The sequence below is a fragment of the Marinomonas aquimarina genome (assembly GCF_900089755.1).
Classification (GTDB): Bacteria; Pseudomonadota; Gammaproteobacteria; order Pseudomonadales; family Marinomonadaceae; genus Marinomonas; species Marinomonas aquimarina.
In genome coordinates this window covers 1-57,671 of sequence record NZ_FLOC01000021.1, presented here as the reverse complement: position 1 = coordinate 57,671, position 57,671 = coordinate 1, and the positions used below count along the sequence as shown (strand labels likewise).

Sequence of the window (57,671 nt, the reverse complement as noted above, 5' to 3'; positions counted from 1 at the left end):
TTTCAGAGCAGAGCAAAGCGTTGCCGACCGACATCAGTGCTGAATTAGTATTGCACCTTGAGCAAATCAAAGCCCACCCAGTCTCCCCTGCGCTATTAAGCATTAATAATGAAGGACAGATGTCGATCAAGACGGTTAATCAAAACGTTGTCGAGCAGCACCCAGTAACCATCGTTCGCTCTGATCAAGATAAAGCATGGATATCTGGGCTAGCAGACCAAGTCACTGTGATTACTGCTGGGCAAGGTTTTGTCAAAGTTGGTGAGCAAGTTAACGTCGACATTGATACAGGAGTACAGCCATGAGAACGGTGATCGACGCAGCACTGACACGCTCCCGTACAGTATTGCTACTGTTTGCCTTAATTATCATCTCTGGCACTGTGTCCTACATCGAAATCCCCAAAGAAAGCACGCCCGATATCACCATTCCGATGGCTTATGTCTCAGTGAGCTTAGAGGGAATTTCCCCAGAGGATGCGGACAGTTTATTAGTCCATCCGCTTGAACAAGAGTTACGAGGCGTGGAAGGTCTAAAAGAAATCCGCTCTACTGCTTCGGAAGGCCACGCCTCTATCATTTTAGAGTTTCAATCTGGCACCAATATAGACCAAGCCATTATTGATGCCAAAGACAAGGTCGATCGCGCCAAAAGCGAACTGCCAAATGACGCAGATGAACCCACTGTGTCTGAAATCAATCTGTCTACGTTTCCGGTGATCCGCATCAACTTATATGGCGACGTGGAGTTTGCCACCCTCAGCCAAATTGCCAACCGCCTGCAAGATGACCTCGAAGCCATTGAAGGTGTATTAGAGGCCAATATTAATGGCGACCGTGAGCAGCAAGCTGAAATCATCATCGATCAACAGAAACTCGACAGCTACGGACTCAATCTTGCTGACGTGGCCAACCTTTTGGCCAGCAACAATCGCTTAGTAGCAGCCGGCAACTTGGATACCGGCGCGGGACGCTTTCCGATCAAGGTGCCAGGCTTATTGAAAACTGAGCAAGATATTATGGAACTGCCGGTCAAGGTGTCCGGCTCGGAAGTTGTTCGCGTGCAAGACATTGCCAGCGGCCAGCTGACCTTTGAAGACCCGACCAGCTTTGCGCGCTCCAATGGCCAACCAAGCATCACCCTAGCAGTCTCAAAACGGGTCGGCGCTAACATCATCGAAACCATTGATGCGGTCAAAGCCGTGGTGCGTGACAGCCAGAAAGATTGGCCTGCGGCACTCCAATTTAGCGTGACTCAAGACCAATCAGAACAAATTGAAACCTCATTAAATGATTTGTTCAACAATGTACTCGCGGCCACCCTATTAGTAATGATGGTCATCGTCTGGGCCCTTGGCGTTCGCTCAGCACTATTGGTCGGTCTCGCTATCCCCGGCGCATTTTTAACCGGCATTCTCTTTCTCAATCTGCAGGGCTTCACCATCAACATGGTGGTGTTATTTGCATTGATACTAAGTGTCGGCATGTTGGTCGACGGTGCCATCGTCGTCACCGAATACGCCGATAGAAAACTGGCAGAAGGCGCCAACAAAAAGACCGCTTACTCTGCTGCGGCACGACGCATGGCATGGCCAATCATTGCTTCAACGGCAACCACGTTAGCCGTCTTTATGCCGCTGTTGTTCTGGCCAGATATTGTCGGCGAGTTTATGCGTTATATGCCGATCACGGTCATCGCCACCTTAACCGCCTCATTGTTGATGGCGCTGATTTTATTGCCGACACTGGGCGCTTTGATCGGAAAGCGCGGCGCTTATACTGAACAAGCACTGCGCACCTTACAAGTGACTGAGCAGGGTCACTTACATGAGCTCAAAGGCTTTACTGGGCGCTATGGCCGCTTGCTCACTCGCTTGGTTGAACGCCCGATCGCGGTGTTACTAGGTGCTATCCTAATGCTGGTGAGTGTTATCGTCATGTATGCCACCTTGGGCAAAGGGGTGGAATTCTTCCCCAGTGTCGAGCCAGAAGTCGCCAATTTAGAGGTACGCGCTCGCGGGGACTATTCGCTGCTCGAAAAAGATCAATTTGTGCAGCAGGTAGAGGTGCTTATTCTCAAGCATGAGGAGTTTAAAAGCGTAACCGCTACCACTTATACCACACCTCCGGATAACGCCTCTCCTGACGCTATTGGCACCATTACCATGGAGTTTATTGAATGGCATCTAAGACGCTCCGCCAATGGCATTCTCGCCGACGTGCGCGCAGAAGCAGATCATATTCCTGGTATCAAGGTCACCACTTTGGTTGAACAAGGTGGTCCGCAATCTGGTTCTGATATTGAACTGCAGTTGAGCTCACCATTTAGCACGGTACTGGATCAGGCGGCTGACCAGATCTTAGAACGCTTGCAACAGCGCCCTGAAATAGTCTCGGTCAGCGATGATCGTTCTTTACCGGGCATCGAATGGCGCTTGCAGATAGATCGCGCCGAGGCCAGCAAATATAACGTCAATGTTGATATGTTAGGAAACGTCGTCAAACTGGTTACCACTGGTATCAAATTAGGTGATTTCTTACCCGAGGGGGCGGAAGATAAAATTGACATCATGCTGCGCTTCCCTGCTTACCAGCGAACCCTAGATCAACTGGACCACCTACACATCCCAACCAGCCAGGGCATCGTTCCAATCAGTAACTTTGTCAGTCGCTACGCCGCCCCCAAACAGGGCTACATTCATCGTGTTGATGGCAAGCAAGCCATCAAGATTTCTGCTGATGTAGAGGATGGGCTAGTAGTAGATCAAGTCATCCAAGGGATCCGAGCGGAATTGCAGCAAGCCAATCTGCCGGACAGCTTGCAATACCAATTTCGCGGTAACACTGAGGATCAGCAAAAAGCCGGCAGCTTCCTATTAAAAGCGTTTGGCGTGGCCTTTTTTATTATGGCGATCATTTTGGTGACTCAATTTAACAACTTCTTTCAGTGCTTATTGATCTTAAGTGCCGTGATTTTCTCTACCATGGGGGTCTTTATTGGCCTATTACTCAAGGGCGAGCCATTTGGCATTGTTATGAGTGGGGTGGGCACCATTGCCTTAGCCGGTGTCGTGGTAAACAACAATATTGTTTTGATCGATACCTTTAACGGCCTGCGTCATAAAGGTATGGAGATAAAGGAAGCCGCCATTCGCACAGGGGTACAGCGCCTTCGCCCCGTTATGTTGACCACCATCACCACCATCCTAGGACTAATGCCCATGGTGTTTCAGCTGAATATTGACTTTGTACACCAAGAGTTGAGCCTTGGAGCACCTTCGTCACAATGGTGGACGCAATTGTCTACGGCCATCGCCGGAGGCTTAGCCTTTGCCACGCCTTTAACCTTAATTCTCACACCCTGCTTATTGGTTTTGGGGCATCACACATTGAAACGAAGCAAAAGCGCCTGAATTGTGCACATAAGGCATACAAAAAACTTACGTTTAACTCTTGTCGTGACCAATTAGGGTCTACATAATGAGCCTTTACCCTTTTGCAAACACTAGGTAGTTGATTCGATGGATTTTGCATCATTTATAGGAATTATTTCGGGCCTCGCACTGATCGTTGGCGCTATTTTTTACGGCAGCAGCGATTTCTCTATTTTCATTAACGTTCCAGGCATCATGATTGTTATAGGGGGCACGGTTGCCGCCACGTTACTGACTTTCCAATTCAAAGATACCATGGCGGCATTGCGAGCCATGTTCATTGTGTTTGCGCAAGACAAGCAAGACCCACAAGCAATGATTACGACCATGCTGTCATTGACTAAAATTGCCCGCCGCGAAGGTTTAGTGGCACTCAGCCGTGTAGATGCAGACTCCCCCTTCCTAAAACGTGCACTGGGCATGGCATCAGACGCCTCCGATGAAGAGTACATTCGCAATACTCTTCAAGCAGACATTGATTCATTAAAAATGCGGCACTATGTCGTACAAGATGTGTTTAAAAAGATGGGCACCTATGCACCCGCTTTCGGCATGCTGGGGACGCTGATTGGTTTGATTCAAATGTTGGCACAGCTAGACGACCCAGAAACCATCGGCCCCTCGATGGCCGTCGCTCTACTGACCACCTTCTATGGCTCTTTATTGGCCACGGTCATCTTCAACCCGATTGCCGGTAAACTGAAAGCACGTACTATACTAGAAATCCAAACGCTGGAAATTATTCGTGACGGTACCGTCAGCTTGCTAGGCAGCAACAATTACCTCGCCGTATACGAACGCTTGTCGTCATATGTACCAGCGCACCAGCGTAAACCTGCTGGCATTGGCGGTGGAGACTGATTATGACAGATCCTTTTCTAGAAGATGATGAAACACCAGGTTGGATATTTACTTTTGCCGACCTGATGTCTCTGCTGCTGGTATTCTTTATCCTGCTCTATAGCCTATCCAAAATGACTGAGACGACCTTAGTCGCCGCCCTTTCCTCTATCCAGATTGCCCTCAACAGTCACGGCGCGCTCGTGCGCCAAGACCCACTAAGGTATTCAGGAGGCGGTACGGAAACCATCAAGCCAGCCGAACCGCAAATGGCCACCAATAAAGAGTTGGTGTATGCCAAAGACCCGATCGACGAAGAGGTACGAGAGGAAGTCAATGAAATTGCCAATGATGTGATGAGCAAATTTGTCGCCAACAACCTTGAAAACCAAGTGGCGGTATTTGAAGATGGCGAGAAAATCACCATTCGCATCGATGGCCACTCGTTATTTGAGTCCGGTGAAGCCGCTATTCTTTATAGCGCTGAGCCTATTTATGAAACGCTACTGGGTATTTTTAATCGCTACCCAGATTACAACATCAACATTAAAGGCCATACGGATAACATCCCAATCCACACCTCACGCTTTCCAAGTAACTGGGAATTGTCTGCCATTCGTGCCACTACTACCCTACGTTATTTCCTGGAGAACGATATTCCGCCCGAGCGTATGACGGCAACCGGTTATGCGGACAGTATCCCATTAGTACGCAACGATACAGCAGAACACCGCGCCATGAACCGACGCGTAGAGTTTGTGCTGCAGCGTGATAAGGATAAGCCGATCAATGGCAACCAATAATTTGGCATTCGTAAAAGAGGTACGCTATGTCTGATGATATGAACATTGACTACCATTCGTCTGAAAGACGTAATGCCGTTCGCGTCACACCGACTGGCCATAAGCTCTCTTTTGATCAGGGCCAGTTTAAACTCGATTGCATTGATATCAGCATGGACGGCGTCGCGCTTAAAAGTGATGCTAGCCTAGCAACGATGGATGATGAGCAAGTAGCTTTTATACACGATCAAGATGACACTATCATCGGTAAGGTAAAAGCACGTTTAATCTACAAACAAAGCAGCCGCTCTGGTTGGCAATTCACAGCGATGGCTGACGAGGTTCGTGAATTTATTGAAGAGTTAGTACTGGATACGCAAAAGCACCAGTTGCGTAAAGCGGCTAATGAACGACTTGTGGAACAAGAAAAAGAGTTGCTTCATCTACCAGATAAAGACGATCTAGCAGAGTGATCGATTTTTAGGAAACAAAAAAGCCGGCTTTTCAGCCGGCTTTTTTAGCTTACAACGGCTTAAACTTTTGCTAATGCCTGCTCTACGTCGGCAATGATATCTTCGATATCTTCTAGGCCAACAGACAGACGGACTAGACCTTCTTTGATCCCTGCTGCCAGCTTCTCTTCATCCGTTAAACGGCCATGAGTCGTTGTCGCAGGATGCGTTACCAGCGTTTTCGTGTCACCCAGGTTGCCTGTGATTGACATGAGTTTAACGTTATCAATAAAGGTCCACGCGGCTTCACGACCGCCATCAAGCTCAAATGACATTACGCCACCAAAGTCTTTTTGCTGTGCTTTAGCCAGCTCATGGTACTTATGGGACGGCAAACCACCATAGTTTACTTTGGCCACTTTAGGGTGCTGCTCAAGAAATTCAGCGAGTGCCTGAGCGTTGCCTGAATGCGCTTTCATGCGCAAGCTTAGCGTCTCAAGACCATTCAGTAATACCCAAGCATTAAATGGGCTCATCGCTGGCCCTGCACTGCGCATAAAGGCTACAAACTGACTCACAATTTCTTTAGAGGCAATCAATGCACCGCCTAAGCAACGACCTTGGCCATCGATAAACTTAGTCGCTGATTGCATGACAATGTCGGCCCCTTGTGTCAGAGGGTTCTGCAACGCAGGAGTTGCCAGCACGGTGTCGACACACAAAAGTGCCCCTTTGGCGTGAGCAAGCTCAGCTACCTTAGCGACATCAACGACCTCATACAAAGGGTTTGATGGCGTTTCAAAGTAACAAAGACGCGTATTGTCATCGATCTCACGCTCCCAAGCGTCATAGTCCGTCGCATCGACATAGGCGATTTCAACGTTATATTTAGCCATGTAAGCGTTAAAAAACTTCACCGTCGAGCCAAAGATGTTACGTGAGCAAACAACTTTATCGCCAGCTTTAAGTAACGAGTAACCCAAGGTCATCAATGCTGCCATGCCAGACGACGTGGCAATCGCAGCTTCACCCTTCTCTAACGCAGCCAAACGTTTCTCAAACATCTCAACGGTAGGGTTAGTGAAACGTGAATAGACGTTACCATCCAGCTCACCACAAAATTTACCCGCGGCTTCTGCTGCACTTGAGTAGGCAAAGCTTGAGGTCATAAAAATGGCTTCGCTGTTCTCTTGCTCTTGGGTTTGGCGAATACCCGCTCGAATGGCGAGCGTTGCATCTTTATATTCAGACATGGGTCACTCCAAGTTGACTCTTTAAAAACAACTAAGCCAGGTCAAACCTGGCTTAGCATGCAAACACGAACTTATTGCTAAGCCAACAAATTACATTGGGTGCATTAGATCGTTGTTAGATTCTTCAACAGACGCTTTGCTTGAATCACTACGGGCGTCTGCCAGTCCATCTAGGTAAGCTTGATCGATGTTACCAGCGATGTATTTGCCATCAAACACTGACGTATCAAATTCACGCACATCAGAGTGCTTCTCATCGATACACGCCGCAATAAGGTCGTCTAGATCTTGGAAAATCAAACGGTCAGCACCGATCAATTCACAAATCTCATCAACACTACGGTTGTAAGCAATCAGCTCAGTTGCCGCTGGCATATCAATACCATACACGTTCGGGTAACGAACTTCTGGTGCCGCAGACGCTAGATAGACTTTATTAGCACCGGCTTCACGAGCCATTTCAATGATTTCTTGACTCGTAGTACCACGTACAATCGAGTCATCAACCAACAGCACATTCTTGCCTTTGAATTCAAATGGCACAGGGTTTAGCTTCTGACGCACAGACTTCTTACGTACCGTTTGGCCTGGCATGATGAAAGTACGACCGATGTAACGGTTCTTCACTAGGCCTTCACGGAACGGAATGTTTAGCTCTTGAGCAATTTGCAACGCTGCTGTACGGCTGGTATCAGGAATCGGAATCACCACATCGATATCGTGGTCAGCCCATTCACGTTTGATCTTAGCCGCCAAACGGTCACCTTGGTTGATACGTGCTTTGTAAACCGAGATGTTATCAATCACGGTGTCTGGACGTGCAAAGTAAACGTACTCGAACAGACATGGACGTGGTGGACGAGCTTCAGTGCATTGGCGCTGATGAACGTTATGGTTCACATCAAAGAATAGTGCTTCACCTGGACGAATGTCGCGTTCAATTTTGAAACCCGCTGCATCCAACGCCACACTTTCTGATGCCACCATGTATTCAGTGCCATTTTCCGTTTCTTTCGAACCGTAAATAAGTGGACGAACCCCATCCGGGTCACGGAATGCCAAAATGCCGTAGCCTGTGATCAGTGCGACAACAGCGTAGCCACCTTCAATACGCTTGTAGACACGCTCAAGGGCATTAAAGATGTCTTCAGGTGTTGGCACCAGTTTACCTTCTTCATGAAGTTCATGCGCCAACACGTTGACCAACACTTCAGAGTCAGACGTTGTATTGATGTGACGAAGATCGGATTCAAACACTTCTTGCTTAAGCTTTGCAGTGTTGGTTAGGTTTCCGTTGTGCGCCAACGAAATACCGTAAGGAGAGTTCACATAAAACGGCTGAGCTTCAGCTGAACTAGACGTACCCGCCGTTGGGTAGCGCGCGTGTCCAATACCGATATTGCCGTGCAGTTTTTTCATGTGTCGTGTACGAAACACTTCACTCACAGGACCATTATCTTTGCGCAAGCATAATAATCCGTTATGGCTTGTAACCATACCAGCAGCGTCCTGACCGCGATGCTGAAGAAGCGTGAGAGCGTCAAAAATGGTTTGGTTAACCATCGAAGTGGCTACGACACCAACGATACCACACATGTATATATACCTCGTGATTTGGGGAAACGACTTCGCCGTCTATTTATAACTTCGCACAGAGTGCGATTAACTGTTTAAAGTACGCTCAATAAGAGAAGAGTCGAATGCCTCACTCCCTTTGCCTAGCATGTCACGTACCCAATCTTTTAATATAACGAGCTGCGGCACGAGCTGGGAGGATTTCCACATCTCGCTTTTCTCAATCGCGGGGCTTAGGCTCAACAAAGAGACAAATGCCACCACCACTAAAGCACCTCGTACAAAACCAAAGAGCATACCAATCACTCGATCAGTACTGCTTAAACCGGTCGCCTGTACTAGCGAACCCAGAACAAAACTCACCAGCGCACCTATGACTAAGGTGGCGATAAAGAGGGCAACAAAGGCAACAACATAGCGGATCTGATCATTTTGCACTTGATCAAGCAGCAAAGCCTGCAATGGATTGGTAAATTTGACGGCAACAATGAAGGCTACCACCCATGTCACCAACGACATTACTTCTTTAATAAAGCCGCGCTTTAAACTGATTAACGTCGAAATAACCACGACGGCAATAATAACCCAATCCAATGTAGTGATTGATTGAACTTGCTCCACGCTTACCTCTTTAATAATGCTGCGCAGTTTACCAAAAGTTCGCTGTATTCCAAGCTATCAACTTGAAACTATTACGAATTAGGAGAATATTTCACAACTATTCCGCTGAGTTTAAACTCTTTCAGAACTTTGTCTTTCATTCGCTCCGACGCTTCGCGCTTCAACTCTGGCCCAACAAACACTTTATAGAGAGAGTTTGTGCTCATTACGTAGGCGGGATAGCCTGCTTCTTGAAGCTTCTTTAAGGTTCGAGTGGCGTTATCTTGCTTACCAAAAGTGGCCACTTGCAGAGTCCAACGATCACCAACCGGAACCGGATCTTTCTTTGGCGCAACTGGCTTAGGCGCTGGCTCGGCTTTCACCGGTTCAGGCGCCTTAGTCACTTGTGGTGCTTGACGGGAAGACTCATCTTCAGAGGCTATTTCAATGAGCTCAATATCATTCACATCCAAGTCTTCTAACGCCGCTTGCTGCTCCAACTCTGCCACAGGCTGAACGGGCGCAATGGCGACTTCAGGAAAGCTCGGCCTTTCTGGAACAGAAATCTGAACATTGAGTTCTTCAGGTCGCTCACCATCCAGTAGCAATGGCAAAAGTATGGCTGACGAGACAATCAACAAGCCTGCCCCAATCAAGCGATATTTCGACTTAGCATCTAACATCATGAGCTCACCTTAGCGTTATTGAATGGACAGAAACTCTGACACAGTAACAAACGAGCCAAACACAATCACGGTTGCAGACTGATGCAGCGCAGATTGCTTCGCTGCCGCCAGCGCGGCGTTAATGTTTTCATGGCACTGTGATTGGCTGACAAACTTGGCAAGCTCTTCGGCTTTCGCCCCACGCGGACCTGGTAAGTCAATGAAATGCCATTCTGAGAATGTGTCTTGCAAAAGCGACATCACACTGCCAATGTCTTTGTCTTTTAGCATGCCACAGACGGCAATGGTCGGCGTGTTTAAGCGCGCCACTTGTTGCTTTAATTGTCCAGCGGCTTCTGGATTATGAGCCACGTCGACGTATAGCGTTGGCTCAGACGACACCTGTTGAAAGCGTCCCATTAAGGTCGCTGCTTCAAACATGGCAACCAAGCGCTCTCGAGACACTTCGACCTCAAGCTGCAACAAGGCGGCAATCACAGTCGCAGCATTCTCCATTGGTAGCTTAGGGATCGGCAATGCCGTAAAGGAATGACCAAGCCCTTGCCAGTCCCACTGGGTATCTGCAGCATTAAAGGTAAAGTCGACATGTTTTTGCAGCAATGGCGATCCGCATTCTGTCGCCACGTCAGCAATGGATTGTGGAGGATTTACCACACCACTAATGAGGGGCTTGCCAGCGCGCGCAATGCCCGCTTTCTCACGACCAATGCCTTCTATCGAATCCCCCAGCCAATCCATATGATCTAGGGCAATCGATGTGATCACAGCTAGGTCAGTATCAACCATATTGACGGAGTCAAGGCGCCCACCGAGGCCCACCTCAAGCACCCAGTAATCTAGGTCCAGGTGATCGTAGACCCAAAGGGCAGCCATGGTTGAGAACTCAAAGTAAGTTAACGGCGTATCGCCGCGTACCTGTTCGATGACTTCAAAGGCTTCGACCAATAATTCATCAGAGCACTCTTCACCATCAATCAGCACACGCTCATTGAAACGCAAAAAGTGAGGCGACGTGTAGGTGCCCACTTTAAAGCCTGCATCAACTAAATAACGCGTCAACATGGTGCAGGTAGACCCTTTACCATTGGTGCCCGCAACGGTGATAACTTTAGCCTTAGGGCGACCTAAATTGAGCTTTTCTAAAACGGAAAGGCCTCGTTCAAGGCCTAATTCGATTTCGGAAGGATGCTGGCTCTCAATGTATGAGAGCCATTCAGAAAGAGATTTTGCGGACATTCAATTACGCTGCTTTATGAGTCAAAATCGAAAGAATGCTGTGTAGACGCTCACGCATTTCGTGACGCGTAATGATCATATCAAGCGCACCTTTATCCAACAGGAACTCAGAACGCTGGAAGCCTTCAGGAAGCTTTTCACGTACGGTTTGTTCGATAACACGAGGGCCTGCGAAACCGATCAGGGCATTTGGCTCAGCAACGTTTAGATCACCCAGCATCGCCAATGACGCAGACACACCACCAAATACAGGGTCTGTCATCGCCGAGATGTAAGGAATACCTTGCTGCTTCATGCGCTCAAGTGCCGCACTGGTTTTCGCCATTTGCATCAGGGAAATCAACGCTTCTTGCATACGCGCACCGCCTGAAGCTGAGAAGCAAATCAAAGGAATGCGTTTTTCTAGACTCACATTCACTGCTTGTACAAACTTCTCACCAACGATGGAACCCATGGAGCCACCGAGGAAGTTGAACTCAAACGCTACCGCCACTACTGGCATACCGTTTAGCGTACCTTCCATTGCTACCAACGCATCTTTTTCACCGGTTGCTTTTTGAGCAGACAGCAAACGGTCTTTGTACTTCTTAGAGTCTTTAAACTTCAATTTGTCTTCTGGCTCTAGCTGCGCTGCGATTTCACTACGTGCGTCTTTGTCTAGGAAAATATCCAAACGACGACGAGCGCTTACACGCATATGGTGGTCACACTTAGGGCAAACATCTAAGTTTTTTTCAAGCTCTGGGCGATATAGCACGTTGTCGCACTTTGGACACTTTTTCCAAAGACCTTCTGGTACGCCACCTTGCTGTGCACGCTTCGACTCACTGCGCATAATCGAAGGAACAAATTTATCTAGCCAACTGCTCATTTAACTCTCCAAAATAATAACGAACTGACGCTTACGGTCTATTTATCCATTTCCGAACGCATCGGCGACAAAATAGCGCGTAATGCATCAGCAACCTGATCTTGTGTACTGTCCTTCGCTTGGGCGATGGCATTCACTAAAACACTACCGACGATAACACCGTCTGAACATTGGCTTACCGCACGCGCTGTTTGCGCATCACGAATACCGAAGCCAACACCAATCGGTAGGTCTGTAATTTTTCGCAATGATTCTACATGTGACGCCACACTGTCCACATCTAATGATGCAGAGCCAGTCACACCTTTGACAGAAACGTAATAAACATAACCTGATGCTAAGTCACAAATTTTCTTAGCACGCGCTTCTGTGGTGGTTGGCGACAAAAGGTAAATCAAATCAATGTTATTGCTACGGAAGCATTCTACTACATCTGTCGCTTCTTCAGGAGTCAAATCTACCAATAAAATGCCATCGATTCCGGCATCTTTCGCCGCATCGGAGAATGCTTGATAGCCAAAGAACTCAATTGGGTTTAAATAGCCCATTAAAACGACTGGTGTTTGTTGATTGACCGTACGAAATTCTTTAATGATCTCAAGCACTTTGCGAATACTCGTGCCAGCCTCTAGTGCACGCTCGCACGCTAACTGGATCACCGGACCATCAGCCATAGGGTCAGAGAATGGCATGCCGATTTCTAAGATATCGGCTCCTGATTCAACCAAAGCATGCATCAATTCGACCGTATGCTCTGGCGTTGGATCCCCTGCTGTAATGTAGGGAATCAGCGCCTTTTTGTTATCCGCTTTTAATTGCTCAAAACATTGTTGAATACGGCTCATGGTTACATCTCCAAACCATCAATTTCAGCAACCGTGTGGATATCTTTATCACCACGACCCGATACGTTAATGACAACGATTTTGTCTTTATCCATCGTCGCCGCCAGCTTCATACCGTAAGCCACGGCATGGCTTGACTCTAACGCTGGCATAATCCCTTCTAGGCGAGTTAGCTCACGGAAACCATGCATTGCTTCATCGTCGTTGATGGCCACGTAGTTAGCCCGACCAACGTCTTTTAGCCACGAATGTTCTGGCCCTACACCTGGGTAATCAAGCCCTGCTGAGATGGAATGGGTCCCCAAAATCTGACCATCATCATCGGCCATCACGTAAGTACGGTTACCATGAAGCACGCCTGGACGACCTGCTGTCAGTGGTGCTGCGTGGCGACCTGTATCAATGCCATCACCGCCCGCTTCAACGCCGTACATTTCGACATTCTCATCTTCAATAAATGGGTAGAACATACCAATGGCGTTCGAACCACCACCGACACAAGCCACAACGGCATCCGGTAGACGCCCTTCTTGCTCCATACATTGCGCTTTGGTTTCACGACCAATGACGGCTTGGAAATCACGTACCAGTTTTGGATATGGATGTGGACCCGCAGCGGTACCAATGATGTAGAAGGTATCATCAACATTACTTACCCAGTAACGCATGGCTTCATTCAATGCATCTTTTAGGGTTTTAGTGCCGGATTCCACAGGTATCACTTCAGCGCCCAAAAGCTTCATACGGTAAACGTTTAGCTTTTGACGACGAATATCTTCAGAGCCCATGAATACCTTACATTTAAGACCTAAACGCGCAGCAACGGTTGCTGAAGCCACACCGTGCTGACCCGCACCGGTTTCAGCAATGATATTTGGCTTGCCCATGTGTTTCGCTAGCAGGGCTTGACCGATAGTGTTGTTAATCTTATGCGCACCCGTGTGATTAAGGTCTTCACGTTTCAGGTAGATTTTCGCACCACCTACGCTTTCTGTTAAACGCTCGGCAAAATACAGTGGCGAAGGTCGGCCAACGTAATGCGCTAAGTCTTTATCAAACGCGGCTTGGAATTCAGGATCTTTAGAAAGCGTTTCATACACATCAGCCAAATCTTCTAGCGCTGACATCAAGGTTTCGGAAACAAAGACACCACCGAACTGGCCGAAGCGACCATGTTCATCTGGCAAATTTAAGGAGATTTTAGACTTATCCACGCTTAGCTCCGTTAATAAATTGAGTCACTTTTAAGGGATCTTTCTGCCCTTTTTCTTTTTCTACACCACCACTGACATCCACAGCATAAGGCTGAACACTGGACACAGCATGGCTAACATTCTCGACCGTCAAACCGCCAGCAAGAATCAGCGGTTTCGGCAAATTAGCTGGAATCAGGTGCCAATCAAAGGTTTCTCCGGTTCCACCGGGTACGCCTGGTTTGTAAGCATCTAGCAATATGGCCGTGGCATTTTCGAAACGACCAGCTTCTAACAATAGATCAACATCTGGTTTCATTCGAATGGCCTTAAAGTATGGCTGGCCATAGCGCTGACACTCTTCTGGTGTTTCATCACCATGAAATTGTAGTGTCCAACGAGTACTGCCTGCCACCACGGCTTCAACTAAGGTACTGTCAGCATTAACAAATAAAGCCACTGGCGTCACAAAGGGCGGCAACTGCGCAACAATAGCGTTGGCTTGCTCTGGTGTAATATAGCGTGGACTTTTGTCGTAAAACACAAAACCCAAAGCGTCCGCCCCCGCCTCAACCGCTTGCAGAGCATCCTCTAAATTGGTGATACCACAAATTTTAACGCGGCAATTCATAAGACGGCTCCTCTTTAAAAGGTAAAAAATGAGGACCTAATGAAGGCTTTGGCACCTCGAAATGTTCCGGGTATTCAGCATCCACAAAATACAGGCCAAATGGTGGAGCCGTAATACCCCCTTGAGCACGATCTTTGACATCCAACACTTGCTTGGCCCAAGCAACAGGCTGTTCTCCCGCGCCGATGGTCATTAACACACCCGCAAAATTTCGGATCATATGGTGCAAGAAGGCGTTTGCACGCACATCCAATACGATGTACTGACCAAATTGATCAACGGAGAAGTTTAGAATCGTTCTCACAGGACTGTTCGCCTGACACCCAACCGCACGGAAGGAGGTAAAATCATGCGTACCAATAAAATATTCACAAGCCGCTTGCATCGCCTTCACATCGAGCTGTTTATAGGTCCATGTCACCCCTTTGCCCATTACCGCAGGGCGAAATTCCGATTGGTAAATCACATATCGGTAGCGGCGACTCATGGCACTAAAACGTGCATGAAAGTCTTCGGCCACATTGGCGGCGGCTTTGACGGAAATATCAGGTGGGAGATGTGTATTAACGCCTAGGGTCCAAGCCCGCAATGGTCGCTCAGACTCAGTCTCAAAATGCACTACCTGTGCACTGGCATGTACGCCGGCATCTGTACGCCCTGCACAAATAACGTTCACAGGGTGGTTGGCAATTTTAGAAAGGGCTTTCTCGAGACACTCTTGAACGGTGGCAACGTCAAACTTCTGAGCTTGCCACCCTTTGTAGGCTGCCCCGTCGTATTCAACGACAAGGGCTACTTTTTGTTTACTCACTTGGGAACATGCGCTCCATCATACTGCTGGCTTCGGCAACCTGGCTTTCATTACCAGAATTGATTACGTCCTCTAGTATAACACGTGCACCCTCTTCATCACCCATATCCATGTAGGCACGAGCTAAATCTAATTTGGTTGCGACTTCGTCACCGCTGGCATCGAAGAAGTCGATCTCTTCTTCATCATCTTCACCTGCGTCCATGTCTTCTGCCGCTTGATCTGCACCAAATTCCGGCACATCCAAGCCACCAAAGTCATCTTCTTCCTGAGCTTCTGCCAACACTTCGTCAATACTGTCCGCTAAGGCGGTATCTGGCTCGGCATCAAAGACAGCGGCTTCGTCCACATCATCTTGGTCCTCTGCATCAGTCAGCAAGCTGTTTACAAAAGACTCTTCTTCAGAATAATCCGCACTCTCTTGCTCATCCGCCATGTCTGAATCAGAAGACACAGATTCATCAACACCATCAATTTCAGCAAGCGTATCTTCTAAGTCGAACCCAGCTTCATCCGCCGCGTCGCTTTCTGTAAAAGCGTCCTCTGCAAAGGCGTTCAAAATATCGTCTGGATCATCCGATATAGGGTCTTCTGCTACAGGCTCATCCTCAATTGGGGCATCAAACGCATCCAAGTTAGTATCTTCAACTTCAAACTCTGCAAACGGATCTTCGGACGCATCAGCGCCATCCTCATCGGCAAACTCATCCATTTCAGCGCCCAAGGCATCTTCGAAGTCATCTACCTCCGCCACTTCATCTAATTCAGGCACATCGAACTCAGCGAAGGCATCGCTTTCATCAACAGCAACTTCACTGGAGGCTACCGATTCGTCGAAGCTATCAAAGCTTTCTTGCTCAGGTACATCAACGTCAAAATCAAACGCAAACGGATCCTCTTCCTCGATCTGCTCTTCCGGCTCTTCCGCTGCGGGTGCCGCTTCTGCAACCGGTGCAGCTGCCGCTACCGCTGCTGCGGCCACTGGCGCAGCCGCTGTAGGCGCCAAATCAAACTCATCGGCACCATTATCAGCTTTGTCGTCCTTTCCCTTGTTACGGCCAGAACGCTTAATTAACATACCGATTAGCAGACCCAGTAGCAGCAATACTACGCCAGCAACCGACAAGACAATGGGGTTACCAAAGATTTTATTTGTCCAAGACGCCTCTTCTGCAGCCTGTTGTTCACGTCGCAGCTGATCAGCCTCAAGCAACTGATCAACAGTATTTTTCTGTTCCTGCATCGCTTGCTGAGCACTGCTAAACTGACGCTGCAACTCAGCCATTTGTTGATCTTTCAGTGAAATCAGACGCTCTAAAGTCGCCAACTGCTCGTTTAGCTCGCCTAATTTGTCATTTAACTCAGCTTTCTCGCGGGTCTCTTTGTCCAACAGCTCATTCGTCGCGGACAGCTCAGACTCAAGTTCACTAATGCGCTGCGCATCCGCTTCATTGGAACTGGCATTCTCTTCGGGCAAGACACTTTGACCCGCTGCCAATTGCAATTTGTCACCCGCAGGCTTTTCTGGTGCCGGCTTAACATTGCTTTGCGCTTGGGTGTTCATTTGCTCTTGTGCAACCACATTATCAATACGACCAGCTTGCTTTAATGCCATCCAAGCCGCATGTTGACGCGCAAACTCTTGCTCCGAAGTAGCCCGATTAAAAAGCTCAATTTGCTCTCGAGTGGGCAACCTTAGCACCGCACCTTCACGCAATAAATTAATATTGTTGGCGTAGAATGCATCTTGGTTAAGAGCTTGAATGGCCATCATGGTTTGATAAATAGTGAGCTGATTGCTCGGACGGTTTGAGCCAGCAATGGACCAAAGGGTGTTGCCCTTCTCCACACTAAGCTCACCCTGTGCTGCCATTTCTAAGGCTTGCTGAGTTGGGTTACGAAATACTTGATTGCTATTGGCGGGGGTTGCGGGAGTAACAGACTGAACAACTTCGGGTTGGGCTTTTTCAACCAATGCAGATTGATTTAAAGGGGTGCGATACTCTCGTACGACTTGGCCGTTGGACCATTGAGCGGCCAAGACAAAATTCAATTGATCGACGTTAAGCGGCTGTTGTGATTGGATTAACACGGCCAACTGGCCATTTTCACGCACCACATCAAAGTTCAACCGAGACAAGACACTGGTAAGAGTGACACCTGCTTGACGAAACTCACTCTCTGACCCTAACCGTATGTTGATATCGCTAGGGGTTAAGCCAGCGGCGTCAGTTAACTGGATTCGTCCACGATACGGCTCATCAAATTGCGATTGGGAAGTTAGCTCGCCGAGCTCCAAAGCATATCCGTTGGACATGTACAGAGCGCTGGAGACAGCCAAACTAATCAGCGTTTTTTTGAGCATAAGCTTCCCTTTCTTGTTTAAAACTGACGTCAAGTACTGCTCAAGTATCTAATACAGGTAATGATTTATCAATAGCTTTAGAATCAATGGTTTGGCAGATATCACGCTTTAGGGCTATTATGGCATCTTATTGATAAAATGTGGGCGATATAAAAAGCCCTGGACGTAGTCTACTTCCAATTGTTTGGCTGTTTCCAAATCCGCTTCGGTTTCAATGCCCTCCAAAACAATCTTTTTATTCGTCGCACGTGCAAACTGTATCATTTGCTTTACAAAGGTCATAAACACTTCGTTTTGGGCCATGCGCAGCACACAACGATCCAGCTTCACCCACCCTACCAACTGCAACACAGACACAGAAATCATCGAATGCGGGTGGCACATATCATCCAATGCAGTTTCAATGCCTAATGCATCAAAGGCCTCAATCATGGACAAACTCATGATGGCATCATTGATCTCGGAGTTCTCAATCAACTCAACCACAACCTTGTCCTTATCTTGGCGTCGTATCAGCTGAATAAAAGGGTTATTATGGGTTTCCACATCGGTGGCAAAAAAAGCATCTTGGTCTAAGTTAACAAACAGCTGTCCCGTTGGGCGCTCTGCCAGCTGTAACTGTTTTTGGGCATACTCCACTTGAAACAATGTAATCGGATTCTCATGCAACGAGGCATAGACAATGTCTGGACGTATAGCCTCCCCTTCGTGATTGTAAAAGCGTGACAACGCCTCATAAGCAACGACACTATTGGAGGCCAAATCGATAATCGGCTGATATTCCACACCAAACCGCTGCGCCTGAATGATTTCCAGCAATACAGACTTACTTAAACACCCCTGATTCGAATTCAACGACACTCTCCATTTGCGAAATATAACCGCCCTTATGCTAATGCGAATCAATTGCATTAGCAATATTTCAGACATAAAAAAAGCCTTGCTATGTGCAAGGCTTTTTGAATTTAAGGCTTATAAATCAGGAGCTTAATGAATCCCTTAGGATTACATCATGCCGCCCATACCGCCCATACCGCCCATGCCACCCATATCAGGCATAGCTGGCGCGCCTTCTTGTGGGATATCAGCAATCATTGCTTCAGTAGTGATCATTAGACCTGCAACCGATGCCGCTGCTTGTAGCGCTGAACGAGTTACTTTAGCTGGGTCTAGGATACCCATTTCGATCATGTCGCCGTAAATGCCAGTCGCGGCGTTGTAACCGTAGTTGCCTTCGCCTTGCTTAACTTTGTCTACAACAACAGATGCTTCATCACCAGCGTTTGAAACGATTTGACGCATTGGTGATTCCATAGCACGAAGTGCTAGAGCGATACCAACATTTTGGTCTTCGTTATCGCCTTCAAGTGCAGCAAGCTTCGACAGTGCACGAACTAGCGCAACACCACCACCTGCTACAACACCTTCTTCAACCGCTGCGCGAGTTGCGTGAAGTGCATCGTCTACACGTGCTTTCTTCTCTTTCATTGCAACTTCAGTCGCTGCACCGATCTTGATTACGCCAACACCACCAGCAAGTTTCGCAACGCGCTCTTGTAGTTTCTCTTTGTCGTAGTCAGAAGTAGAGTTCGCCATTTCCGCACGGATCTGCTCAACACGAGCGTTGATAGAAGCGTTGTCGCCAGCGCCATCAACGATGGTTGTAGACTCTTTCGTTAGCGTAACGCGCTTAGCCGTACCAAGCATATCAACCGTTGTACCTTCTAGAGATAGGCCAACTTCTTCAGAGATCACTTGCGCACCCGTTAGGATTGCGATGTCTTGAAGCATTGCTTTACGACGGTCACCGAAGCCAGGCGCTTTCGCCGCAGCCACTTTAACCACACCGCGCATAGAGTTAACAACTAGTGTTGCTAGTGCTTCGCCTTCAACGTCTTCAGAGATGATTAGAAGAGGACGTGATGCTTTTGCTGCAGCTTCTAGTGTTGGTAGAAGGTCACGGATGTTAGAGATCTTCTTATCAACCAATAGAATGAATGGGTTTTCAAGTTCCGCACTCATTGTTTCTTGGTTGTTGATGAAGTAAGGAGATAGGTAACCACGATCGAACTGCATACCCTCTACTACAGCTAGCTCGTCTTCGAAGCCAGAACCTTCTTCTACAGTGATAACGCCTTCTTTACCTACGCGTTCCATTGCCTCAGCGATGATTTTACCCACTGAAACATCAGAGTTTGCAGAAATAGTACCTACTTGCTCGATCGCACGAGTGTCTGCACATGGCGTAGAAAGTGCAGCGATTTCAGCAACAACAGCTTCTGTCGCTTTATCGATACCACGCTTAAGATCCATTGGGTTACGACCCGCTGCAACGGCTTTAAGACCTTCAGTTACGAATGCTTGCGCAAGAACTGTGGCAGTCGTAGTACCGTCACCCGCAACATCGTTTGCTTGTGAAGATACTTCTTTAACCATTTGAGCACCCATGTTCTCAAAGCGGTCATCTAGTTCGATCTCTTTCGCTACTGTTACACCGTCTTTCGTTACTAGAGGTGCACCGAAAGATTTTTCGATAACTACGTTACGACCTTTAGGGCCAAGCGTTACTTTTACCGCATCAGCTAGGACGTTAACGCCTTTAAGCATTTTTTGGCGAGCGCTGTCTGAGAATTTTACTTCTTTAGCCATTTTCTCTAATCCTAAATTTTATTAATTTGCTAATCGTTGATTAAACTGAAAAAGACTTAGGCTTCGATTACGCCGTAGATTTCGTCTTCTTTCATGATAAGTAGTTCTTCACCGCTAAGCTTAACGGCTTGACCTGAATACTGACCGAACAACACAGTGTCACCAACTTTAACGGCAAGTGCTTGAACTTCACCGTTAGATTGAATACGACCTGTGCCCACAGCCAAAACTTCACCCTGAGTTGGTTTCTCAGTTGCAGATCCTGGTAGAACGATACCAGACGCTGTAGTTGTCTCTTCTTCTTTACGGCGAACAACAACGCGATCGTGCAAAGGACGAATATTCATTGATCTATATCTCCAAAGTTAATCAATACCAGGACTCCCCTGGCCGGATTAGCCCCACTCTTCTGGTGGGATTCGTTATCGAATTCTTTAATGTGGTTGAGCCAAATTATTTCAAGGGCAATTTCTAACTATTTTTTCTCAATGTGATCATTTTTTTCCGATTCGGAACGGTATTCACCTTCAATGATGTCACCTTGAGTAAAATTGCCTTGGCTGTCACGGTGACTCCAGTGAGCACGCATGTTCATACGCTTTTTCATAAAGTCCAATGACACGCTAGACGCCACAGCTCGGCGCAGTGGAGAGATCAATAGCAAAGCCCCCACCGCATCGGTCACAAACCCTGGAATCAGCAAACATACACCAGCAAATGCCAACATAAAGCCTTCTGCCATTTCAGATGCAGGCAGTTCGCCTCGGCGCATTTTCTCTTGGGCTTTACGGGACGTTTCAAAGCCTTGATGGCGGATCAATGCCAAGCCAACAATCGCTGTGACAAACACTAGCGCAATGGTCGTCAAGCTACCTATTTTTGCCCCCACTTGGATCAGGACAGTCAGCTCAACCACAGGAATTAAAATCAACAGCAATAATGCAAAACGCATGGTAACCTTCTCAATGTCAGATTGTATCAATGACTATTTAGGGGTGTTTTTTGGCGAATCAAGAGAGCAAAGACTTTAAAGCGCGCGTTCTATTTGTTCTTGCACACTTGCCGCACGGATCTGTGATCTCATACGGCGAACTGGCAAAGCAAGCTGGCAATGCCAACTATGCTCGTCTCGTTGGGCAAATTTTAAAGCAACTGCCCCGCGACACATCTTTGCCATGGCATCGCGTGGTCAATAGCAAGCATCGTATCAGTTTTAGTGAAGGATCAGATGCGTACCAACGTCAAAAAAACCTTTTACAACAAGAGCACTGGACGGTAGTTGGCCAAAAGCTCATACAAAAAGAGACACCCTAGGTGTCTCTTTCACTGATCACTTACACATTAGTCACGGAAGTTGTTGAACTGCACTGGCAGTTCAAGGTCAGCACCGCGTAACAACTGCATCACTTGCTGCAAATCATCACGCTTTTTACCGGTGACGCGCAGCTGTTCGCCTTGAACCTGAGCTTGCACCTTGATTTTGCTGTCTTTGATCATTTTTACGATCTTTTTCGCTTCCGCTTGATCAATACCTTCTTTTAGTTTGATCTCTTGGGTAGCACGCAAATTGCCTTCAACAATCGGTCCGCGATCTAAAGTTTTCAAATCGATACCACGGTTTACCAATTTTTGGCCTAAAATATCCATCATTTGGCGCAATTGCATTTCCGCTTTTGCTTCCAATACAACCGCCTGCTTATCTTTTACAGTGAAGCTCGCATCAACACCTTTGAAGTCAAAACGTGTTGATACTTCACGGTTAGATTGATCTACAGCATTGGTAACTTCGTGCCAATTAAGCTCTGATACGATGTCAAAAGATGGCATATTCGCCTCCTCCATTCGATATTTACTCTTTGGGGCGGCATAATAGCAGGCTTACCGTTAAAAAACTTCTAATACGAGGCTTAAATGACAAAAGATGCGTGGTTAGTTGTCGGCAATGGCGCAATCGGTTTACTTTGGGCAAGCAAATTGCGCCAATTAGAACAACCGGTTACGGTTCTTTGCCGTAGCGACGTGCCAAATGGCATGCTCACAGTCGAAGACTTGGACGAAGAAGGATCTCAGCAACAAACTCAGTACGACGTTGAGTTTATTACCAAAGAGCAACTGGAAGGCAAGTACACCAAGGTTCTTTTATGCACTAAGGCGTTTGACTTGGTCGACGCCTATTTGGACATTCGCAAACACACCAAAAAGCGAGGTCTGATCGCCACACTTTGCAATGGCCTAGGCGCCCAACAGGATCTGATCCCACATCTGAAAAAGCAACAGAATCTGTGGGCCGGTATTACCAGCGAAGGCGCCCTTAAACTCGACAGTAATCGCGTCAAGAAGACCGGCAACGGTGATGCTTTCTTTGGCCTACTGGCACAGAGCGAAAGCAACCTTTATGGCGACTCATTCCCCTACCCAGATGTGCAGTGTCATAACATTGAGCGAAGGCTGCTTGAGAAATTAGCGGTAAACGCTGTGATAAATCCGTTAACGGCTATATTCTCTGTACGCAACGGTCAGGTATTAGAAGACCCGGTCAAACCGATTTTCGAAGCCGCCATTGACGAGTTGGCAAACGTCATGCAACTCGACTCCTTTAAATTCAAAACCATGGTCGGAGATATCACCAGTGAACAGCTGAACATGCGCATCGCCAATGTGGCACGCTTAACGGCGATGAACTGCTCCTCCATGTATGAAGACGTTCGTCACAACCGCCAAACCGAAAATGAATACATCTCAGGCTTCTTTCATCGTGAGGCCCCTAACGCCTCCGCCCCCTTGCAAGATGCCTTTTATGCAGCACTGAATGATCAGGCTCATTTAGAAGAGCACAAAAAAAAGCTCCTAGCGATGCACTAGGAGCTTTTTAAAATTCAACTATGAATCACATCAAGGAAGATGATTCGTACGACCTAATTCCATCAGAGAGGCAATGCTTTATCGCCATCAGGAGATGGCTCGTACGACCCGGCTCCGTCCGGGGAAGCAAGGCTTTAATCGCGGGATACAACCCGCTCGTACGACCTAATTCCATCAGAGAGGCAATGCTTTATCGCCATCAGGAGGTGGCTCGTACAACTTGATTCCAATTAGGGATACTTACTTTTTAAGTGTTGTCTTGTCTTTGCTAAGAATGACTTTTTGATCTTTGTACAAAGCACCCAAGGCTTTTTTAAAGGTTGCCTTACTGACATTAAAGGTTTTAAAGATGGTATCCGGCGCACTCTTATCGGTCAGAGGCATTTCACCACCGTTCTGTTCCATGTAGTCAATGATCTCTTCAAGCAAGCCTGTCACTTTCTTGTAGCCAGTTTGCTGCAAGCTCAGATCAATCTTACCGTCTTCACGGATACGCTTAATAAAGGCCTTTAGCTTGTCGCCTTTAAACACTCGACCGACCACATCCTGGAAGAACAACACCCCCCAGTAGCGGCTATCGATAATACACTTGTAACCGATATCAGTACGGTCACCCACAATAATGTCTACTTGCTCACCAGTGCGGTATTCGGGCTCATCACGATTGAGCAGACGATCCACTTTTGTGGTCGCCACAATACGGTTAGTCTCATGATCAAGATACACAAACAACAAATGCGTTTGACCTTCTTCAACACGATTCTTTTGTTGGCTAAATGGTACTAAAAGATCTTTTGGTAAGCCCCAATCAAAAAAGGCCCCTACTTGGTTAACCGACACTGCGCGCAGCGCAGAAAATTCCCCAACCTGAACTTTTGGCACCAGTGTTGTAGCGATCAACTCATCCTCAGAGTCAAGGTAGACAAACACCTCCAACTCATCTCCAATGCGCAGGCCATTTGGCACATAACGTTTAGGCAACAGGATTTCACCTAGCTGATCTGCATCGAGATAGACGCCGAAATCTTTTTCTTTAACTACGCGTAAGCGGTTCATGCGTCCGATATTGGTAGGCATATTGACTCCAAGGTATTCATTAAGGTCGCGCACTATACACGCACCTTTGTAAAAGTAAACTGTCTGTTAAGATTGTGCCATACACTGCTGCATTAACTTCGCTAACGCTTCATGTCCAGTGTCTTCCATCAACTTAATGTTACGCTCTGGAATGTCAGCGGTATCACCATAATAGTCAATGGCTTTCTCCAAACTGGCTTCACGCAAGATATGTAACATTGGATACGGTGAACGATTAGTGTAGTTACTGACATCGTCTTCTTCTGTACCAGAGAAGCAATATTTCGGATGAAACGTTGCTAATTGATACACCCCCTCACAGCCCTGTTCGTACATCAGGGCTTCAGAATCGTCGACAAAATCTAAATAGCCAACAAAATCATGAAACATGGTTGGGAAGATCACAAGTGTGGTTTCTACTTCGGGATGCTGATCCAAGAAATCAATTTCCGCCATCAACTCTTCTAACGCCACCGTCTCCTGACGTGAGCGCACCACTACGTAACGCACTGAGCCACGGTCCACTTCACGCTTGGCAAATGGGCAAACATTCATCGCCACAATAAAGGAACTGACCCACTTTTGGGTTTGAGCGACTACTAACTCTTCGGTTAAGTGCATGGTTTGAAACCTCTAAATTTTTTGCCATTTTATTTCATTACCTGAAATCGGTCTAACGCCTTGCAACAATTAGTGAAATTAAATGAAAGAAATCCACGCAAATAATCGGACAGTGGTACAATCGCCTTACAATTTACGTTTCAATTGAGAGCATACATGTCCTTTTCCGAATTAGATCTGGATTTCACCATTACGCAAGCCATTGAAGACATGGGGCTTAGCGAACCAACACCCATTCAAGAGCAAGCCATTCCACTTGCTATGGACGCCCAAGACATTCTAGCGTGTGCTGCGACCGGCACAGGCAAAACACTGGCTTTTGCTGCGCCAGTAGTACAGCACATCTTAGACCGTGACGAAGAGTCTAGCCTAGCACCAAAAGCTTTAGTTCTGGCTCCTAGCCGCGAGCTTGCACGCCAAATCTTCCAAGTATTCGAGCAAGTGATTGCGCACACTCGCATTAAATTACAGTTGATCGTGGGCGGTACGCCTTACGGCATGCAACAGCAGCAACTTAGTGAACCATGTGACATTTTGGTGGCAACGCCAGGTCGCTTGGTGGAGCTGGATGAAAAAGGCTGGTTGGATTTCAGTGACTGCTCCATGTTCGTCATCGACGAAGCCGATCGCATGCTAGACATGGGCTTTATTGACGCCGTTAGGCACCTAGCTAAGCAGCTACCGAAAGAACACCAAACACTAATGTTTTCAGCGACCATTGATGGCGAGAAAATGAGTCGCTTCTCACGCTCACTATTAAATGAAGACGCCGAAACCATTCAGCTAACAGATTCGCCTCGCACGGTTCCGAGCCAAATCAAGCAAGTAGCGCTTCGTGTTGATGATGATGCACACAAAGAAGCATTGCTAAAGCATTTGATCTCACAAGAACGCGTCCAGCAAGCAGTTGTCTTTGTCTCCAACCGTGACCACGTCGATGTGTGGGTGCAACGCATCCGTAAATGGGGCTTCCGCTGTGATGGCCTACACGGTGAAATGAAGCAAAGTGATCGTAACGATCACTTAAAACAGATGAAGAAAGGCCGCTTGCAAGTATTAGTTGCAACAGACGTTGCAGCACGTGGTATCGATTTACCTGAGATCAATACGGTGATCAACCTGCGCTTACCGCGCCGTGCCGACTCCTATGTACACCGCGCCGGCCGCGCATCCCGCGAAGGCAACCCTGGTGAATGCTACTCACTCGTTGATATGCATGACCTGCCAATGATTGAGAAGATTCAGCGCTACATGCAAGCGCACATTGCGTTCAGTAAGATTGAAGGTTTAGAACCTAAAACCAAAATCCGCGCCGCAAGCGCAGCTAAGACTAAGAAAAAGCCTGCAGCCAAAAAGAAAACAACAGCCGCCAAAGTGAAGAAAAAGAAATAGCCTTCTCTTACACTCAAACACGCACTAAAAAGGGAGCCACGGCTCCCTTTTTCATATCTATTTAGCGATCACACTAATCGAATTTTAAGGTGTGGTGCTTACGACGAGCCTTCGCTTCTAAATAGTTGCGGTTATGCTGATTCACATGCACCGCCGTTGGCACCAATTCTGTCACTTCAATATCGTTAACAGTCAGCTGCTCAGCCTTGTCAGGATTATTGGTTAACAAACGCACTTCATTTACCCCTAGGGCCTTCAGCATGCGCGCAGCAATACTAAAGTCGCGGCCATCATCCGGCAAATGCAGCATCTCGTTGGCTTCGTAAGTGTCATAGCCTTGGTCTTGCAATGCGTAGGCATCCAACTTGGCATATAGACCAATGCCACGCCCTTCTTGACGCAAATAGAGAATGTAACCACCCTCTTCATTAATGCGGTCGATCGCTTCGTCTAATTGCTCACCACAATCACAACGACCTGAGCCAAATACATCACCAGTCAAACACTCAGAGTGAAGACGAACCAGCGGCGTTTTATTCTTATCTGTTGTCGTTCCGGCAAAAGAAATAGCAATGTGCTCTTTACCGCTTTCATCGCCATTGAACGAAATAAACTCGGCCATGACGTCACCAGCTCGCACTGGAATCACTACGCGACGTTTAACCGTTAATTGATCCATTGATACTGCTCTCTCACAAAAAATTATGCTCTATATGCGAGCATTATAGGGTGTTTTCAACCCCTAAGTAAGGAAAACTACATTAAGTGTCCCAGAGGTAAAGACGTGTTCTCTTTTACTGAGCGTAAAAGGAAGCTAGATTGTACACCACTGACGCCAGGGATACGTGTTAATTGGCCCAACAAAAAGTCGTGATACTTTTCCATGTCTTCCACTACCACCTCAACCAAATAGTCACAGTTTTGCCCTGTCACTAGGTTACAAGAGCGTACTTCAGGGAAAGAGTTTACTTTTTCTTCGAACACACTAAAACGGTCTGGGGTGTGGCGGTCCATACTGATTTGAACAAATGCTGTGAGCTTCAAGCCCAACTCAGATCGCTTTAACAGTGTGACCTTACGATCAATAATGCCACTTTCCTCCAATGCCTTGACTCGTCTTAGACAAGGTGAAGGTGACAAACCGACTCGATCTGCAAGCTCTTGGTTGGTTAAGCTAGAATCTTGCTGTAACTCCTGCAAAATCCGCACATCAATTCTATCTAAATCCAGTTTCATAAGCACACCAGTTCAATATTTTTATTATTTTAGCAATATTATTCCAAAACACTCGCAAATTAAGTATTAAAACGCAATCATTTTCCGCTAAAATTTAGATACACTATTCCGTGTTGAAAGATGCTAACCGCATCACAATCTACAAAGGCTTACCCGCCTAACTACTATATGGAAGGAAAAGAATATGAGTTCTTTTGATCACACTAAATATCGTCCGTTCGAGCCGGTTGCGATTGCAAACCGCACTTGGCCCGATCAAGAAATCACCAAAGCTCCAATCTGGGCAAGTGTTGACCTACGTGACGGCAACCAAGCACTGGTTGAGCCTATGACAGTGGAACAAAAAAAGGAATTCTTCAAACTTCTAGTAGACGTAGGCTTTAAAGAAATCGAAGTAGGTTTCCCTGCTGCATCACAATTGGATTTTGACTTTGTTCGCTGGTTGGTGGAAGAAGACCAAGTGCCTGATGATGTTTACATCCAAGTATTGACACAAGCACGCCCAGAGTTGATCGAGCGTACTTATGAATCTTTGAAAGGCGCTAAAAAAGCCGTTGTACACGTTTACAACTCCACTTCTAAAACTCAGCGCGAACAAGTATTCCGCTTGGGCAAAGACGGCATCAAGGACATCGCTGTGCGCGGCGCACAGTGCGTAAAAGATCATGCTGAGAAAAACCCAGAAACAGAGTGGGTATTCCAGTACTCTCCTGAGAGCTTTACAGGTACAGAAACAGACTTTGCCATCGAAGTATGTGATGCAGTCATCGACGTATGGCAGCCAACGCCAGAGAAGAAATGCATCATCAACTTACCAGCAACGGTTGAAGTCGCTACTCCGAACCGTTTTGCTGACCAAATTGAATACTTCTGCCGCAACGTCAAAAACCGTGATAGCGTCATCATCAGCTTGCACACCCACAATGACCGTGGCTGTGGTGTAGCGGCAGCGGAACTAGGCATGATGGCCGGCGCTGATCGCATCGAAGGCACTTTGCTAGGCAACGGCGAGCGTACTGGTAACATGTGTGTCGTCACAATGGCTATGAACATGTACAGCCAAGGCGTTGACCCAGAATTGAACTTTGGCGACATGGACCGTGTAATCAGCGTGGTTCAGTCATGCACACAATTGCCAGTTCATCCACGTCATGCTTACGCTGGCGAGTTGGTCTTTACTGCATTCTCAGGTTCTCACCAAGACGCGATCAAGAAATGTTTGGCTAACCAAACAGAAGATAAACCTTGGGACGTAGCTTACTTGCCAATCGATCCTCGCGATATTGGCCGTAGCTACCAAGAAGTTATCCGTGTAAACAGCCAATCAGGCAAAGGCGGTGTTGCCTTCGCATTGGAACAAGAATACGGCTTGGCATTGCCACGTTGGTTGCAAGTGGAGCTTAGCCCTATCGTACAAAGATTCTCTGAAGAAGACGGTGGTGTCATCCAAGCGGCAGACATGAAACGTTTGTTTGAAGAACACTTCATGACATCGTCTGCGCCATACGCGTTGGGCAACTACGAACTTAGCAAGAAAGACTGCGATACCGTGTCTGCTGAGCTAGCCCATAACGATGGCAACATCACAGTACATGGCGAAGGTAATGGTGCATTGTCTGCCTTTACCAGCGCATTGAGCGAACACTTCAACGTCCGTGTTGACATCGTTCAGTACCAAGAACACGCATTGACTGTGGGCAGCGACTCTCAAGCGATCGCTTACATCCAAGCCAACATTGATGGCGAGCGTTACAACGGTGTGGCGATCGATAACGACATCGTGTCGGCATCGATTCAAGCGGTACTTGCGACAGTCAACCAAAAAGTCATCGCATCAGAACAAGCAAACGTTGCCTAACCCCCGCAACCTTGCTTTGAAACTGGGGTAAGCGGCAAAACCATTGCCCCAGATACGATAAAGCCGAGCATTACCCTGCTCGGCTTTTTTACGTTTGTGCGGTGAACTTTAAGATCCGTAACAGCGCCTGTTAAGCGGCATCTTTCTTTAATACCACCACACAATCACGCCCAGCATGTTTCGCCTGATACAAGGCTTGGTCAGCCCCCTTAATCAGTTCCAGCTGATCCGTTTCTGTGGTGAACCGACAAAGCCCGACACTCACGGTCAGATCAATACTGTATTCATCGTAGAGAAACGGCTTCTTGCTTAACAATTGGCGATACCGTTCACAGGCAATCAGAGCATTTTCAAGATCGGTATGCGGTAAACAAAGCCCAAATTCTTCCCCACCAATCCGGCCAAACTGATCCCCGGCACGCTTTTCGGACACTAGACGTCGAGACAGCTCTTTGAGCACAACGTCTCCCCCTTCATGGCCATACGTATCATTGACTTGCTTAAAGTGATCGATGTCGAACACCGCCACACACAAACTCTGTCCGTAACGACCAGCTTTGGCCATTTCGTCCTGTAGGTTTTTCTCAAACGCACGACGATTAGGCAAATTGGTTAAATAATCGGTAGTCGATAAGGCTTCTAGGCGGGCATTCATAGCCATCAGCTTTTGACGCATCTCATCCAAGCGCGTCATGGCCATTAATTTCGCGGCCAAGACCTTATGCTGGATTGGCTTCACTAAATAATCGTCGGCACCGGCTTCGATACAACGCAAAACATCGTCATCAGACTCGGAGCCACTGAGAATGATGATCGGCACCCAATTAGCATCGTAACTTCCTTGAAATGCACGGATTTCATTGACGGCTTGAACACCGGATTTATGCGGCATATTCAAATCTACAACCAACAAATCGACTTCTTCAGCATGACTAAAGAAAAAGCTCACCAGCTGCTCGCCGTCACTCACCTCTATGACTTGATGACCAAGTTTTTCCAGGTGAAACCTGAGTAGCATACGATCTGATGGCGCATCCTCTGCAATCAGTATCCTCAAGGAAGCCTCCCCATCCCTTTCAAATGGTCTTTTACACGAACATATTCGGCTTTAATCGCACTTATTTGGCCACTAGCATCTACCACCTCACCAGATTTAGCCTGCGCCTCTAGGGTGGCCGCTTGCTGACTTAAAGTCATCGCACCAACGTTGGCACTGACCGATTTAAGGCTGTGTGCTGGACGATGAATAGCGGCGGCGTCATTGTTACCGAGTGCCTCATCCAGCGCCACCATCACCCCATCAGCATCTTGTAAGAAGGCTAGGACGATCTCCTGAACTTGATCTCCCAAGATTTCCTCAAGACTGCTTAATACCGTTTCATCTAATGCACCTTGCAAACCGTTCGATTCCTCTACTGCTAATGAATTCATGACGTCTTTTCCATCAGTTGCCACTGGTTCTGACTGAGGTAAACAATCAGAAAGTGTTTTTAATAGTTCACCACCTTTGAAGGGTTTTGAGATATAGCCATCGCCACCAGCACGCTTAACCTCTTCCACTCGTTCAGGCTGAACATCCGCCGTTAATGCCAAGATCGGCACTCGTGTTAATGATTGTCGTTGTTCTATATGACGAATCTGTTTGATGGCTGTGATGCCATCCATTACCGGCATATGTAGATCCATTAAGATTAGATCAGGCTTAAAATGTTGCCACTTTTCAATCGCTTCTAAGCCATTTTCTGCCATTTCAAGCTGCACATCGTAGCGAGACAACAATCCTTTCACTACCGCCAAATTGGCTTTCAAATCCTCAACCACCAGAATCTTAGAGGCTGGCAGAACAACGCTGGCTTCCGTCGCCTCCCTGTCTGGCCCATGCGTGGCATCGCCGGCCAAACTGACCTTATGAACCGTAGGGTTATTCAAGCCAAGTAACCCATCGATGCCTTTTTTGAGCTCGTGAACACTGGCAGGCTTATCAATACACTTTGCTATACCCGCGGCCTTCAGCATCTGGCTCGATAAGGTTCCAGCAGACGAGATCATAAGACTGGCAGGCAATAAGTGTGGCGCCAATTGCTCATGTAATGCTTTATTAAATGTTAAGCCATCTAATTCCGGCATCAAATAGTCCAAAATCAACAGATCATAGGGTTCATTCTGCTTCGCCGCCTCGATCACTTCCCGATAGGCTGCTTTCGGGTCTTGATAGAATTCAGCCTCAACCTGGCAAAACTCTAGTTGATTCTGAAGGATCACTAGATTGGTCGCATTATCATCTACGACTAATACTTTGGAGAACTCAACCTTGTTAAATTCTCCTAACGGGTGATCTTGCGGAGGTTGTGCAATACCCAGAGGGATACGTACTGTAAAAACGGAGCCTTGCCCAACCTGACTGGTGACAGAAATCTCCCCCCCCATTAAGTCAACTAGCTGCTTGGTAATGGCTAACCCTAAACCGGTTCCACCGAATTTGCGTGTGGTTGAGTTATCAGCCTGCATAAAGGCTTGAAACAGTTTGCTTTGCGCGTCTTCTGAAATACCAATACCGCTGTCAGTCACGCTTAAGCTAACGTTTAGTTCCTGCTCAGCTTCCGCTAACTCGCCAGTCACTGCAATCAGCACCTGCCCGTGTTCGGTAAACTTAATGGCATTGCCCACTAAGTTCATCAGTATTTGGCGGATACGATAGGCGTCCCCTCGCACCAATGGAAACTCACTAATGCCATACTCCACCAGTAAGTCAATGCCTTTCGCTTCCGCTTTATTGACCAATAAACGTGATAAATCATAGACCAACCCCTCTAAGTCAAAATCAATGACCTCCAAAGACAAGTGTCCAGCTTCTATTTTAGAGAAGTCTAAAATCTCATTGATCAGCTCCAGCAAGTTTTCACCGGAGTTTTGAATAATGGCCAGCTGACTTTGTTGCTCTTTGCTTAACTCGGAGCCTGACAAAATCTCTGTCATGCCCAGCACCCCATTCAATGGGGTGCGAATCTCATGGGACATAGTGGCCAAAAAGTTACTTTTCGCTTGACTTGCCCGAATGGCTTCTTCACGAGCATGGGTCAGAATACGCTCCGTTTCATAACGCTCAGTGACATCCATATTGGTGCCAAACAAATACAAAGGGTTGCCCTCAGTATCCAAAGCGGTTCTGGCACTCGCTTTAATGTAACGAACCTTTCCGTTTGACAGTACAATTCTAAAGTCCACATCAAGATCGGTACTGTATTCAATGGCTCTCACCGTCTCTTTCTGCAGTCTCGGAATATCCTCTGGATGAATAAAGCTTGCCCACAAGGCATAATCAATACGCCCAGAAGCATTTTCCAATTCATACAGCTCGCACATGCGTTGATCCCAGATCAATTCTCGCGTTTGCAGGTCCATCTCCCAAACGCCAATACCAGCGGACTCCGTTGCAATGCTTAACCGACTTTGCGCTTTTGCAATATCCGCTTCGATCTCTAAGCGAGAGGTGATGTCGCGGCAATGAACAATAAAACCACTGATACGACCTGACTCATCGGTCATTTTACTGCGCACATTGTCGGTCACTATCTCACGGCCATCTGAGCGCTGGTAAACCATACGATACTCTTCACGCTCGGGATGATGGTCGCGATCGTAGGCTAAGCCAACGCGCTCAAAAGATTCTGCGTCGGCATAAAAAATGCGCGGACTTCGGCCTATTAATTCACTTTGCTGATAACCAAACATTTGCTCAGCAACTGGGTTAACCATCTTAATAAGGCGATTATCATCCACCACTACGATGGCTTCAGGCGCATCCATAAACAGTGATTTGAACAACTCCATTTGCTGCTGCTGTGCATTTTCGGACTCTTTTTGCACGGTTATATCTTCAAATGTGATAACGCACGACAGGCCATTCTCGACATCGTCTGTTACCGGTGAGCAGGTAAACTGAACCGGAAACAAGGAACCATCGGCACGCACAAAATGAGCGTCTGTACAGGACGATTTATAGCTCCTACGTACCGCATTAAGCAGTAAGTTTTCGCCATGACTGGGTGCTGTCTCAGTATCAAACTCCGAACGCAACAAGCGGTTAATTGCTTTACCGATAACTTCTTTTTCAGTGGTACCAAGCAATGATAAAGCGGCTGAGTTGACGAAGCTGATCTTGCCACGATTGTCCACTCCAACCACACCGTCTTTGACCGACTCTAGGATCAAACGATATTTTTGCTCAGCACGAACAATGGCATGTTTACTGTCCTCACGAGCCAGTTCACTGGATAACCATTGGCCAAACAGTTTGACAAGCTCATACTCATCTTCGCTAAAGTCTTCGTCTCGTGGATCCGGTCCAGAAAAGCACAAGGTCCCCCAAACCACCCCATTAAGCCGAATGGCGACACCAATATAGGCCTCAAATTGATGCTTGATATAACAAAGGTGATTGGCAATCTCACTGCGCCCAGCATGATAAAACCCCGTAACCTGATCACGCTCTAAAGCATGCAAGCAATAGCATTCCGACAGGTCAAAACTGGTACCATCGATTGGCTCGCCGCCCTGCAAATGGCTGTAGGCTACCTGATAATGCTGCCCCTCAATATGACTGACAATGGCCACGGGAAGGTTCAATATTTCACTGCCTAACGCTAGCATTTTCTGCGCCTTCTGCGCCAAGGACAAATGGCTTAGGGCGGTAATTTCATGGAACTTCTGTAACGCTTCGGTGATGCGCTTAAGCGGAGTTTGGTCACGCACACAAACATAGACACCTTCGACGACACCATTGACACGCTTAGGCATAAACGAACAGGCAATATAATGTTTGGCATAGCTGCCATGTTGGGTTTTATGAACAGCGGGAAAGTGCGCCTCCACCACTTCGCCAGCTAGGGCTTTTGTCAGCGCTCCTTCTACCTTATCGAATTGACCTTGGCCAATCACATCGACCACACGCTGACCAATGGTGTCCTGTCGTGAGCGATGAAACACTGCCTCATAACGCCGATTGACAAATTGATAGCAAAAATCTCGGTCGATGATGGAAACTAGGAAAGGTAAATGGTCAACCAAATCCGTCAGATCTGATGACGCATTCGGCAGTGGCTCAAGCGCTTTTTTGGGGAACAGAGCGCCAATAACCGGCAAGGCATCATGGATAAAGTTGGAGTCCACATACAAGGGAACGCCTAAATAACCTGCCTGCGGTAATTCAAACCACTCTAGTGATTTAATGGATTGAAACGACAGTGCTTTAACATGACCCTCCTCAACGTAAATCCCTTGCCCATCCGCTAATACGACCGCCCAATGAGAGATAGCGCCGGTGCACTCCAACAGGTTGGCAAGGGGTTGAAAGATTTCAAAAGGACCAGAAAAGCCCTCTGCCCATGCTATGGGCGATGGAGAATAAGGAACATGCTGCAAAGTCATATACGTCACTGTAATTGAGGTGGCCGATTTACACAGCTCACTTGGAAAAACTATCGCACTTTCTGCAAGTTATATCAGTATTGCTTACAAGCATACCACTAGTTCCTATATCTCCTATACAAAACACCATGATCAATCCCAAAAAAAAAGCGCCAGCTTTCTAATAAGCTGGCGCTTCTTTATTGAGCCTTCTTTTCTACAATAAAACTTTGGCAAACAGTGTTTCAAGTCGATTCAAATCGCTTAACGGCATAACATCTGCTACGTATTGATCAGGACGAACCACCACAATACAGCCCTGTTGACGATCAATACCGCGCATACTGTAAATGTCTTTTGCGGCATCAGAGCTCAAGGCAAACAGCTTCTCATAGTCACGCAGACCTAATTGACCTTTGATAGGTTGCAGCAAAGAATGCACTTGAGTCATGTCTACATCACGATGGCCGCAAGGCAAAATGGCACGCACATCAATGATAGAATCAATGTCCTCACCTTCTTTGGTGTAACGAACCACAGGCGAAGACGGCTCATGCTGAAGGTAATCGCACAATTGATTCAGATCGGCCAAGCCGTTTGCCAGATCCTGCTCACCGGCAAAGACAAACAGGTGCCAGCGCGCATCCGCTTCCACACAGTGTCCCATTTGCATGGGTTTGGCATCGGCAACACGGGTCACCGGTGCCGAGTGGAAACGCATACCAATGGTTTCACCACTTGCTAACTGCTGATGTTTAGCGTCCAATCCCAGTACTTCAACTTCGTAACGAATCGCAGTGCCCGCGGTAAAACGGCCAAACTGCTGGAAATATCGCTGAAACTCCGCAGGATCTACCCCGTCTGGATGGGTGTCTGACTTAGGTTTGGCACTAAACATCTTCGAAAACTCACGGTCAAAGTCGATCAACTGCTGCGCGACATGCTGACGCTCTTGCGAGTAAGTTAACAGTAGCTCAGGCGCCGCTCGACCAGTTAGCACGTGCGCCAGCTTCCAACCCAAGTTCCAAGTGTCATTCACCGAGGTATTCAAACCTTGGCCCGCTTTAGGACTGTGCGTGTGGCACGCATCGCCAGCTAGGAATACACGTGGCAATTGGCCTTCTTCTGAGTCATCAAACGCTGTCGTTAAACGCTGGCCGATCTCGTAGACACTCCACCATGCCACTTGCTTCACATTAAGCGTATACGGCTGCATGATACGATTGGCCGCTTTGATCAAATACTCTGGGGTGATGCTGTTGCGGTCAATACGCTCGTCCGGTGCTAACTTATCCAATTCAATGTAAAGACGGACCATGTACCCCCCCTCACGTGGGATAATCAGCATGTTGCCTTCATGATTGGAGTGGATTGCACTTTTCAGGCGAATATCTGGGTAGTCAGTTTCCACCAACACATCCATCACGCCCCAAGCTTGGTTAATTGAGTCGCCCACCAATTCTCGGCCAATTGATTGACGAACAGAGCTGCGTGCTCCATCACAGCCCACCGCATACTTCGCATGCACCACTTCTTGTTCGATCATGTATTGTGAGTTATTCACCACACGCTCAAACGTCAGGGTCACTGGGTATTCTTTGTTGTCTTGATTGACTTCTACGGCCACCAGCTTACGTGAGTAGTAAGGCTCAATTTTCGCAGGATTTTGTCGCATCACATCTAGGAAATGGTCATGCACACGTGCTTGGTTGATGATCACATGAGGAAACTCAGACAAGTCATCTTCAACGTCTTGAATCTTGCTACTGCGGGCAATGTGTTCGCCATTCTCCGCGCTAGGCTTCCAGAATGCCGTCTCATTTACCCAGTAGGCTTCTTGGGCAATTTGGTCAGCAAAACCGTAGGCTTGGAACATTTCCATGGTACGACAGGCAATCCCGTCTGCTTGCCCAACCAATAGGCGATCGTCTTTAAAATCAACGATGCAGGTTTTGATGTCAGCAAATTTTGACAATTGTGCCGCCAAATTCAATCCAGCAGGACCACAACCAACCACCATCACATCCACGTATTCTGGAAGCGGACGTTTTAGTGGTGGCGCTACGACGCGATCTTGAGGGTCAGCGAAACGTGGATCACCAGGGAAGAAACCATTTAGATGAAATTGCATTGTTGTATTTCCTTGTTGTTATTTTCAATCACTGTAGGTTAGATTGAATATAAAGAAAAATTGCTTTTTAAAGCCATAAACAAAGAATTTGCATACATGAACCCAAACCACCTTAAGCAACTTGCGATCATTATTAAACAAGGCTCCATTTCCGCTGCGGCGGAGCAATTGTTTATTACTCAACCTACTCTGACTCGGTCGATTCAACAGCTGGAACAGAAAGTAGGTGCCCCTCTTTTGAAGCGAACCCGCTACGGAGTGATTGCCACTGAAATCGGCGAGCGCCTTGGACAACTGGGGGAAAAAATACTCGCCGAAGCAGAGCAAGGGAATGAGATCATTCGCCAATGGCACAGCGGTTTCCATAACCAGTTTTCGGTTGGCATAGATCCCTTGTGGGAATACGCCACGGTTGACCAAACCACGCAGGCTTTCTTAGACGAGCCACGTTTTGTGTTTCATCTACGCACCGGCTCTGCGGCCACTCAAATTGAGTTGTTGAAACGAGAGCAACTGGATTTTTTGCTGGGTCCCGCCCATGTCACCGTTGCCCAGCGAGAGCTCTCCCGAGATGTATTATTTCGCGACCGGGCAGCTGTATTTGCCGGGGCTAAATCTCCTTTAATCAGACTCAACCGTCCAATTAAAAAGACCGAGTTAGAGCGCTGTAAATGGTTCATAGCTGGCGCCAGCGCCGGCTTTATGAATGCGCCAAATGATGAAATATTAAGCAATGCCGCAAAAATTTCCTTTACCGGCGGCATTCACTCAGTGATGCACTTATTGCAACACAGCGATATGTTGGTACGTCTACCGGCACGACTGGCCTTGATGTCAGGAGCATTAAAAGCGGAACAAATGCTGGCCATTGAAGAGGATCAATCGCCGAGAAGGGACATTGCGCTGTGGTCATTACAAGATGACAGTGAGCGCCCTGACAAACAAAGGGTCAGAGCACTGATTCAGGACTTTGTCAGCAATATGGATCAGCAGGTGCCTTGCTTTGGCTTGGACCTCTAAAGGGGTTGATACCAAGCAAAATCCTGTTGAATCTTCGCCATCACCTGCGCATTACGGGCGGCGACAATCATCCCTTTGCGTACCGAAGGACGGTACACTGAGCCATCCAACATAGCGACCATTCCGCCCGCTTCTTGGAAGGCTAGCAAGCCAGCGGCATGATCCCAAGAATTGGGTTTTGGACTGATAAAGAAGTCAACATTATTGCCAAGTAGCGTTCGGTACTCATGGCAGCTGCAACGCATCGACAACACCCGCGCGTACTGTGCTTGAGTGATGGCCGCTTGCTTACGTTGCTCAATATCCTTAAACAAAAAAGGTGAGTATATGCCCACCAAATTTTCATCACTTGGGGCCTCACTTAGCTGCAATTGATGGCGCACATGATTCGGTTTAACATACCAAGCCCCCTCTCCTTTGCTTGCCTCTATCCAGTCGTCATTCACCACATCGTATAGCAAACCAAAAATGGTTTCCCCTTGGAAAGACGCTGCAATCAGAACCCCAAACGTCGCTAAACCATTGGCGTAATTCCAAGTGCCATCGATTGGGTCAATGATGATCACCAGAGCACTGCTATCCAAATGCTTGAGCACACTTTCATCCGCCGCCACGGCTTCTTCCCCGACCACCAAAGCTTCTGGGATCATCTTTTTAAAATGCTCCGTCATGGCGTTTTCAGCGGCGAGGTCAGCAACGGTCACTAAGTCATCAAAGCCTGACTTAGTATCAATAGCGTCTTCAGATAGGGCCCGAAAGCGTGGCAAAATTTCTTGTTTGGCAACTTCGCGAACCGTTTCAATGATCGCCAGCTTCTTTTCTGGGGATAGCAAAATACTCTCCTTGTTAGGGTGATGGGTAAATCCAGCAATTTACCCTAGATTCGTAAAAACTATATTACAACACCTAAACAGATAATCACCCTATTTGTAAACGACACGTCTTCTAATGCGCCAGTTTCAGTACGATTACCCCTGACATAATTAGCAAGATACCCATATAACGCATTAAGGAGCTGGCATCACCGAAGAAAGCCACACCGACCATAAAGGTTCCAGCGGCACCAATCCCTGTCCATACTGCATAAGCGGTGCCCATAGGGATGCCTTTTTGCGCTAACCATAGTAGGTAGCCACTGAGTACCATAAAAGCGACCGCCATCACAATTCCTGGCCACTTGATCGCCGACGTTTGCGCCAATTTCATGCCCAATGGCCAGCCAATTTCTGTTAAGCCCGCCAAAATTAAATACAACCAACTCATACTACACCTCGTCTTCAAGCCAGATTGAACATAATTGACGGCCATACTATCGACATATAAGATGATTTAAAGTTAATAACTATCGATTATTTTCATATGCAAAACCTCGAACACATTCGCATGCTGGTACTTTCTGCTGACCTTGGTTCCTTTTCGGCCTGTGCCCGACACTTAGGAAAGGTTCAGTCCGCAGTCAGTCATGGCATCAGCACCCTTGAGATCGATCTTAATGTTGAGTTGTTTGATCGCAGCACCCGTAAACCAGTACTGACACCCGCTGGCGAAAGACTGTACCGCAGTGCCAAAGCCCTACTCGCACAATCGGATGAATTCTCCTTAATCGCAAAATCGATTAACAGACAGGAGGAAAGTGAGCTCTGTATTGTCATCGACGATGCTTTACTGACACCCAAGATCACGCAATTACTGGCCCTATTTGCCGAGAAGTTTCCACACACACAGCTGGACATTTTGACTCGTCCTTCCCCAGATATAGTACCGTTAATCCAGCAGGGAAAAGCCTCTTTTGGGCTCATGTTTACGGAGCTTGCGACCATCAAGGAAGTCGACTTTTGTTACATCGGGCACATGCCTATGCTGGCCGTGTGTCACCCCGACCACCCTCTGGCACAACGTGACCAAGTGAACGAAACCGATCTCTTTGCCCATCGCCAATTGGCCATTCGTGGCAGTCAAAAAACCGAGCCGCCAATGATGGTCAGTATGTCACCCAACGTGTGGTGGTGTTCGAGCAGTTTGAATGCACTCGCTTTGATCCAACAAAACGTTGGCTGGGGTTATTTACCTGAGTATTTAGTCACGCCAAAGATTGAAGCTAAGGCGTTAGCACAACTGCGCATGTCTTTTGACCATGTGGCATGGCAAGTTCCTATTGATCTTATCTGGCAACGGGGCAATGCGATTGGCCCTGGGGCGAAATGGTTATTCAACGAGCTAAAGCAGCGCTTTGTCACGCCATAACCAGAGCACGCCTCATTTTCCCCTGACTTGTTACGACTCTCAGCCTTTTGTAACAGCACAATTTTTTACACTTAGCTAACTTACTAATTTATCTGAATTTCTAAAAAAGCTGGTCTAACATTTCAATGTTACCGGTAAAATATTCTACAAAACCTATTGACGCCGTTTTTATGTTATCGGTAACATTGCAAACCTAGTTACCGGTAACATACATTTGTCGCCTATAACTGTATATTCCTTTAAAACAATAAATAGCGGGAAGAGATCATGAGCAAATTCGCTAAAACGCTAATCACAGCTGCTGTTGCAGGTGCCCTATCGACGACAGCTTTCGCTGCTGACTACACTTTCAAGTTCCAATCGTCTGACCCATCAGGGGACAAAAACTTCCAAATTCAAAAAGAATGGACTGAGCGCGTTGAGCTTATGTCTGGTGGTCGTATCAAGATCAACCTACTTCCGGTTGGTAGTGTCTTCAAACACACTGAGACACTTGATGGCATCAAGATGGGCATTCTTGATGGTCAAATCACCGCAACAGAATTCTTCTCTGGTAAAGATGCCGCCTTTGGCTTAATTGGTAATACAGTTGGTGCTTGGTCTGACACCACGCAACTGCTTCAGTACATCAATTACGGTGGCGGCTATGAACTGATGAACGAACTTTACGCACCTTACGGCGTGAAATTCATCGGTGGTTCAACAACAGGTGTGGAATCATTTGTATCACGTGTTCCGCTAAACGGTGTTGAAGACCTTAAAGGCCTGAAACTTCGTGCACCAGAAGGTTTGGTACAGCGTGTATTTGCCGCAGCGGGCGCAGCGCCAGTAAACCTACCAGGCTCTGAAGTATTCACAGGCTTGAGCAAAGGTGTCATCGACGCTGCAGACTACACCGTATTCTCAACCAACCAAAAAGCTGGCATGAACGACATTGCTACCCATCCAGTACAGCCTGGTTTCCACTCTCTACCATTGATCGATGTATCAATGAGCATGAAAAAATGGGAAAAACTGCCTGAAGATCTGCAAGCCATCATGACCACTTCTGTTCGTGACTTCGCTAACGACATCACGACTCAGCTACGTATCGCTGACCAAAAAGCAGTGAAAGCAGCACAAGAAGATCCAAACATCACCATCCATGATTGGTCGGCTGAAGAACGTAAGAAGTTCCGCGCTATCGCTCGTACACAGTGGGAAGAGTTTGCCAAACAATCTCCAAATGCCCAAAAAGTGTATGACTCTATTACGTCTTACCTAGAAGAAAACGGCCTTCTTTAATCTCTAAGAAAGCCACCGCCAAATCAAAGTGGGGGGCATAGGTGAACATGTAGTTGAGCATGTTCACTGCCCCTACTTTAAACTGGACCCTACCCCATGAATACCGAGACCCCAATTCCACATCCAGAAGACACAGCGGATCAACCGCGCAATCTTCTTGATAAAGCCATTGTTCGCATTGGTAACACCCTAAGCTTGCTGTTCCTTTTCACGGTCGCCATCTCGTTTTACGAAGTGGTTATGCGCTATGTATTCAACGCACCAACCATTTGGGTGCATGAATCCGCTTCCTTCATTGGTGCCTGCTTGTTTGTCTTTGGCGGCGTTTATGCGCTCGCAACCAATAAGCACGTACGCGTTGTCTTAATCTACGACGCCGTATCACACCGAACGCGCCAATACCTCAATGTGTTTCACCACATTATGGGCTTAATTTTTTCTGGTCTGCTGTCCTATGCAGCATTCCAAATGACGGAAAGTGCTGTGCTTTCGCCGTTTGGTGACATTCACTTTGAAACGTCAGGCTCTGCCTGGAACCCTGCGTTTCCAGCGTATGTGAAAATTACCATTTTCATCACTATGTGCGTGATGTTCATTCAGTTCGCGCTTCATTTCATCCAAGAAGTGCTGAATCTAAGGAAGTCATAAGATGTTTGATCTATCGAGTTTAGGCATTGGCTACGGCAGCTTATTAATGCTGGTGTCCATGATCCTACTGCTACTGACCGGTATGCAGTTGGCCATGGTGACAGGCCTGGTTGCCTTAGTTTTTGCCATTGGTTGGTTTGGTATTGATGCTTTACCCTTGGTGACTAGCCGCCTGTACAGTTTTGTCGGTGGTTATGTCTTTCTAGCCGTGCCGATGTTCGTCTTAATGGCCGCCCTATTAGACCGTTCCGGCATTGCTCGGGACTTATTCGATGCCATGAAAGTCGTTGGCCGCAAAGTACGTGGCGGTGTCGCGGTACAAACGCTGGTCGTGGCCGTTATTCTTGCTTCCATGTCAGGTGTTATTGGTGGTGAGACGGTTTTGCTGGGTATTCTTGCCTTACCGCAAATGCTGCGCCTAGGTTACAACCGTAAGCTTGCGATCGGTACCACTTGTGCTGGTGGCGCGCTGGGTACCATGTTACCGCCGAGTATCGTTTTGATCATTTATGGCTTAACCGCCAGCGTTTCAATTGGCGACCTGTTCAAATCGGCTTTCTTACCAGCATTGATCTTGGCCGCAGCCTACATGATCTATGTATTAATCATTTGTCGCCTAAACCCAGATTACGCCCCACTACCAACGGACGAAGAACTGGCCCAAGACGGTGACATTAACTACTTCAAAGCGCTGTTTTTCCCTGTGCTGTCCGTAGCCGTGGTATTGGGCAGTATCTACACCGGTGTGGCGTCTGTTACAGAAGCCTCAGCTCTGGGTGTAGTCGGCATCTTTATCAGTGCTTGGATCCGTGGTGAATTGAGCTTTGACATGCTTAAAGAAAGCGCCAAAGCCACCATGAGTACCTGTGGCATGATCATCTGGATCGGTATTGGTGCGACGGCCCTAGTAGGTGTTTACAACCTAATGGGCGGTATCGACTTCGTGGAAGAAACCATTCTAGCGCTGTCTGGTGGCAGTGTGATGGGTACGATCTTGATCATGATGGTCATCCTACTGGTCTTGGGTATGTTTTTGGATTGGGTCGGTGTGGCACTGCTAACCATGCCTATCTTCGTTCCTATCATTACCAACCTTGGCTTAGACCCAGTTTGGTTCGGTGTTGTGTTCTGTCTAAACATGCAGGTGTCTTTCTTATCACCGCCATTTGGACCAGCCGCTTTTTATCTGAAATCTGTGGCTCCAAAAGACATCAGCCTAGGCGAAATTTTCAGCTCATTGTTGCCATTTATCGCACTGCAAGTAACGGTGCTGGCACTGGTAATCATCTTCCCTGAGCTGGCTATTTGGTGGAAATAATTCCCCTCAGTCAAACCTACGGACATAACTAGATAGCGCTAAGTGCCAGATTGGCACTTAGCAGGAGACACAAGAAAATGATTAAAAAAATCATTGTGATGGGCGTATCTGGGTGTGGTAAGTCATCCATGGGCCAAAAAATTGCGAGCTATTATGGCTACCCTTTTTTTGATGGGGACGACTACCACAGTGAAGCGAACGTCGAGAAAATGCGCCAAGGAATCCCCCTCACCGACGAGGATCGCTTTGGTTGGTTAGAAACGCTTAATGGCATTCTCAAAGAGAATGACAGCGCTGTTGTCGCCTGCTCAAGTTTGAAGCCAAGTTACCGCGATATTTTACGTCAGGGCATTGATGACCTTGCCATTATCTACCTACAAGGTGACTTCGACACCATCTGGCAGCGTCATCAAAAACGTGCCGGTCACTACTTCAATGGTAAAGGAATGCTGGAGAGTCAGTTTGCCACTCTGGTAGAACCGGTTGACGAACCTGATGTGATTGCGGTGGACATTCGCCACTCGCTTGAAGACGTATTCGCACAAAGCGTGGCCGCTTTAGAGGCCCGTTAATCGTCTACAGCGGATGCTTAATTTACTATTAAACATCCGCTAACTTGTTCTTATCCTTTGCTTTTTTGAACATTATCCGATTCGCAGAGTCAGCTGCATGTGGTAATGTTACCGTTAACAATACAAAAAAAAGATCCATCATAATGAAGAAAAAGCGCCCAACTCTACAGGATGTGGCTGATTTAGTCGGAGTGACTAAAATGACCGTCAGCCGATTTATTCGCAATCCAGAGCAAGTCTCTGATGCATTGCGCGATAAAATCCAAACGGCGCTGGATGAATTAGGCTATATCCCTAACCGTGCTCCAGACATCTTGTCAAAATCGAAAAGCCACGCCATCGGCGTTTTGCTTCCTTCGTTGACCAACCAGGTATTTGCCGAAGTTATTCGTGGCATTGAAGCCGTATTGGAACCTGAGGGTTACCAAACCATGCTCGCTCACTTCGGTTACAGCCAAGAGCTGGAAGAACAGCGTATTGCCACCTTACTGTCTTATAATGTCGATGCCCTGATCTTGTCGGAAAGCCAACACACACCCAAAGCACAAAAAATGCTCGAAAATGCGGGTGTGCCAGTTATCGAGATCATGGACTCAACCTCGAAAAGCCCATTACATGTGATCGGTATCGATAACTGCTCTGCGGCGCGTGAAATGACGCAAACCATGATTGATCACGGCCATCGTAACATTGTTTATTTTGCCGCGCGCATGGATGAGCGTACCCTACAAAAGGTCGAAGGTTATAAGCAGGCCATGGCGGCCAATGGCCTGACCTCTGTTGTCAAAGAAACCCACAGTGCCTCATCTTTTACCCTAGGGGCAAAGTTTCTAGAAGAAGTACTGTCCGAACACCCTGACACTGATGGTATTTTTTGCACCAACGATGACCTCGCCATTGGCGCCCTGTACGCATGCCAGAAAAAAGGCTTACAAGTGCCTGAGCAAATTGGCATTGCCGGTTTCCACGGTCACGATATTGCACGAGCCATGGTGCCGCTTTTGGCGACCGTGGTTACCCCTAGAGAAGAAATGGGCCGATTAGCGGCAAAAGCGCTGTTAAAAGGCTTACAAGGGGAGTCCATCAAGAAACAAGTGATTGAACTGCCCTACCAAATTGAATGCGGCGAGAGCATCAAGGCACTTTGATGCTCGCATTGCCGACGGATGTTAGCTAGGCATACCTGGCAACTTAGTGACACCTTCCAACCCTTCATCCCAATTTGCTCTGCTGTCACAGCACAAATGCGCATCCGGCTGCACATCCACATCCGAGTCCAAGCAGCCAGCGGGAACCACCACTAGCCCTCTGCTTTTTGCATCCGTTGGCATCATAGAGCCACAGGTACGACAGAATGTGCGTGCAAAGCGCGTCTCTGGCAAATGATAAAACGTGACATGGTCTTCACCTTTAGTCCAAGTAAGAGAGGCATCCGGCGCAAATAGATTGGCACAGTGCGCTGAGCCTGACGTTTTACGACAACGGCTACAATGACAGAAAAAGAATTTGGCAAACGATCCTTCTAACTCAAAAGCAACGCTGCCGCACAAACATGAACCCGAATACAGCCCCATAAAGCATCTCCTCTTCGCACAAAATTGTGGTGTCAGAGGTCACTTTAGCGTGTTTTGAGCGAACAATAGAAGAGTAAATAGATATGAAAAATAGCGGGCATAAAAAAAGGGAAGTATGCAGGGTGTTGAAGAGTCATGCATACTTCCCTTAAAGGGTGACGTTAATCGCCTTCGGCAGAGCAAACGCACAAAAGGATGCGAAGGTTCTGCGATTACTTAGCAATCCCCCATTTATGAAAGCTAAGCAACCGTGTGAAGGCAATAAAAATAGATCACCATTCCATAGAGGACTTCGCATACAATATCGGGCAGAGCAAATATATGACGCGATGTCGAGATTAATAATAGGCGCTAATTTCATCTAATAGCTTGCTAATTGCGCCTCTGATCTCACCATTTACGACAAATCCAAGGTTTTGCGACATTTCGTTCACTATTTAGACAACTTTGGCTCGATTTACCGCTCCCCTACCCATGCAATAGATACAACAAGCTACTAATAGTGACAAATGACAGTACCGTAGTGACCATCAAGGTGCTGGCACAAAAGCTTCTCTGACCGTATTCCCCACAAATGATTGGATAAATGCTAAACATGGGCATGGCCGCAAACAGCAATACCGCTATGCGCAACTCAGTCGGCATCTGCGGGAAGAATTGTAAGCAGCCAAACACCACCATGGGGAATAACAGCAGCTTCATGCTCGCCACCAATCCTGTGCGTACCTTACTCCCCTGCACCGTCACGCCAACCAAAGAGCCACCGATCACCACCAAAGCACTCGGAGCGGCCGCCATAGCCAACAAGTCTAACGAGCTATTCATGAAATGAGGTAAATGTAGACCGAACAAGGACAGCATCACTCCCACAAACACAGAGAGGATAACCGGATTAGTCGCCACGCGCTTTGCCACATTACCGATGATTTTCTTACCGACCCCAGGCTCATGGTGATAAACCGACTCCATCAACACCAAGGCCACTGGTAAAAATAGGATGTTCTCAACCACTAAGGCCATGGCAAATGCCTGCGCTGGCGCATCGTCAAGGTACTGCAGCAAAATCGGAAAGCCAATAAAGGAGCTGTTTGGCATCATCGCGCCCATACCACTGACCGTTGCGATTACCCAGGTCTCTTTAAGGAAGATACGCGCAATCAAAAGGGTCAAGGCAAAGGCAACCAAACCGCCTACGGCGTATACCAGCATATAAGATAGATCGACAACGGCCCTAAGATCCAAAGCCGAGATCTTGGTGACCATTACCGATGGCAAAGCAAAATACAAGACAAAGCGACTCAAGGCTGGAAGCGCCTCTTTAGGCAAAAGCTGGTAACGAGTCCCTAAAAAGCCTACTAAAATGAGAAAGAAGATCGGGGCAGTAATGTTGAGCACAACGTCCAAAGCAAATCCTTATTGTTAAGAGCGATGTAAAACACTCATGCTACCGCAATCCGATGACAACTCATATAAAAGAGCAGGATCAAAATATGTCGTAGCCATTCAAAAATTCTAACAAGCTGCTTTGATAAAAAAATGCTCCCGAAGGAGCATTTTTTTGAAGCGTTATGACTGCTTGTGGTTACACCACAAAACGATCTAACAGGGATTTCTGAGAAGAGGTACTGACGCGCTGATTTTCCATCGATTCGTTAGACGATTGCGCCAGCTCTGAAACTTCCGTTGATAGGTCCTTGATCTTCACTGCATTACCACTGATGTCTTCCGCCACGTGGCTTTGCTCTTGTGCCGCCGAAGCAATTTGCACGTTCATGGTACTGATACGCTCAATCGCAGCACTGATATTCTGCAGCGACTCATCGGCAAAGCGAGCCTTTTCAACGGCATCACTCGCGGTATTTCGACTTTCATCCATTGCCGCCGCTACTGCACCAGACCCAGCTTGAAGTTGCTCAATCATATCGCGAATCTCAGTGGTCGACTCTTGTGTACGCTGGGCCAATGTTCGCACTTCATCCGCCACCACAGCAAAGCCTCGACCCGACTCCCCAGCACGCGCTGCTTCAATTGCCGCATTCAACGCCAACAGGTTAGTTTGATCGGCAATATCATTAATGACACTCAGCACTGTCTCGATGTTAGCGGTCGCCGTTTCCAGTTTTTGTACTTGCTCGACCGCCTGTTCAATGCGACCTGATAAAGCATCGATCGACAACGCCGTATCACTCACCACCTTAGAACCTTCAATGGTGTTTTTATCCACTTCCAGTGCCGCTTCTGAGGCGTGTTGAGCACTTTGGGCCACTTCGTTGGCGGACATCGCCATCTCATGGATAGCGGTTGCCAATAGGTCCAGCTCTTGCATTTGCTTACTGGTGGCTTGTGCAGATTTCTGTGAATCCAATACCGTTTCATCACCGCTGGCAACGATTTCATCGCCTAATTGCTTAAGCTGTTGAATTTGCAACTGCAGACTTTCGGTGAAGGTGTTAAAGCCTTGCGCCAGACTGGCGAATTCAGGGGTATTACTTACTTCGATACGCTTAGTCAAATCGCCTTTACCCGAGGCCACTTCTTGAATGGCACTGTTCAGACTATCTAATGGGCGCATAAGCACTTTAATTAAGAACATCAGTACAAAGACACTGATGATAACTCCAATGGTGGTGAACAGAATCGAGCTATTGCGCAGCTTGGCAAGCGCAGCCAGCGCTTTGTCTTCATCAACGATGGAAACAATATACCAATCTTCTGCTTGATAATGGCGCATAATCACCATGTAAGGAGTGCCTTCTAGGGTTACGCGCTGCGCGCTATCCTGTAAATTCACATCGGCGAAGAAGTTGCGAATCTTTTTACCGTTATTCTCAGCCTGAGGGTGGGCAATGGCGGTACCATCAGCCGCTAGAACCAGTAGGTAGCCCGCATCAAGTAAGTTGGCTGAGTTCACTAGGTTCGCTAGAGCCTCCAATTCCATATCGAAATACATGGCCCCGATAAAAGTGCCCTGCTGGTACACGGGTGTCGCAATCGACACAATGGTATTGCCTGTCGACACATCGATGTAGGGATCGGTAATAATCAAGCCGCCAGTTTGCTTAGGGCCGGTAAACCAAGGACGCGCCTGAGTCACATAACCCGCGCCTGGATCCCAATTAGGATCGTTATCAACGATGCTACCATCCGCTTCGTAGCCAAAGCCGACGGCTAAAAAGCTATCTTTAATGGCGGGTTGGTCTAACAGTTGTTTGACATACTGACGATCATTTGGATTCATCTGAACCGCTTGTGTGATCGCTAGGGCAAGAGACTTTTTATTACTTAGCTGTGCATCAATGGTGTTTAGCACACCATTTTCGATTTCATTTAAGCTGCTTAATACCAGCCCCTCGACTTCACTTTTTACCGTACTTTGTTGCTGAACACTCAATAGCCCCACAGTCAACAACAAGAGTATTGCGGATACCCCAACGATTTTATAACTGAAACGCATTTTTTTACCCTGACAGATTTTATTCAAATAGCAATCATTCTTAATTGCTATCAATTTATAAGAATAAGAGGCTTGATGTTTTTGTGATTGTCCCCTACTGGAAATGCAACAAACGCCATTGATTACATATCTTTACAATGGGAGTTTTTTTGTGATATTCCGTAAACAATAATAACTGTTTTCTAATTTAAGAAATATTACAACTCGGTCAAATTCTTACAGTTTCTTTTCAGAATCATTAATTTAACTTATAGAACTAGCCAAACACTGGCTAAGTTATTGCTTTAATTAAAATAGAAAAATCTATATTGCCGGATGCAAGAATAGCTTACACAAAATAACCTCATTAGAGGCATAGTCTAGAAATAAAAAAAGCGCGCTTATCCAGCACGCTAACATGACACAGTCCCCCTACTGTATGCCGAACAGAATCACGCTAAGCCTATATATCCTTCATAAGTCTTAAAGCGTCATAGATCGCAGCGTGGGTATTGCGCGTTGACACGGCATCGCCGATTCGAAATAGTTGAAAGCTCGCACCTAGATTGCGTTGCACCGTCTGAGATTGCCCTGTGGTTAGGTCATCATAATTCACCTCACCACCATTGCTAGACAGCGCTTTAAGGTCAAAATACAACTCGTCCATGGGCAAGATGCCGTGGTTTACCACAATTTGATCGTAATAAGCCTCTTTTAAGACACCACTAAGGTAATCACTGCTGATATAAGCTTTAAATTGATCACCCTCCTTTTCAACCGCCTGTAAACGGTAGGTGACGGTAAACCTTGTATCAAGGGTTTGCAGTGAGCGCATATAGGGAACCAGGTTCATGCCCATGACTTCAGGGGCAAACGCTCGATCGGGCGTCATGATTTCGACCTTGGCACCGGTTTTAGCTATGATCTCAGCAGCTTGTAAACCGGCATGGTCACCCGCATCGTCATATACCAAGACATTATGTTTCGGCTTCACATCGCCCATAATAATGTCCCAGCTGGAAACCAGATGCTCATTACCTTGAGCTAAGATCTCGGTATGAGGTAATCCCCCCGTCGCAATGATGACCACATCAGGATTTTCTGCCTCCACCTCTTCACGCTCAGCATAGGTGTTAAACTTGAATTGCACGCCTAAGCGTTGGCACTGCTCCATACGCCAGTCGATGATTGACATCATTTCTTTGCGACGGGGGCTCAAGGCCGTTAAGCGAATTTGGCCACCGGGCTGATCTGCCGCTTCCAAGACCACCACCTCATGGCCCCGCTCACCTGCTACCCTAGCCGCCTCCAGACCGCCTGGGCCGGCGCCAACGATCACAACTTTTTTGCGCACATCGGCTTTAGCAATTTCATGCGGCATAAACTCTTCACGGCCGGTGGCTGCGTTATGAATACAAAACGCCGCGCCACCTTGATAGATACGATCCAAGCAATAGTTGGCTCCGACACAGGGACGAATCTCGTGCTCACGCTTTTCGATGATTTTGCGCACAATGTGTGGGTCGGTCATGTGAGCACGGGTCATGCCCACCAAATCCACTTTGCCCGCCGAAATTGCGTAACGTGCCGTTGCCACATCGGGGATTTTTGCTGCATGCATAACCGGCAAATTGGTCGAGGCACGAACCTCACCCACAAACTCTAAGTGCGGATTATTGGTCATGCCCTGGATCGGAATCACATCCGTTAACGCCGCATCGGTATCGATACGACCCCGAATCACATTTAAAAAATCCACCATGCCGCTTGCTTCAAGTCGTCTGGTGATCTCCAAGCCATCTTCACTAGAGAGGCCGCGTGCCGACAGTTCATCAGCGGTGTAACGCATACCAATAATAAAATCAGGACCCACCCGTTGACGCATGGCACTCAGCACATCAAATGTAAAACGCATGCGGTTGTCCAAAGAGCCACCGTAAGGTCCGTCCAGCTCATTGGTTAACGGTGACCAAAACTGATCCATCAAATGGCCGTAAGCCTCCAACTCAATGCCATCCATGCCACCCGCTTTCATACGCTCAGCAGCATCCGCGTAATCTTTGATAATGCGCTCAATATCCCAATCTTCAATTTTCTTTGGAAAAGCGCGATGGGCAGGTTCACGATGGTGAGAAGGTGTCACCACAGGGAGCCAATGACCATTATCCCAACGGGTTCGGCGACCTAAGTGGGTCAATTGAATCATGATCGCCGCACCCTGCTCATGCACAGCGTCGGTTAAGTCTTGCAGATACGGCACCACTTCGTCTTTGTAGACTAATAGGTTATTAAAGGCTGGTGGGCTGTCCTTGGAAACCGCTGCCGAGCCCGCCGTCATAGTCATGGCAACACCGCCCTTAGCACGTTCCGCGTGGTAAGCACGATAACGGTTTTTCGGCATACCGTCTTCTGGGTAGGCCGGTTCATGGGCCGTCATAATAATACGGTTGCGTAACGTCAGATGTTTTAGTTGATAAGGCTGCAGTAACGGATCGTTGGACACAAGCGCACTCCTGTTAGCATGGTTTAGTTCACTCGACTTGTCTTTACTGTCTGTTTAATTATTCATCAAACTGAAAGCAGTCTAGAATCAACTGTACAGAGGTGTCAATTTCATTTTACAGGTATGTACATAACCTTGATTAACTTGTTTTAAGTAACAACACAGCAGTACACTTTCTTCTTAAACAAATCCGAGGTTAGGATGAAAAAAACCACACACAATGAATCTGGTTGGCGCGGCTCCCCCGAGCTATGGTTCCAAGCGGCTACTGAGATACTGCTAGAGTCAGGGGTGGATGGGGTTAAAATCGCCACACTCGCAAAACGGCTTGGACTGTCTCGTACCAGCTTCTATTGGTTTTTTAGCGATCGTGAGGCACTTCTGTCGGCGTTAGTAGAAAGCTGGAAAGAAAAGAATACAGGCAGCCTTGTTAAGCAAACCACGGCCTATGCAGACTCTCTTGCTGAGGCTACGTTAAACGTATTTGATTGCTGGATTGACCAGTCATTGTTTGATTCCAAGCTTGAGTTCGCCATCCGTAGCTGGTCACTGCAGTCAAAGAGCATCCAAGAGGAAGTACGACAGGCAGACAGCCAACGACTAACCGCCCTTGCCAATATGCTAAAGCGCTATGGCTTTAATGATATACAAGCCGATGTCCACGCTAGAACCATCTATTTGGTGCAAATCGGCTACATTTCGATGCAAACCGAAGAGTCACTGGCACAACGAATGCAACGCATATCGGAATACGTCAACACCTTTACAGGTACCTACCCCAAAGACAATGAGCTCGAGCGCTTTTACCATAAGCATGGTTATCAAGCGATTTGAGTAACTAAACTAGTCTTGTTCTTTGCATGGGGTCAAACGCTCCAACGAGTAGTTTCATAAATAAATTACTTATTTTATCAATTCATCTCTAGTTTGTGTTGCTTGCCTGCCATTTGATTATATTTTCAAACGCAACGCTGAAATACAGCTCGTAGCTGTTTTTCTCGACATAGCCAATATGGGGGGTTGCCGTCACATTATCCAGAGTCAACAGTGGCTCATTCTCTAACAGTGCCGGCTCTACATCGAACACATCGACAGCCGCCTGACGTCTTGGGTGATGACGCAGCGCCTCAAACAATGCATAAGGCTCTATCAACTCCGCACGACTGGTATTAACGAATAGCGCATCCTCTTTCATCAAGGCCAAGTCGTCCGCCGTGACGCAAGCACGTGTGACATCATTTAAACGTAGATGTAGGCTGATCACATCTGCGTGACTAAAAAAGTCTGGTTTCGAATCCGCGGCACGGTAGCCATCTTCAACCGCCTGTTGGCGCGACGCATCACTGCCCCACACCAATACATGCATATCAAAAGCTTTGGCGTAACGTGCAATCTGTTGGCCAATTTTACCGTAGCCCCAAATCCCTAAGGTAAGCCCTTTCAGCGTTCGACCCAAGCCAAGCTGTCCAGAGTCTTGCCATTGGTCTGCACGCATATTACTGGAATAAGCCGGGATATGACGTGACGCTGACATAATCAACGCCCAGGTTAGCTCTGAGGGTGCCACAGGCGAGCCAACACCTTCCAGCACCGTCACGCCGTAGCGCTGACATAATGCCACATCGATATGATTACTCACTTTACCGGTCTGGCTAATGAGTTTTAAATTAGGGAGTTTTTGCAGCAAGGATTCGGTGATCACCGTACGTTCACGAATCAGAACAATGGCTTCCACATCATGCAATTTACGAGCAAGCACATCTTCCGCATAGGTGTAATTCAATACCAGCACCTCTTGCTGCGCCAACATGCTAAAGCAGCTCAGCTCTGGTACCACATTTTGATAATCATCTAACACAGCAATCTTCATAGCACATACACCTTTAACAAAGCTTCTACTTATGATGCTAGTCGTTCTCTATCGCAAAGCACCATCACAACTGACTACTTGAAGAGTATTTAGATAAGCCCCTTCAATGGGAAGCTTGGGCACGTATGTCGTCTAGTAGAAGGGCTGCCACTTGTGCCGCATCGGATAGCTCATAATCGTCCAGTTGCTGTAACAAAAGCTTAAGACGCACTTGCAAAGGCGCTTCTAACTCATACTTACCAAGCTCAGAAATATACCCCAATGCCTCAGCATCGCCTCGTTCGGCCAGCTCAATGACTTTTTGCAATAAGGGAATTAAGCTTTTGCCATGAGTTAAGGCTGCCGTTTCGCTTTGCACCTCTCCTTGCAACTGACGTAACAACGACAGACTTTGTTCCAACTCTTCTAACTGGCCGTCCAACCTTTGTGACAGGGCTGCTAGGTATTGATCCGTTAAATGGGGACTGTTTTCAATTTCTTGAGCGGTGACCAAGAGATTGAGCGCACCGAGGTTACTGAAGATACCCCGCAGATCATGACCAATAAAACGAAGGCTTTCACGATCCTCGTTGATAAATAGCTCTTTGATTTGCGCATTTAACGCAGGGTACTTGCGTTTAAAGCGTCCCCATAAGTCAAGATACTGTGGCAAGCCACCGGGTATTCTCTGTAATGCCGCTTTCAAATCCAGTCCTGGCAATGCATCAGGCAAATTCATCGGACCTTGTTCAGAATCAGGCAGCTCTAAACGATCACGTGATGACATACACCATTTAAACAGCATCTCCTTGAGCGCGTTCGGGTCAATCGGTTTCGTCAGATGGTCATTCATGCCCGCTTTGATACTGCGATCACTATCTCCTACCATGGCATGGGCCGTGAGAGCGATAATCGGCAACTGCTGGTAATCTGGTGACTGACGAATAACTTCAGTTGCCTTAAAACCATCCATAATAGGCATCTGCAGATCCATTAGGATGAGGCTGACTTCGTTTTGCTCTAATAACTCAATCACCTCTTGGCCATTCGTTGCTGGCAATACTTCAAAACCAATTTTTTCAATGAGGCCGGTAGCAATCATCATATTGATAGGATTGTCTTCTGCCAGCAGTATTTTATGACCCGTATTGTTTATTTGTGTATCCTCTCTTGAGCGAGTAGTCACCGCTTCTTTCGAGCCAGACAGATAATTGGTGACGGCTCTAAGCAGGCCTTCCGGCGTGCATAGATTGGTTAAAAAATGCATGGGATAGGTAAATTTATCCTGCAGCCGCTGCTTTTCCTGCTGATCCGCCATGACAATGACACCAGCCTGGTTGGTTAAAGAACCAAGTTGTGACAACCAATCATCTAAACGCTCGGACGGTATCTGTCGAGCATCTACAAGGTGCAACTGGCAATCCTGCAATGCTGACATGTTAGGAAAGTGGTCATCCTGTGCCGATTGATACACTAAATCAGCTTTTAAACTGCTGTAAGAACGTGGCAATGCCTTATCTTTGGCAAATAGGCTGATTTGTTTAACCCCTTCAACGGTCAGTTTACCAAGCCTTTTTTCAGACACAGGCAAGGCCAACTGCACGGTGAAGCTGGAACCAACACCAGCTTGACTCTCTACCTTGATAGAGCCTGACATAATGTCGATCAATTGCTTACAAATAGATAAGCCCAGCCCCGTGCCGCCGTAGCTACGACTGGTCGAGGCATCCGCCTGAGTAAAAGGTTGAAAAAGCCCCTTCAGCACATCCTCAGACATGCCAATACCGCTATCCTTGACGCAAAACTCCAAGGTCACATTATTATCAAGCAGACTAAGCATGCGCACGGTGACCAAGACACTACCGTGGCGGGTAAACTTAACCGCATTATTGACCAGATTGGTCAGCACTTGAGTAATGCGTACCGAGTCCCCCAATAACACTCTGGGCAAGTCAAAATCGTAATCGATGAAAAGCTCAATGCCCTTCTTGTAGGCATTAAGATGATTCACATCGTAGACATCACGCAATACATGATCCAACAGAAACTCTTGCGGATCCATTTGCAACTGGCCCGATTCGATTTTCGAAAAGTCTAAGATGTCATTGATAATGACCAACAGGCTGTTGGCTGAAGATTGGATTTTATTTAAGCAATCCCGTTGCTGATGATCAAGCGTCGTGTCCTGAAGCAGGTGACCTAGGCCAATGATGCCGTTCATAGGGGTACGTATTTCATGGCTCATATTGGCCAAAAAATAACTTTTATGACGATTGGCATTTTCGGCGGCTTCCAGCGCCTCCTGCAATTCCATGGTACGTTCTTTGACAAGCTCCTCTTGTTTTAACACCATTTCTTGCAAGTGGTTGTTTAACTGGTATAGCTCGGTCGCTTTCTTTTCGAGCAGGTTTTCAGCTTCCAGCCGGGACCTTTTTTCCCGTTCTAAACGACGCTGTAAACGTTCCTCTTGATCCTTCATGCCACTTTTTCTATATCAAAATGTGTCTCGAACATGTCATCTGAGTCCGCATTACGATGACTGATGGTAAGTTGCTCACCAAAGTGCTCAGCGCAGCCTTTGATTAACCCTAGCGCCAATATTGAAAAGGGGCGCTTGGAACGGTACACCATCTGCAGCTTTGTGTCGGAAAGACGAATACATTTGAACTCTGGTAACTCGGCTTGTGGATAGAGTTTGTGTACTTCAACATGAATGGAGTTATCAACGGACTCTAGCATTTCCAAGGCATCGGTTTTATCCTCTGCCAGCATCGGGTATTTATCAATCAAAGCGGCAAAAAGGTGCTTACCAAAAGCTTCCACAAGATCATCAACGGGAATATCAGTTTTTTTACTTAACGCCACCACCAATTTAATAATATCGGTGTGATCATAATACCCCACCGAAGTATATGCTCCCCCCGTGCTTAATGATGGTTCATCCAATAAATCATCCAACACATCTTCTGAGAATTTTTCTTTAATCATTTCCATAAACTGAATATAAACTACGCCTAGCATAGGATCCCTCTCTTTTAGATTACATTTCGTTAACGAAAACAGTACTAATGAAGCTAACACATAGTCATAAATTTGCTATAGCATTAGGGTTAATAAACTGTTAATCGTTGTAAACGGCACTCAACACAGCGGGCTGATGCACAAGAGGAGCAAACATGAGTGAACAGGGCTTAAAAACCATCTTAGTGGTGGATGACGAACCTGCCAACATCACTGTTCTATCAGGCACGTTAAAAGATAATTACCGTGTTATTGTAGCCAAGAATGGCAAGCAAGCTATTGATCGCATTGAAAGTGTTGTAACACCAGATCTTATTCTGCTGGATATCATGATGCCAGATATGGACGGCTATGAGCTGTGCCAGATTCTAAAACGACGCCCTGAGACCAAAGACATTCCCATCATATTTGTGTCCGCTATGAGTGAATACAATGATGAAGAGAAAGGCTTACAACTGGGTGCTATCGATTATATTACCAAGCCATTCTCCCCTGCGATTGTTTTAACGCGTGTGCGCAATATTCTGCAACTAAGGGAAGCGCAGCTTTCATTAGAAAATCAGAATAAAGCATTAGAACAAACCATCGCTGAGCGCACTCGTGAAGTATATCTGACGCAAAACGTCACCATACATGCCCTTGCTTCCTTAGCGGAAACGCGAGATAACGAAACCGGCAACCATATTCGCCGTACGCAATATTATGTCAAAACACTGGCTACCAATTTGATGCGCAATGGGCACCACTTAGATGAACTCAATAAAGACAATATCGATCTTATGTTTCGTTCAGCGCCCCTGCATGACATCGGTAAAGTGGGCATCCCTGACAGCATTCTACTAAAGCCTGGTAAACTAGATCCGGAAGAGTTTGAGATCATGAAAACCCATGCTTCATTAGGTGCGATTGCCTTAAAAGCCGCACAAGAATCCGTGGGCGAAAACGAAACCTCATTTCTTCGCTATGCCCGTGAAATTTCCGAGTGTCACCACGAAAAATGGGACGGCACCGGTTATCCGAAAGGTTTAAAGGGCGAAGACATCCCCATTTCTGGTCGCATCATGGCGCTCGCGGACGTGTACGATGCTTTGATTTCAGCACGTATTTATAAGCCACCATTTAGTCACGAAAAAGCAAAAGACATTATTCTTGAGGGCTCTGGAAAACACTTTGACCCCAAAGTGGTGGATGCCTTCATTTCTTCGGAAGAGGAATTCAAAGCCATCGCGGCTGAATTTAGAGACTAACCTTCAGCAAAAAGCCGCTCTAGGGCCAGGGCGCGAGCATACTTTGAAGAACTAGCTTCAAACCTGCCAAAACCTGTATTGTAGCGCTTATTAGTTCATCAAACAGGCTTCATTCCGTGACTCTTATCGAACATCTATCTGTCATCAAAGAAA

Annotated in this window: 50 protein-coding genes (1 of these 50 running past the window's edge); 18 read left to right on the top strand and 32 right to left on the bottom strand. The window is 47.1% G+C overall.

Going from position 1 to position 57,671, the window contains the following annotated elements; all coding sequences use genetic code 11:
* The 5 genes from MAQ5080_RS15520 to MAQ5080_RS15500 all read left to right on the top strand — a co-directional run.
* Nucleotides 1–305 carry the final stretch of an efflux RND transporter periplasmic adaptor subunit gene (locus tag MAQ5080_RS15520; protein WP_067212368.1) on the top strand. The gene continues 802 nt to the left of window position 1, outside the view, so 305 of the gene's 1,107 nt are visible here — the last part of the coding sequence; its start codon lies beyond the left edge, outside the window; the stop codon is at nt 303–305.
* Entirely contained in the window at nt 302–3,412 is a 3,111-nt protein-coding gene (locus MAQ5080_RS15515; RefSeq protein ID WP_067212376.1) for an efflux RND transporter permease subunit, read from the top strand. Before MAQ5080_RS15520 ends, MAQ5080_RS15515 begins: the two co-directional genes overlap by 4 nt.
* Nucleotides 3,413–3,520: 108 nt before the next feature.
* Nucleotides 3,521–4,294, top strand: a complete 774-nt coding sequence (locus tag MAQ5080_RS15510; protein WP_067212386.1) for a motility protein A — start codon at nt 3,521–3,523, stop codon at nt 4,292–4,294.
* A gap of 2 nt (nt 4,295–4,296) precedes the next feature.
* On the top strand, nt 4,297–5,076 hold the full coding sequence (locus MAQ5080_RS15505) for an OmpA/MotB family protein (RefSeq protein WP_067212388.1): 780 nt from the start codon (nt 4,297–4,299) through the stop codon (nt 5,074–5,076).
* A 26-nt stretch (nt 5,077–5,102) separates the two neighbouring features.
* Complete coding sequence (locus MAQ5080_RS15500) at nt 5,103–5,528, top strand: PilZ domain-containing protein (protein WP_067212390.1); 426 nt, start codon at nt 5,103–5,105, stop codon at nt 5,526–5,528.
* A gap of 59 nt (nt 5,529–5,587) precedes the next feature.
* On the opposite strand, the gene MAQ5080_RS15495 is transcribed toward MAQ5080_RS15500, so the two are convergent.
* The 15 genes from MAQ5080_RS15495 to MAQ5080_RS15425 all read right to left on the bottom strand — a co-directional run bounded on the left by MAQ5080_RS15495 (nt 5,588) and on the right by MAQ5080_RS15425 (nt 21,174).
* Entirely contained in the window at nt 5,588–6,760 is a 1,173-nt protein-coding gene (locus tag MAQ5080_RS15495; protein WP_067212394.1) for an O-succinylhomoserine sulfhydrylase, read from the bottom strand.
* 90 nt (nt 6,761–6,850) lie between these two features.
* A complete protein-coding gene (gene purF / locus MAQ5080_RS15490; RefSeq protein WP_067212398.1) occupies nt 6,851–8,356 on the bottom strand; it encodes an amidophosphoribosyltransferase in 1,506 nt (501 codons plus the stop codon).
* Nucleotides 8,357–8,422: 66 nt separating this feature from the next.
* Nucleotides 8,423–8,956, bottom strand: coding sequence for a CvpA family protein (locus MAQ5080_RS15485; RefSeq protein ID WP_082861142.1), 534 nt, complete (start codon nt 8,954–8,956; stop codon nt 8,423–8,425).
* A gap of 71 nt (nt 8,957–9,027) precedes the next feature.
* Nucleotides 9,028–9,621, bottom strand: a complete 594-nt coding sequence (locus MAQ5080_RS15480; protein ID WP_231870857.1) for an SPOR domain-containing protein — start codon at nt 9,619–9,621, stop codon at nt 9,028–9,030.
* 15 nt (nt 9,622–9,636) lie between these two features.
* On the bottom strand, nt 9,637–10,857 hold the full coding sequence (gene folC, locus MAQ5080_RS15475) for a bifunctional tetrahydrofolate synthase/dihydrofolate synthase (protein WP_067212400.1): 1,221 nt from the start codon (nt 10,855–10,857) through the stop codon (nt 9,637–9,639).
* A 4-nt stretch (nt 10,858–10,861) separates the two neighbouring features.
* Entirely contained in the window at nt 10,862–11,728 is an 867-nt protein-coding gene (gene accD, locus MAQ5080_RS15470) for an acetyl-CoA carboxylase, carboxyltransferase subunit beta (protein WP_067212402.1), read from the bottom strand.
* Between the two features lie 38 nt (nt 11,729–11,766).
* Complete coding sequence (gene trpA / locus MAQ5080_RS15465) at nt 11,767–12,573, bottom strand: tryptophan synthase subunit alpha (protein WP_067212405.1); 807 nt, start codon at nt 12,571–12,573, stop codon at nt 11,767–11,769.
* A gap of 2 nt (nt 12,574–12,575) precedes the next feature.
* Nucleotides 12,576–13,787, bottom strand: a complete 1,212-nt coding sequence (trpB, locus tag MAQ5080_RS15460; RefSeq protein ID WP_067212408.1) for a tryptophan synthase subunit beta — start codon at nt 13,785–13,787, stop codon at nt 12,576–12,578.
* Nucleotides 13,780–14,397, bottom strand: coding sequence for a phosphoribosylanthranilate isomerase (locus tag MAQ5080_RS15455; protein ID WP_067212410.1), 618 nt, complete (start codon nt 14,395–14,397; stop codon nt 13,780–13,782). The genes trpB and MAQ5080_RS15455 overlap by 8 nt, the downstream gene beginning before the upstream one ends.
* On the bottom strand, nt 14,381–15,208 hold the full coding sequence (gene truA / locus MAQ5080_RS15450) for a tRNA pseudouridine(38-40) synthase TruA (RefSeq protein ID WP_067212413.1): 828 nt from the start codon (nt 15,206–15,208) through the stop codon (nt 14,381–14,383). The genes MAQ5080_RS15455 and truA overlap by 17 nt, the downstream gene beginning before the upstream one ends.
* On the bottom strand, nt 15,201–17,573 hold the full coding sequence (locus tag MAQ5080_RS15445; protein ID WP_067212416.1) for a FimV/HubP family polar landmark protein: 2,373 nt from the start codon (nt 17,571–17,573) through the stop codon (nt 15,201–15,203). Before MAQ5080_RS15445 ends, truA begins: the two co-directional genes overlap by 8 nt.
* A gap of 117 nt (nt 17,574–17,690) precedes the next feature.
* Nucleotides 17,691–18,428, bottom strand: coding sequence for an EAL domain-containing protein (locus tag MAQ5080_RS15440; protein ID WP_067212420.1), 738 nt, complete (start codon nt 18,426–18,428; stop codon nt 17,691–17,693).
* 150 nt (nt 18,429–18,578) lie between these two features.
* A complete protein-coding gene (gene groL / locus MAQ5080_RS15435; protein WP_067212422.1) occupies nt 18,579–20,222 on the bottom strand; it encodes a chaperonin GroEL in 1,644 nt (547 codons plus the stop codon).
* A 56-nt stretch (nt 20,223–20,278) separates the two neighbouring features.
* Nucleotides 20,279–20,569: a co-chaperone GroES gene (locus MAQ5080_RS15430; RefSeq protein ID WP_067212424.1), complete on the bottom strand. Its 291-nt coding sequence runs from the start codon at nt 20,567–20,569 to the stop codon at nt 20,279–20,281.
* A gap of 128 nt (nt 20,570–20,697) precedes the next feature.
* Entirely contained in the window at nt 20,698–21,174 is a 477-nt protein-coding gene (locus tag MAQ5080_RS15425; RefSeq protein WP_067212427.1) for an FxsA family protein, read from the bottom strand.
* Between the two features lie 50 nt (nt 21,175–21,224).
* Between MAQ5080_RS15425 and MAQ5080_RS15420 the strand changes: the two genes are divergently transcribed.
* Nucleotides 21,225–21,536 carry an MGMT family protein gene (locus MAQ5080_RS15420; RefSeq protein ID WP_067212429.1) on the top strand — a complete coding sequence of 104 codons (312 nt, stop codon included), beginning with the start codon at nt 21,225–21,227 and terminating at the stop codon, nt 21,534–21,536.
* A 27-nt stretch (nt 21,537–21,563) separates the two neighbouring features.
* Here MAQ5080_RS15420 and MAQ5080_RS15415 read toward each other — a convergent pair whose 3' ends face one another.
* Complete coding sequence (locus MAQ5080_RS15415) at nt 21,564–22,049, bottom strand: YajQ family cyclic di-GMP-binding protein (protein ID WP_067212519.1); 486 nt, start codon at nt 22,047–22,049, stop codon at nt 21,564–21,566.
* Between the two features lie 84 nt (nt 22,050–22,133).
* Between MAQ5080_RS15415 and MAQ5080_RS15410 the strand changes: the two genes are divergently transcribed.
* Complete coding sequence (locus MAQ5080_RS15410; RefSeq protein ID WP_067212431.1) at nt 22,134–23,084, top strand: ketopantoate reductase family protein; 951 nt, start codon at nt 22,134–22,136, stop codon at nt 23,082–23,084.
* A 240-nt stretch (nt 23,085–23,324) separates the two neighbouring features.
* On the opposite strand, the gene MAQ5080_RS15405 is transcribed toward MAQ5080_RS15410, so the two are convergent.
* Both MAQ5080_RS15405 and MAQ5080_RS15400 read right to left on the bottom strand, forming a co-directional pair.
* Nucleotides 23,325–24,161, bottom strand: coding sequence for a CvfB family protein (locus MAQ5080_RS15405; protein WP_067212434.1), 837 nt, complete (start codon nt 24,159–24,161; stop codon nt 23,325–23,327).
* A gap of 66 nt (nt 24,162–24,227) precedes the next feature.
* The gene (locus tag MAQ5080_RS15400; RefSeq protein ID WP_067212437.1) at nt 24,228–24,782 is read right to left on the bottom strand and encodes a DUF1415 domain-containing protein; all 555 of its coding nucleotides are present in this window, start codon (nt 24,780–24,782) and stop codon (nt 24,228–24,230) included.
* 156 nt (nt 24,783–24,938) lie between these two features.
* Between MAQ5080_RS15400 and MAQ5080_RS15395 the strand changes: the two genes are divergently transcribed.
* Nucleotides 24,939–26,174, top strand: a complete 1,236-nt coding sequence (locus tag MAQ5080_RS15395) for a DEAD/DEAH box helicase (protein WP_067212440.1) — start codon at nt 24,939–24,941, stop codon at nt 26,172–26,174.
* 73 nt (nt 26,175–26,247) lie between these two features.
* Here MAQ5080_RS15395 and ribA read toward each other — a convergent pair whose 3' ends face one another.
* Both ribA and MAQ5080_RS15385 read right to left on the bottom strand, forming a co-directional pair.
* Nucleotides 26,248–26,853, bottom strand: coding sequence for a GTP cyclohydrolase II (gene ribA, locus MAQ5080_RS15390; protein ID WP_067212443.1), 606 nt, complete (start codon nt 26,851–26,853; stop codon nt 26,248–26,250).
* 77 nt (nt 26,854–26,930) lie between these two features.
* Nucleotides 26,931–27,404 (bottom strand): Lrp/AsnC family transcriptional regulator, encoded by a 474-nt coding sequence (locus tag MAQ5080_RS15385; protein WP_438501675.1) that lies wholly within the window; start codon nt 27,402–27,404, stop codon nt 26,931–26,933.
* A 190-nt stretch (nt 27,405–27,594) separates the two neighbouring features.
* Here MAQ5080_RS15385 and leuA point away from each other — a divergent pair, with 190 nt between their 5' ends.
* Nucleotides 27,595–29,268, top strand: coding sequence for a 2-isopropylmalate synthase (leuA, locus tag MAQ5080_RS15380; protein ID WP_067212450.1), 1,674 nt, complete (start codon nt 27,595–27,597; stop codon nt 29,266–29,268).
* A 130-nt stretch (nt 29,269–29,398) separates the two neighbouring features.
* Here leuA and MAQ5080_RS15375 read toward each other — a convergent pair whose 3' ends face one another.
* The 3 genes from MAQ5080_RS15375 to MAQ5080_RS15365 all read right to left on the bottom strand — a co-directional run bounded on the left by MAQ5080_RS15375 (nt 29,399) and on the right by MAQ5080_RS15365 (nt 36,805).
* Nucleotides 29,399–30,325 carry a GGDEF domain-containing response regulator gene (locus tag MAQ5080_RS15375; protein WP_067212453.1) on the bottom strand — a complete coding sequence of 309 codons (927 nt, stop codon included), beginning with the start codon at nt 30,323–30,325 and terminating at the stop codon, nt 29,399–29,401.
* The gene (locus MAQ5080_RS15370) at nt 30,322–34,695 is read right to left on the bottom strand and encodes a PAS domain S-box protein (RefSeq protein ID WP_067212456.1); all 4,374 of its coding nucleotides are present in this window, start codon (nt 34,693–34,695) and stop codon (nt 30,322–30,324) included. Before MAQ5080_RS15370 ends, MAQ5080_RS15375 begins: the two co-directional genes overlap by 4 nt.
* Before the next feature lie 196 nt (nt 34,696–34,891).
* Entirely contained in the window at nt 34,892–36,805 is a 1,914-nt protein-coding gene (locus tag MAQ5080_RS15365; RefSeq protein WP_067212459.1) for an FAD-dependent monooxygenase, read from the bottom strand.
* Between the two features lie 96 nt (nt 36,806–36,901).
* Between MAQ5080_RS15365 and MAQ5080_RS15360 the strand changes: the two genes are divergently transcribed.
* Nucleotides 36,902–37,825: a LysR family transcriptional regulator gene (locus tag MAQ5080_RS15360; RefSeq protein WP_067212461.1), complete on the top strand. Its 924-nt coding sequence runs from the start codon at nt 36,902–36,904 to the stop codon at nt 37,823–37,825.
* Here the strand turns inward: MAQ5080_RS15360 and MAQ5080_RS15355 are convergent.
* On the bottom strand, nt 37,822–38,658 hold the full coding sequence (locus MAQ5080_RS15355; RefSeq protein WP_197464639.1) for an inositol monophosphatase family protein: 837 nt from the start codon (nt 38,656–38,658) through the stop codon (nt 37,822–37,824). The two genes, MAQ5080_RS15360 and MAQ5080_RS15355, sit on opposite strands and share 4 nt — an antisense overlap.
* 112 nt (nt 38,659–38,770) lie before the next feature.
* Nucleotides 38,771–39,088 carry a DMT family transporter gene (locus MAQ5080_RS15350; RefSeq protein WP_067212469.1) on the bottom strand — a complete coding sequence of 106 codons (318 nt, stop codon included), beginning with the start codon at nt 39,086–39,088 and terminating at the stop codon, nt 38,771–38,773.
* 96 nt (nt 39,089–39,184) lie between these two features.
* On the opposite strand from MAQ5080_RS15350, the gene MAQ5080_RS15345 reads away from it, so the two are divergent.
* From MAQ5080_RS15345 to gntR, 6 genes are all read left to right on the top strand, one after another.
* The gene (locus MAQ5080_RS15345; protein ID WP_067212472.1) at nt 39,185–40,069 is read left to right on the top strand and encodes a LysR family transcriptional regulator; all 885 of its coding nucleotides are present in this window, start codon (nt 39,185–39,187) and stop codon (nt 40,067–40,069) included.
* 267 nt (nt 40,070–40,336) lie between these two features.
* Nucleotides 40,337–41,353, top strand: coding sequence for a TRAP transporter substrate-binding protein (locus tag MAQ5080_RS15340; protein WP_067212475.1), 1,017 nt, complete (start codon nt 40,337–40,339; stop codon nt 41,351–41,353).
* A gap of 96 nt (nt 41,354–41,449) precedes the next feature.
* Nucleotides 41,450–42,001, top strand: coding sequence for a TRAP transporter small permease subunit (locus tag MAQ5080_RS15335; protein ID WP_067212478.1), 552 nt, complete (start codon nt 41,450–41,452; stop codon nt 41,999–42,001).
* Between the two features lies 1 nt (nt 42,002).
* On the top strand, nt 42,003–43,319 hold the full coding sequence (locus MAQ5080_RS15330; RefSeq protein ID WP_067212481.1) for a TRAP transporter large permease: 1,317 nt from the start codon (nt 42,003–42,005) through the stop codon (nt 43,317–43,319).
* A 77-nt stretch (nt 43,320–43,396) separates the two neighbouring features.
* Nucleotides 43,397–43,891: a gluconokinase gene (locus tag MAQ5080_RS15325; RefSeq protein WP_067212484.1), complete on the top strand. Its 495-nt coding sequence runs from the start codon at nt 43,397–43,399 to the stop codon at nt 43,889–43,891.
* Between the two features lie 143 nt (nt 43,892–44,034).
* Nucleotides 44,035–45,039 (top strand): gluconate operon transcriptional repressor GntR, encoded by a 1,005-nt coding sequence (gene gntR, locus MAQ5080_RS15320; RefSeq protein WP_067212487.1) that lies wholly within the window; start codon nt 44,035–44,037, stop codon nt 45,037–45,039.
* Nucleotides 45,040–45,060: 21 nt separating this feature from the next.
* Here the strand turns inward: gntR and MAQ5080_RS15315 are convergent, their stop codons facing one another.
* The 4 genes from MAQ5080_RS15315 to MAQ5080_RS15300 form a co-directional block, all read right to left on the bottom strand.
* On the bottom strand, nt 45,061–45,465 hold the full coding sequence (locus tag MAQ5080_RS15315) for a GFA family protein (RefSeq protein WP_067212489.1): 405 nt from the start codon (nt 45,463–45,465) through the stop codon (nt 45,061–45,063).
* A 468-nt stretch (nt 45,466–45,933) separates the two neighbouring features.
* Nucleotides 45,934–46,860: an AEC family transporter gene (locus tag MAQ5080_RS15310; protein ID WP_231870858.1), complete on the bottom strand. Its 927-nt coding sequence runs from the start codon at nt 46,858–46,860 to the stop codon at nt 45,934–45,936.
* Between the two features lie 187 nt (nt 46,861–47,047).
* On the bottom strand, nt 47,048–48,919 hold the full coding sequence (locus tag MAQ5080_RS15305) for a methyl-accepting chemotaxis protein (protein WP_067212494.1): 1,872 nt from the start codon (nt 48,917–48,919) through the stop codon (nt 47,048–47,050).
* Nucleotides 48,920–49,361: 442 nt separating this feature from the next.
* Nucleotides 49,362–51,401, bottom strand: a complete 2,040-nt coding sequence (locus MAQ5080_RS15300) for an NADH:flavin oxidoreductase (RefSeq protein WP_067212497.1) — start codon at nt 51,399–51,401, stop codon at nt 49,362–49,364.
* A 201-nt stretch (nt 51,402–51,602) separates the two neighbouring features.
* On the opposite strand from MAQ5080_RS15300, the gene MAQ5080_RS15295 reads away from it, so the two are divergent.
* Nucleotides 51,603–52,235: a TetR/AcrR family transcriptional regulator gene (locus MAQ5080_RS15295; RefSeq protein ID WP_067212499.1), complete on the top strand. Its 633-nt coding sequence runs from the start codon at nt 51,603–51,605 to the stop codon at nt 52,233–52,235.
* Nucleotides 52,236–52,323: 88 nt separating this feature from the next.
* Here MAQ5080_RS15295 and MAQ5080_RS15290 read toward each other — a convergent pair whose 3' ends face one another.
* The 3 genes from MAQ5080_RS15290 to MAQ5080_RS15280 form a co-directional block, all read right to left on the bottom strand.
* On the bottom strand, nt 52,324–53,271 hold the full coding sequence (locus MAQ5080_RS15290) for a D-2-hydroxyacid dehydrogenase family protein (protein ID WP_067212502.1): 948 nt from the start codon (nt 53,269–53,271) through the stop codon (nt 52,324–52,326).
* Between the two features lie 103 nt (nt 53,272–53,374).
* Nucleotides 53,375–55,729 (bottom strand): ATP-binding protein, encoded by a 2,355-nt coding sequence (locus MAQ5080_RS15285; protein WP_067212504.1) that lies wholly within the window; start codon nt 55,727–55,729, stop codon nt 53,375–53,377.
* Nucleotides 55,726–56,271 (bottom strand): heme NO-binding domain-containing protein, encoded by a 546-nt coding sequence (locus MAQ5080_RS15280; RefSeq protein WP_067212507.1) that lies wholly within the window; start codon nt 56,269–56,271, stop codon nt 55,726–55,728. The genes MAQ5080_RS15285 and MAQ5080_RS15280 overlap by 4 nt, the downstream gene beginning before the upstream one ends.
* Nucleotides 56,272–56,426: 155 nt before the next feature.
* Between MAQ5080_RS15280 and MAQ5080_RS15275 the strand changes: the two genes are divergently transcribed.
* Complete coding sequence (locus MAQ5080_RS15275; protein WP_067212510.1) at nt 56,427–57,518, top strand: response regulator; 1,092 nt, start codon at nt 56,427–56,429, stop codon at nt 57,516–57,518.
* Nucleotides 57,519–57,671 lie beyond the last annotated feature (153 nt).

What these genes read in the sequence shown, in the direction of transcription:
- MAQ5080_RS15515 (WP_067212376.1), top strand. Translation starts at nt 302, where the DNA reads ATGAGAACGGTGATCGACGCAGCACTGACACGCTCCCGTACAGTATTG.
- MAQ5080_RS15510 (WP_067212386.1), top strand. Translation starts at nt 3,521, where the DNA reads ATGGATTTTGCATCATTTATAGGAATTATTTCGGGCCTCGCACTGATC.
- MAQ5080_RS15505 (WP_067212388.1), top strand. Translation starts at nt 4,297, where the DNA reads ATGACAGATCCTTTTCTAGAAGATGATGAAACACCAGGTTGGATATTT.
- MAQ5080_RS15500 (WP_067212390.1), top strand. Translation starts at nt 5,103, where the DNA reads ATGTCTGATGATATGAACATTGACTACCATTCGTCTGAAAGACGTAAT.
- MAQ5080_RS15495 (WP_067212394.1), bottom strand. Translation starts at nt 6,760, where the DNA reads ATGTCTGAATATAAAGATGCAACGCTCGCCATTCGAGCGGGTATTCGC.
- purF (WP_067212398.1), bottom strand. Translation starts at nt 8,356, where the DNA reads ATGTGTGGTATCGTTGGTGTCGTAGCCACTTCGATGGTTAACCAAACC.
- MAQ5080_RS15480 (WP_231870857.1), bottom strand. Translation starts at nt 9,621, where the DNA reads ATGATGTTAGATGCTAAGTCGAAATATCGCTTGATTGGGGCAGGCTTG.
- folC (WP_067212400.1), bottom strand. Translation starts at nt 10,857, where the DNA reads ATGTCCGCAAAATCTCTTTCTGAATGGCTCTCATACATTGAGAGCCAG.
- accD (WP_067212402.1), bottom strand. Translation starts at nt 11,728, where the DNA reads ATGAGCAGTTGGCTAGATAAATTTGTTCCTTCGATTATGCGCAGTGAG.
- trpA (WP_067212405.1), bottom strand. Translation starts at nt 12,573, where the DNA reads ATGAGCCGTATTCAACAATGTTTTGAGCAATTAAAAGCGGATAACAAA.
- MAQ5080_RS15455 (WP_067212410.1), bottom strand. Translation starts at nt 14,397, where the DNA reads ATGAATTGCCGCGTTAAAATTTGTGGTATCACCAATTTAGAGGATGCT.
- MAQ5080_RS15445 (WP_067212416.1), bottom strand. Translation starts at nt 17,573, where the DNA reads ATGCTCAAAAAAACGCTGATTAGTTTGGCTGTCTCCAGCGCTCTGTAC.
- groL (WP_067212422.1), bottom strand. Translation starts at nt 20,222, where the DNA reads ATGGCTAAAGAAGTAAAATTCTCAGACAGCGCTCGCCAAAAAATGCTT.
- MAQ5080_RS15430 (WP_067212424.1), bottom strand. Translation starts at nt 20,569, where the DNA reads ATGAATATTCGTCCTTTGCACGATCGCGTTGTTGTTCGCCGTAAAGAA.
- MAQ5080_RS15425 (WP_067212427.1), bottom strand. Translation starts at nt 21,174, where the DNA reads ATGCGTTTTGCATTATTGCTGTTGATTTTAATTCCTGTGGTTGAGCTG.
- MAQ5080_RS15415 (WP_067212519.1), bottom strand. Translation starts at nt 22,049, where the DNA reads ATGCCATCTTTTGACATCGTATCAGAGCTTAATTGGCACGAAGTTACC.
- MAQ5080_RS15410 (WP_067212431.1), top strand. Translation starts at nt 22,134, where the DNA reads ATGACAAAAGATGCGTGGTTAGTTGTCGGCAATGGCGCAATCGGTTTA.
- MAQ5080_RS15405 (WP_067212434.1), bottom strand. Translation starts at nt 24,161, where the DNA reads ATGCCTACCAATATCGGACGCATGAACCGCTTACGCGTAGTTAAAGAA.
- MAQ5080_RS15400 (WP_067212437.1), bottom strand. Translation starts at nt 24,782, where the DNA reads ATGCACTTAACCGAAGAGTTAGTAGTCGCTCAAACCCAAAAGTGGGTC.
- MAQ5080_RS15395 (WP_067212440.1), top strand. Translation starts at nt 24,939, where the DNA reads ATGTCCTTTTCCGAATTAGATCTGGATTTCACCATTACGCAAGCCATT.
- ribA (WP_067212443.1), bottom strand. Translation starts at nt 26,853, where the DNA reads ATGGATCAATTAACGGTTAAACGTCGCGTAGTGATTCCAGTGCGAGCT.
- leuA (WP_067212450.1), top strand. Translation starts at nt 27,595, where the DNA reads ATGAGTTCTTTTGATCACACTAAATATCGTCCGTTCGAGCCGGTTGCG.
- MAQ5080_RS15370 (WP_067212456.1), bottom strand. Translation starts at nt 34,695, where the DNA reads ATGACTTTGCAGCATGTTCCTTATTCTCCATCGCCCATAGCATGGGCA.
- MAQ5080_RS15365 (WP_067212459.1), bottom strand. Translation starts at nt 36,805, where the DNA reads ATGCAATTTCATCTAAATGGTTTCTTCCCTGGTGATCCACGTTTCGCT.
- MAQ5080_RS15360 (WP_067212461.1), top strand. Translation starts at nt 36,902, where the DNA reads ATGAACCCAAACCACCTTAAGCAACTTGCGATCATTATTAAACAAGGC.
- MAQ5080_RS15350 (WP_067212469.1), bottom strand. Translation starts at nt 39,088, where the DNA reads ATGAGTTGGTTGTATTTAATTTTGGCGGGCTTAACAGAAATTGGCTGG.
- MAQ5080_RS15345 (WP_067212472.1), top strand. Translation starts at nt 39,185, where the DNA reads ATGCAAAACCTCGAACACATTCGCATGCTGGTACTTTCTGCTGACCTT.
- MAQ5080_RS15340 (WP_067212475.1), top strand. Translation starts at nt 40,337, where the DNA reads ATGAGCAAATTCGCTAAAACGCTAATCACAGCTGCTGTTGCAGGTGCC.
- MAQ5080_RS15335 (WP_067212478.1), top strand. Translation starts at nt 41,450, where the DNA reads ATGAATACCGAGACCCCAATTCCACATCCAGAAGACACAGCGGATCAA.
- MAQ5080_RS15330 (WP_067212481.1), top strand. Translation starts at nt 42,003, where the DNA reads ATGTTTGATCTATCGAGTTTAGGCATTGGCTACGGCAGCTTATTAATG.
- MAQ5080_RS15325 (WP_067212484.1), top strand. Translation starts at nt 43,397, where the DNA reads ATGATTAAAAAAATCATTGTGATGGGCGTATCTGGGTGTGGTAAGTCA.
- gntR (WP_067212487.1), top strand. Translation starts at nt 44,035, where the DNA reads ATGAAGAAAAAGCGCCCAACTCTACAGGATGTGGCTGATTTAGTCGGA.
- MAQ5080_RS15315 (WP_067212489.1), bottom strand. Translation starts at nt 45,465, where the DNA reads ATGGGGCTGTATTCGGGTTCATGTTTGTGCGGCAGCGTTGCTTTTGAG.
- MAQ5080_RS15305 (WP_067212494.1), bottom strand. Translation starts at nt 48,919, where the DNA reads ATGCGTTTCAGTTATAAAATCGTTGGGGTATCCGCAATACTCTTGTTG.
- MAQ5080_RS15295 (WP_067212499.1), top strand. Translation starts at nt 51,603, where the DNA reads ATGAAAAAAACCACACACAATGAATCTGGTTGGCGCGGCTCCCCCGAG.
- MAQ5080_RS15290 (WP_067212502.1), bottom strand. Translation starts at nt 53,271, where the DNA reads ATGAAGATTGCTGTGTTAGATGATTATCAAAATGTGGTACCAGAGCTG.
- MAQ5080_RS15285 (WP_067212504.1), bottom strand. Translation starts at nt 55,729, where the DNA reads ATGAAGGATCAAGAGGAACGTTTACAGCGTCGTTTAGAACGGGAAAAA.
- MAQ5080_RS15280 (WP_067212507.1), bottom strand. Translation starts at nt 56,271, where the DNA reads ATGCTAGGCGTAGTTTATATTCAGTTTATGGAAATGATTAAAGAAAAA.
- MAQ5080_RS15275 (WP_067212510.1), top strand. Translation starts at nt 56,427, where the DNA reads ATGAGTGAACAGGGCTTAAAAACCATCTTAGTGGTGGATGACGAACCT.